51 protein-coding genes and 3 tRNA genes (1 of these 54 only partly in view) are annotated in these 55,305 nt (G+C 65.2%); 29 read left to right on the top strand and 25 right to left on the bottom strand.

Going from position 1 to position 55,305, the window contains the following annotated elements:
• From HMPREF2914_RS17180 to gdhA, 4 genes are all read left to right on the top strand, one after another.
• On the top strand, positions 1-487 hold the 3' portion of the coding sequence (locus HMPREF2914_RS17180) for an efflux RND transporter periplasmic adaptor subunit (protein WP_003141568.1). 791 nt of this gene lie to the left of the window's left edge; the window shows 487 of its 1,278 coding nt (coding positions 792-1,278); its start codon lies beyond the left edge, outside the window; its stop codon occupies positions 485-487.
• Positions 488-1,084: 597 nt separating this feature from the next.
• A complete protein-coding gene (gene praA, locus HMPREF2914_RS17175; RefSeq protein WP_003119407.1) occupies positions 1,085-1,573 on the top strand; it encodes an alkane oxidation protein activator PraA in 489 nt (162 codons plus the stop codon).
• A 259-nt stretch (positions 1,574-1,832) separates the two neighbouring features.
• A complete protein-coding gene (locus HMPREF2914_RS17170; RefSeq protein WP_023443563.1) occupies positions 1,833-3,224 on the top strand; it encodes an outer membrane protein transport protein in 1,392 nt (463 codons plus the stop codon).
• A 295-nt stretch (positions 3,225-3,519) separates the two neighbouring features.
• The gene (gdhA, locus tag HMPREF2914_RS17165) at positions 3,520-4,857 is read left to right on the top strand and encodes an NADP-specific glutamate dehydrogenase (RefSeq protein ID WP_023092941.1); all 1,338 of its coding nucleotides are present in this window, start codon (positions 3,520-3,522) and stop codon (positions 4,855-4,857) included.
• Between the two features lie 60 nt (positions 4,858-4,917).
• On the opposite strand, the gene ccpA is transcribed toward gdhA, so the two are convergent.
• From ccpA to HMPREF2914_RS17130, 7 genes are all read right to left on the bottom strand, one after another.
• On the bottom strand, positions 4,918-5,958 hold the full coding sequence (ccpA, locus tag HMPREF2914_RS17160) for a cytochrome-c peroxidase CcpA (protein ID WP_003094815.1): 1,041 nt from the start codon (positions 5,956-5,958) through the stop codon (positions 4,918-4,920).
• A 123-nt stretch (positions 5,959-6,081) separates the two neighbouring features.
• Complete coding sequence (locus HMPREF2914_RS17155; protein WP_003094811.1) at positions 6,082-6,459, bottom strand: hypothetical protein; 378 nt, start codon at positions 6,457-6,459, stop codon at positions 6,082-6,084.
• Positions 6,460-6,560: 101 nt separating this feature from the next.
• Positions 6,561-7,586 (bottom strand): RNA 3'-terminal phosphate cyclase, encoded by a 1,026-nt coding sequence (gene rtcA / locus HMPREF2914_RS17150; protein ID WP_003111141.1) that lies wholly within the window; start codon positions 7,584-7,586, stop codon positions 6,561-6,563.
• Positions 7,583-8,395 (bottom strand): nucleotidyltransferase domain-containing protein, encoded by an 813-nt coding sequence (locus HMPREF2914_RS17145; protein WP_010793782.1) that lies wholly within the window; start codon positions 8,393-8,395, stop codon positions 7,583-7,585. Before HMPREF2914_RS17145 ends, rtcA begins: the two co-directional genes overlap by 4 nt.
• A gap of 36 nt (positions 8,396-8,431) precedes the next feature.
• Positions 8,432-9,646 carry an RtcB family protein gene (locus tag HMPREF2914_RS17140; RefSeq protein ID WP_003119410.1) on the bottom strand — a complete coding sequence of 405 codons (1,215 nt, stop codon included), beginning with the start codon at positions 9,644-9,646 and terminating at the stop codon, positions 8,432-8,434.
• A 55-nt stretch (positions 9,647-9,701) separates the two neighbouring features.
• Positions 9,702-10,847, bottom strand: a complete 1,146-nt coding sequence (locus HMPREF2914_RS17135; RefSeq protein WP_003116273.1) for a slipin family protein — start codon at positions 10,845-10,847, stop codon at positions 9,702-9,704.
• 271 nt (positions 10,848-11,118) lie between these two features.
• A tRNA-Arg gene (locus HMPREF2914_RS17130) sits at positions 11,119-11,192 on the bottom strand.
• A gap of 314 nt (positions 11,193-11,506) precedes the next feature.
• On the opposite strand from HMPREF2914_RS17130, the gene rtcR reads away from it, so the two are divergent.
• A complete protein-coding gene (gene rtcR, locus HMPREF2914_RS17125; protein WP_023092940.1) occupies positions 11,507-13,102 on the top strand; it encodes an RNA repair transcriptional activator RtcR in 1,596 nt (531 codons plus the stop codon).
• A 55-nt stretch (positions 13,103-13,157) separates the two neighbouring features.
• Positions 13,158-13,712: an NADAR family protein gene (locus tag HMPREF2914_RS17120; protein WP_023092939.1), complete on the top strand. Its 555-nt coding sequence runs from the start codon at positions 13,158-13,160 to the stop codon at positions 13,710-13,712.
• Here the strand turns inward: HMPREF2914_RS17120 and HMPREF2914_RS17115 are convergent.
• Both HMPREF2914_RS17115 and HMPREF2914_RS17110 read right to left on the bottom strand, forming a co-directional pair.
• The gene (locus HMPREF2914_RS17115; protein WP_003094784.1) at positions 13,706-15,562 is read right to left on the bottom strand and encodes an Lnb N-terminal periplasmic domain-containing protein; all 1,857 of its coding nucleotides are present in this window, start codon (positions 15,560-15,562) and stop codon (positions 13,706-13,708) included. The two genes, HMPREF2914_RS17120 and HMPREF2914_RS17115, sit on opposite strands and share 7 nt — an antisense overlap.
• A 58-nt stretch (positions 15,563-15,620) precedes the next feature.
• Positions 15,621-16,109: a DUF3015 domain-containing protein gene (locus HMPREF2914_RS17110; RefSeq protein ID WP_003094783.1), complete on the bottom strand. Its 489-nt coding sequence runs from the start codon at positions 16,107-16,109 to the stop codon at positions 15,621-15,623.
• 234 nt (positions 16,110-16,343) lie between these two features.
• On the opposite strand from HMPREF2914_RS17110, the gene HMPREF2914_RS17105 reads away from it, so the two are divergent.
• From HMPREF2914_RS17105 to HMPREF2914_RS17080, 6 genes are all read left to right on the top strand, one after another.
• Positions 16,344-16,670 carry a TraR/DksA family transcriptional regulator gene (locus HMPREF2914_RS17105; RefSeq protein WP_003112819.1) on the top strand — a complete coding sequence of 109 codons (327 nt, stop codon included), beginning with the start codon at positions 16,344-16,346 and terminating at the stop codon, positions 16,668-16,670.
• A 98-nt stretch (positions 16,671-16,768) separates the two neighbouring features.
• Positions 16,769-19,222, top strand: a complete 2,454-nt coding sequence (locus HMPREF2914_RS17100; RefSeq protein ID WP_003094777.1) for a Lon protease family protein — start codon at positions 16,769-16,771, stop codon at positions 19,220-19,222.
• 150 nt (positions 19,223-19,372) lie between these two features.
• Complete coding sequence (locus tag HMPREF2914_RS17095; RefSeq protein WP_003094775.1) at positions 19,373-19,714, top strand: PA4575 family protein; 342 nt, start codon at positions 19,373-19,375, stop codon at positions 19,712-19,714.
• A gap of 173 nt (positions 19,715-19,887) precedes the next feature.
• Complete coding sequence (locus HMPREF2914_RS17090; RefSeq protein ID WP_003111135.1) at positions 19,888-20,376, top strand: TIGR00645 family protein; 489 nt, start codon at positions 19,888-19,890, stop codon at positions 20,374-20,376.
• A gap of 256 nt (positions 20,377-20,632) precedes the next feature.
• Entirely contained in the window at positions 20,633-20,938 is a 306-nt protein-coding gene (locus HMPREF2914_RS17085) for a DUF6482 family protein (RefSeq protein WP_003105116.1), read from the top strand.
• Positions 20,939-21,022: 84 nt separating this feature from the next.
• On the top strand, positions 21,023-21,640 hold the full coding sequence (locus HMPREF2914_RS17080; RefSeq protein ID WP_003094769.1) for a BamJ family beta-barrel-assembly machinery protein: 618 nt from the start codon (positions 21,023-21,025) through the stop codon (positions 21,638-21,640).
• Between the two features lie 69 nt (positions 21,641-21,709).
• Here HMPREF2914_RS17080 and HMPREF2914_RS17075 read toward each other — a convergent pair whose 3' ends face one another.
• The 3 genes from HMPREF2914_RS17075 to HMPREF2914_RS17065 all read right to left on the bottom strand — a co-directional run bounded on the left by HMPREF2914_RS17075 (position 21,710) and on the right by HMPREF2914_RS17065 (position 25,410).
• Positions 21,710-23,737, bottom strand: a complete 2,028-nt coding sequence (locus HMPREF2914_RS17075; protein WP_023092938.1) for a c-type cytochrome — start codon at positions 23,735-23,737, stop codon at positions 21,710-21,712.
• Between the two features lie 342 nt (positions 23,738-24,079).
• Positions 24,080-24,304 (bottom strand): PA4570 family protein, encoded by a 225-nt coding sequence (locus HMPREF2914_RS17070; RefSeq protein WP_003094765.1) that lies wholly within the window; start codon positions 24,302-24,304, stop codon positions 24,080-24,082.
• A 137-nt stretch (positions 24,305-24,441) separates the two neighbouring features.
• Positions 24,442-25,410 carry a polyprenyl synthetase family protein gene (locus HMPREF2914_RS17065; protein WP_003094763.1) on the bottom strand — a complete coding sequence of 323 codons (969 nt, stop codon included), beginning with the start codon at positions 25,408-25,410 and terminating at the stop codon, positions 24,442-24,444.
• 240 nt (positions 25,411-25,650) lie between these two features.
• Here HMPREF2914_RS17065 and rplU point away from each other — a divergent pair, with 240 nt between their 5' ends.
• The 5 genes from rplU (at position 25,651) to HMPREF2914_RS17040 (ending at position 29,270) form a co-directional block, all read left to right on the top strand.
• A complete protein-coding gene (gene rplU / locus HMPREF2914_RS17060; protein ID WP_003094761.1) occupies positions 25,651-25,962 on the top strand; it encodes a 50S ribosomal protein L21 in 312 nt (103 codons plus the stop codon).
• A gap of 23 nt (positions 25,963-25,985) precedes the next feature.
• On the top strand, positions 25,986-26,243 hold the full coding sequence (gene rpmA, locus HMPREF2914_RS17055; protein WP_003094760.1) for a 50S ribosomal protein L27: 258 nt from the start codon (positions 25,986-25,988) through the stop codon (positions 26,241-26,243).
• Positions 26,244-26,384: 141 nt separating this feature from the next.
• On the top strand, positions 26,385-27,605 hold the full coding sequence (cgtA, locus tag HMPREF2914_RS17050) for an Obg family GTPase CgtA (RefSeq protein WP_003094758.1): 1,221 nt from the start codon (positions 26,385-26,387) through the stop codon (positions 27,603-27,605).
• A gap of 70 nt (positions 27,606-27,675) precedes the next feature.
• Positions 27,676-28,794 carry a glutamate 5-kinase gene (proB, locus tag HMPREF2914_RS17045; protein ID WP_003094756.1) on the top strand — a complete coding sequence of 373 codons (1,119 nt, stop codon included), beginning with the start codon at positions 27,676-27,678 and terminating at the stop codon, positions 28,792-28,794.
• Positions 28,795-28,805: 11 nt separating this feature from the next.
• Complete coding sequence (locus HMPREF2914_RS17040; RefSeq protein WP_003094746.1) at positions 28,806-29,270, top strand: CreA family protein; 465 nt, start codon at positions 28,806-28,808, stop codon at positions 29,268-29,270.
• Between the two features lie 66 nt (positions 29,271-29,336).
• Here the strand turns inward: HMPREF2914_RS17040 and rpsT are convergent, their stop codons facing one another.
• Positions 29,337-29,612 carry a 30S ribosomal protein S20 gene (gene rpsT, locus HMPREF2914_RS17035; RefSeq protein WP_003094744.1) on the bottom strand — a complete coding sequence of 92 codons (276 nt, stop codon included), beginning with the start codon at positions 29,610-29,612 and terminating at the stop codon, positions 29,337-29,339.
• Positions 29,613-29,895: 283 nt separating this feature from the next.
• Here rpsT and murJ point away from each other — a divergent pair, with 283 nt between their 5' ends.
• The 6 genes from murJ (at position 29,896) to ispH (ending at position 37,289) form a co-directional block, all read left to right on the top strand.
• Positions 29,896-31,434: a murein biosynthesis integral membrane protein MurJ gene (gene murJ / locus HMPREF2914_RS17030; protein WP_003102622.1), complete on the top strand. Its 1,539-nt coding sequence runs from the start codon at positions 29,896-29,898 to the stop codon at positions 31,432-31,434.
• 96 nt (positions 31,435-31,530) lie between these two features.
• A complete protein-coding gene (ribF, locus tag HMPREF2914_RS17025; protein WP_023092937.1) occupies positions 31,531-32,469 on the top strand; it encodes a bifunctional riboflavin kinase/FAD synthetase in 939 nt (312 codons plus the stop codon).
• Between the two features lie 23 nt (positions 32,470-32,492).
• A complete protein-coding gene (gene ileS / locus HMPREF2914_RS17020; RefSeq protein ID WP_023092936.1) occupies positions 32,493-35,324 on the top strand; it encodes an isoleucine--tRNA ligase in 2,832 nt (943 codons plus the stop codon).
• Positions 35,317-35,826, top strand: a complete 510-nt coding sequence (gene lspA / locus HMPREF2914_RS17015; protein ID WP_003094728.1) for a signal peptidase II — start codon at positions 35,317-35,319, stop codon at positions 35,824-35,826. The genes ileS and lspA overlap by 8 nt, the downstream gene beginning before the upstream one ends.
• Positions 35,819-36,259 carry an FKBP-type peptidyl-prolyl cis-trans isomerase gene (fkpB, locus tag HMPREF2914_RS17010; protein ID WP_003102613.1) on the top strand — a complete coding sequence of 147 codons (441 nt, stop codon included), beginning with the start codon at positions 35,819-35,821 and terminating at the stop codon, positions 36,257-36,259. The genes lspA and fkpB overlap by 8 nt, the downstream gene beginning before the upstream one ends.
• Before the next feature lie 85 nt (positions 36,260-36,344).
• Positions 36,345-37,289: a 4-hydroxy-3-methylbut-2-enyl diphosphate reductase gene (gene ispH / locus HMPREF2914_RS17005; protein WP_003134939.1), complete on the top strand. Its 945-nt coding sequence runs from the start codon at positions 36,345-36,347 to the stop codon at positions 37,287-37,289.
• 46 nt (positions 37,290-37,335) lie between these two features.
• Here ispH and pilE read toward each other — a convergent pair whose 3' ends face one another.
• From pilE to HMPREF2914_RS16965, 8 genes are all read right to left on the bottom strand, one after another.
• The gene (gene pilE / locus HMPREF2914_RS17000; protein ID WP_003094721.1) at positions 37,336-37,761 is read right to left on the bottom strand and encodes a type 4a pilus minor pilin PilE; all 426 of its coding nucleotides are present in this window, start codon (positions 37,759-37,761) and stop codon (positions 37,336-37,338) included.
• Positions 37,758-38,105 (bottom strand): type 4a fimbrial biogenesis protein PilY2, encoded by a 348-nt coding sequence (pilY2, locus tag HMPREF2914_RS16995; RefSeq protein WP_003094713.1) that lies wholly within the window; start codon positions 38,103-38,105, stop codon positions 37,758-37,760. The genes pilE and pilY2 overlap by 4 nt, the downstream gene beginning before the upstream one ends.
• A 1-nt stretch (position 38,106) precedes the next feature.
• Positions 38,107-41,592 (bottom strand): type 4a pilus biogenesis protein PilY1, encoded by a 3,486-nt coding sequence (gene pilY1 / locus HMPREF2914_RS16990; protein ID WP_070702835.1) that lies wholly within the window; start codon positions 41,590-41,592, stop codon positions 38,107-38,109.
• Between the two features lie 11 nt (positions 41,593-41,603).
• On the bottom strand, positions 41,604-42,191 hold the full coding sequence (pilX, locus tag HMPREF2914_RS16985; protein ID WP_003094700.1) for a type 4a pilus minor pilin PilX: 588 nt from the start codon (positions 42,189-42,191) through the stop codon (positions 41,604-41,606).
• Positions 42,188-43,012: a type 4a pilus minor pilin PilW gene (pilW, locus tag HMPREF2914_RS16980; protein ID WP_023092935.1), complete on the bottom strand. Its 825-nt coding sequence runs from the start codon at positions 43,010-43,012 to the stop codon at positions 42,188-42,190. Before pilW ends, pilX begins: the two co-directional genes overlap by 4 nt.
• Positions 43,009-43,566 (bottom strand): type 4a pilus minor pilin PilV, encoded by a 558-nt coding sequence (gene pilV / locus HMPREF2914_RS16975; RefSeq protein ID WP_003110422.1) that lies wholly within the window; start codon positions 43,564-43,566, stop codon positions 43,009-43,011. The genes pilW and pilV overlap by 4 nt, the downstream gene beginning before the upstream one ends.
• Positions 43,557-44,063 carry a GspH/FimT family pseudopilin gene (locus HMPREF2914_RS16970; RefSeq protein ID WP_003110423.1) on the bottom strand — a complete coding sequence of 169 codons (507 nt, stop codon included), beginning with the start codon at positions 44,061-44,063 and terminating at the stop codon, positions 43,557-43,559. The genes pilV and HMPREF2914_RS16970 overlap by 10 nt, the downstream gene beginning before the upstream one ends.
• Before the next feature lie 105 nt (positions 44,064-44,168).
• Positions 44,169-44,678 (bottom strand): GspH/FimT family pseudopilin, encoded by a 510-nt coding sequence (locus HMPREF2914_RS16965; RefSeq protein WP_023092934.1) that lies wholly within the window; start codon positions 44,676-44,678, stop codon positions 44,169-44,171.
• Positions 44,679-44,812: 134 nt separating this feature from the next.
• Here HMPREF2914_RS16965 and thiO point away from each other — a divergent pair, with 134 nt between their 5' ends.
• Positions 44,813-45,907 (top strand): glycine oxidase ThiO, encoded by a 1,095-nt coding sequence (gene thiO / locus HMPREF2914_RS16960; RefSeq protein ID WP_023092933.1) that lies wholly within the window; start codon positions 44,813-44,815, stop codon positions 45,905-45,907.
• Positions 45,908-45,952: 45 nt separating this feature from the next.
• On the opposite strand, the gene pilR is transcribed toward thiO, so the two are convergent.
• The 4 genes from pilR to HMPREF2914_RS16940 all read right to left on the bottom strand — a co-directional run bounded on the left by pilR (position 45,953) and on the right by HMPREF2914_RS16940 (position 50,314).
• The gene (gene pilR / locus HMPREF2914_RS16955; protein WP_003110427.1) at positions 45,953-47,290 is read right to left on the bottom strand and encodes a two-component system response regulator PilR; all 1,338 of its coding nucleotides are present in this window, start codon (positions 47,288-47,290) and stop codon (positions 45,953-45,955) included.
• A gap of 14 nt (positions 47,291-47,304) precedes the next feature.
• Positions 47,305-48,897, bottom strand: coding sequence for a two-component system sensor histidine kinase PilS (gene pilS, locus HMPREF2914_RS16950; protein ID WP_003110428.1), 1,593 nt, complete (start codon positions 48,895-48,897; stop codon positions 47,305-47,307).
• Positions 48,887-49,132 (bottom strand): PP0621 family protein, encoded by a 246-nt coding sequence (locus HMPREF2914_RS16945; RefSeq protein ID WP_009316269.1) that lies wholly within the window; start codon positions 49,130-49,132, stop codon positions 48,887-48,889. Before HMPREF2914_RS16945 ends, pilS begins: the two co-directional genes overlap by 11 nt.
• 156 nt (positions 49,133-49,288) lie before the next feature.
• Positions 49,289-50,314, bottom strand: a complete 1,026-nt coding sequence (locus tag HMPREF2914_RS16940) for an outer membrane protein assembly factor BamD (RefSeq protein WP_023092932.1) — start codon at positions 50,312-50,314, stop codon at positions 49,289-49,291.
• A gap of 145 nt (positions 50,315-50,459) precedes the next feature.
• Between HMPREF2914_RS16940 and rluD the strand changes: the two genes are divergently transcribed.
• The 5 genes from rluD to HMPREF2914_RS16915 all read left to right on the top strand — a co-directional run bounded on the left by rluD (position 50,460) and on the right by HMPREF2914_RS16915 (position 55,263).
• Positions 50,460-51,422, top strand: a complete 963-nt coding sequence (gene rluD, locus HMPREF2914_RS16935) for a 23S rRNA pseudouridine(1911/1915/1917) synthase RluD (protein ID WP_003094686.1) — start codon at positions 50,460-50,462, stop codon at positions 51,420-51,422.
• Positions 51,419-52,147: a peptidoglycan editing factor PgeF gene (gene pgeF, locus HMPREF2914_RS16930; protein WP_023092931.1), complete on the top strand. Its 729-nt coding sequence runs from the start codon at positions 51,419-51,421 to the stop codon at positions 52,145-52,147. Before rluD ends, pgeF begins: the two co-directional genes overlap by 4 nt.
• 155 nt (positions 52,148-52,302) lie before the next feature.
• On the top strand, positions 52,303-54,867 hold the full coding sequence (clpB, locus tag HMPREF2914_RS16925; protein WP_003094682.1) for an ATP-dependent chaperone ClpB: 2,565 nt from the start codon (positions 52,303-52,305) through the stop codon (positions 54,865-54,867).
• A 234-nt stretch (positions 54,868-55,101) separates the two neighbouring features.
• Positions 55,102-55,177, top strand: a tRNA-Asn gene (locus HMPREF2914_RS16920).
• Between the two features lie 9 nt (positions 55,178-55,186).
• A tRNA-Pro gene (locus HMPREF2914_RS16915) sits at positions 55,187-55,263 on the top strand.
• Positions 55,264-55,305 lie beyond the last annotated feature (42 nt).

Here is a 55,305-nt window from a genome sequence, read left to right as displayed (position 1 = left end):
GGCGTTGTTCGGCCTGGCCAGCGTCGAGCGGCTGAAGGTATCTGCGAAGGTTTCCGAACTGGATATCAACCAGTTGCGCGAAGGGCAGGCGGTGGAAATCAGTGGCGACGGCTTCGAGGGCACCACGCTGGCGGGCGTCATCGCCGCCCTCGGTGGTCAGGCTCTGCCCGGCATGGCCCAGGGAGGTAGCCCGCAGTTCGAGGTGACGGTATCGGTAGCGCCGCTCGATCCCCGCCAGTTGCAGAAGATTCGTCTGGGAATGAGCGCCAAGCTGACGGTCACCACCTATCGCAACGAACAGGCCATCGTCGTGCCGCCGGAGGCGATACGCCACGAGGGTGACCGGCTGTTCGTGGACTTTCGCCAGGCTCCCGGCGCCAGCGTGATGGCGCAACAGGTCAAGATCGGACGCTCCACGCCGGAGGGCGTGGAGGTGTTCGAGTTGCAGCCGGGTCTCGTTCGCGTGCCGTCATCGTCCGACCGATAGTTGGCAACCTAACTTTGGGTTGGCTGGGTCGCTTCGCGAGCTGCCAATTCTGGTAGGTACGCCCCGTCATGGTGCGTTTCTTCCCGACGCGGATGTTGACAGAGGTATCAGGATTCCTTCGCGACGACGCTTCGTCCGCCCTCCACGGCATTCACCGACCTTCCTTCGGAGGGTCAACCCCCTTCTTTCGCTAGGCTTTTCCAGAGCCGTGCTGACCGTACTCTGGCCCCCGTCGTTGACTGGTCCACTGCCCCTTCGTGGTGATTGCCAGCCCTGTCAGGCCTGCGTTCGCGGAGGTCGGCCAGGTGGGCATCTCGAGGCGCGGCGGGTTGGCAAACCCTATCGGATCTTTCCGATATCCGGTCTGTCCCGGCTCGTCGTGGGGACCGTCAGCGTCGGCACCGGATAGGACTCATGAGGTAAAGCCTCTCCCGAATCCCGGTACGCACGGCCAAGGCGGGTGGTGTGGTTCGCCTGGCAGGTGGATCGGACGGGAAGGCACAAGGTGGTCGTGGGGGCGGGTCGGCGACGATCCTGCCGCATGATCAAGGCTCGGCAACCGCGAGCGTTGCCAACTCACTGGAAGGATACAAAACAATGAAATCCATCAAGTCCCTGCCGTCCTTTGCTGCTCTTGCTCTCTGCCTGAGCGTTTCGTCCATGGCCAGCGCGGCCACCATCACCCCGGTCAACTCGGCCTTCACCGCACCTGGCACCATCAGCGTGAGCTCGCCGGCGTCGCTCAATCTGCCAGTGACCTGCAACATCACCTTCAAGGGCAAGACCGCCGCCGATGGCTCCTATGCCTCGATCGACAGCGTCACCGTCAGCGGCAGCAACACCCTGTGCAGCGTGCCGCAGATGACCGGCCTGCCGTGGAAGCTGACCGTTTCCAGCACCACTGCCGGCAAGGTCGATGGCGTCGGCTTCAAGATTCTCTCCTCTACCTGTGGCCCGAGCACCGTCAACGGTTCCTGGAGCAACGCCACCAACACCCTCAGCGCCAGCAATCAGTCGCTGGCAGGCAACTGCAAGATCAACAGCCTGAGCGTGAAGCCGACCCCGGCCTTCGTAGTCAACCCGTAATCCGGGCTGCCGCTGGCGCCCTCGGCGCCAGCGGTTTCGCGCTCCCGCTGCCAGGCGTCCTTCGCGGGCCGGCAGGTCCGAGGGAGTTTCCGCCGGAAGCGGCGCAGAACCTCGTTCGCACATGGAAAACGGTCTGGGGGAGGGTGTCCGCCAGGACGCTCAAGCAGGCCGACCATCGTGCCCCGTGCATTAGCAGTCCACCAGGGGTGAAACCTTGAACAACAAAAACGATATTTCCTGCCTGTTTGCCAGAAAACCATTGCCATTGCTCTGCGCCCTGATCGTCGGCGGACTGTTCGGCACGTCCCAGGCGCAAGCCGGCGGCTTCATGGTGCCGACCACCAACACGGCGGGCTGGGGCCGTGCGATGGCAGGCGGCTCGCTGTTTCCCAACGATCCGAGCGCCGCGTTCAACAACCCGGCGGCCATGGCGTTCATCGACAAGCGGATCGCCCAGTTGACGGTCAACTACGCCGATATCGACATCAAGTACAACGGCGATGCCTACGACTACCAGGGCAATCCCATGACCGGCGGCTACCAGGACGGGCCGGGCACCCCCGAGCTGGGTACCAACGATGGCGGCCAGGCCGGATTCGGCGCGTGGCTGCCGACCGGCTTCCTGGTCGTACCGATCAACGACCGCTTCGCCTTCGGTCTGAGCCAGGTCGTTCCGATGGGAATGCGCAGCACCTGGGACCCGAACTGGAAAGGCCGCGATTTCGCGGTGGACACCAAGATCGAGACGATCGGCCTGACCGGCTCCCTGTCGTTCAAGGTCAACGACAACTTCTCCCTGGGCGCCGGGGTGATCATCCAGCGCACCTCCGGCTTCGTCAGCCAGAACCTCGATCTCTATGCCTCGGCCGCCAACTCCCCGGGCATGGGCGGGATTCCGTTCCCGGCCTCGAACTCGTCCGCGCTGATGCGGGTCAAGGTGGACAACACCTCGCCCGGCTTCTTCGCCGGCGCGGTGTGGAAGCCGACCGACCGCGACACCCTGGGCTTCGCCTACCACGCGAAGATCCGCAACAAGCTGAAGGGTCACTACAACCTCTACGACCACGACGGTGGGCTGACCGAGGGCGCCATCGAGGGCGGCACCCCGGGCCTGGCCTATCCGGGCCTGGACCTGCGCATGGGCGCTTCCGCCTCGGCGCGCCTGGATATCCCCGCCTACGCCTCGCTGGACTGGGTACACCAGTTCAACGACCGTCTGAGCCTGGGCGCCAGCGCCACCTGGACCGAGTGGTCGTCGTTCCAGGACCTGACCCTCAAGTCCCACGGCAACACGATCGTCTCCATCCCCTACACCTACCGGAACACCTGGACCCTGGCGGTGGGCGGCGACTACAAGGTGACCGACCAGTGGACCATGCGCGCCGGGGTCGCCTACGACCAGACGCCGACCCACAATGCCACCCGCGACCCGCGGATTCCCGACGGCGATCGCTACTTCGCCTCCCTGGGCGCCGGCTATCGCTTCCAGTCGATGCCGGAGTTGTCGATCGACGCGGCCTACTCGCGGCAGTTCGTCAAGGAGGTGCCGTTGAAGACGGTCAACCAGGATCGCCTCGGCGGCGGACGCCTGGATGGCAAGGCAACCAGCAAGGGACAGGTGTTCAGCCTGTCCGCGACCTACGACTTCTAGACCCGGCCGTAGGCAGAGAAAGGGCCTCCCCCGTCAGGGGGAGGCCCTTTCGCATCTGGCGCCGGGATGCACGCGAACGGTGCCCTCGTCGCCCTTCAACAGTGCGTGGCCACCCCGGGAGGCAGCCTGGTTCCGGGCGCGTGCTCTGGCCCGAGCCATTCTGGCGGACGCGGAAAGTTTCAGTTTTGCACCATAAAGATTCATCAATGCGTCATTTCGCACTTTCTAGGTGCCGCCTGGCTTGTTAGAGTCACGCGCAAAAAATTGTTCACAAAACTAGAAACCGGTGAGAAAAATGACGCAATCCGTCGACGCTTTCCTCGAGCGCCTGAAGCGGCGCGATCCCGATCAGCCCGAATTCCACCAGGCGGTGGAAGAGGTGCTGCGTTCCCTCTGGCCGTTCCTCGAGGCCAACCCGCACTACCTGGAAGCCGGCATCATCGAACGCATCGTCGAACCCGAGCGGGCGATCCTGTTCCGCGTGCCCTGGGTCGACGATCAGGGCCGGGTACGGGTCAACCGTGGCTACCGGGTGCAGATGAGCAGCGCCATCGGCCCGTACAAGGGCGGCCTGCGCTTCCACCCCTCGGTCAACCTCGGGGTGCTGAAGTTCCTCGCCTTCGAGCAGGTCTTCAAGAACTCCCTGACCACTCTGCCCATGGGCGGCGGCAAGGGCGGCTCCGACTTCGATCCGAAGGGCAAGAGCGACGCCGAGGTGATGCGTTTCTGCCAGTCGTTCATGAGCGAGCTGTACCGTCACGTCGGCGCCGACCTGGACGTGCCGGCCGGCGACATCGGCGTCGGCGCGCGAGAGATCGGCTACCTGTTCGGCCAGTACAAGCGCCTGTCCAACCAGTTCACCTCGGTGCTGACCGGCAAGGGCCTGAGCTACGGCGGCAGCCTGATCCGCCCGGAGGCGACCGGCTTCGGCTGCGTCTACTTCGCCCAGGAAATGCTCAAGGACCGTGGCCGCGGCTTCGACGGCCAGCGGGTGGCGATCTCCGGCTCGGGCAACGTCGCCCAGTACGCGGCGCGCAAGGTCATGGAAATGGGCGGCAAGGTGATCTCGCTGTCCGATTCCGAAGGCACCCTGTATGCCGAGGCGGGGCTCTCCGACGAGCAGTGGGAATACCTGATGGAGCTGAAGAACGTGCGCCGCGGGCGCATCCGCGAGATGGCGGAGCAGTTTTCCCTGCAGTTCCTCGAAGGGCGCCGGCCCTGGGGCCTGGCCTGCGATATCGCGCTGCCCTGCGCGACCCAGAACGAACTGGATGCCGAGGATGCGCGGCGCCTGCTGGCCAACGGCTGCGTCTGTGTCGCCGAAGGCGCCAACATGCCCTCGACCCTGGAAGCCGTCGACCTGTTCCTCGAGGCCGGCATCCTCTACGCGCCGGGCAAGGCGTCGAACGCCGGCGGAGTGGCGGTGAGCGGCCTGGAAATGTCGCAGAACGCCATGCGCCTGCGCTGGAGCGAGGGCGAGGTGGATACCAAGCTGCACGGCATCATGCAGTCGATCCACCATGCCTGCCTGCTGCACGGCGAGGAGCAGGGGCGGGTCAACTACGTGAAGGGGGCGAACATCGCCGGCTTCGTCAAGGTCGCCGATGCGATGCTGGCGCAGGGCGTGGTCTGAGGTTGTCCCATCGAGGAAAAAAACGGGACTCCAGGGGAGCCCCGTTTTTCCTTGTGGCGGTTATTCCGCGGGACGCGGCGTGGTCTCCGTGCTGGCCGGCAGCAGCGGATATTCGACGCGCGGCTGCTTGCCGCTCAGGCTGTGCAGGAAGGCGACGATGTTCTCCACGTCGTCCGGCGCCAACTGCTTGCCGAGCTGGGCGTTGCCCATGATCGCCACCGCGTCCTTGAGTTCCCAGACCTGGCCGCTGTGGAAGTACGGCGCGGTGAGGGCGACATTGCGCAGGGGCGCGGCGCGGAATACGTACTCGTCGCTCTGGGTCTTGGTCACGGCGAAGCGGCCCTTGTCGCCGCTGGGCAGGACGCTAGCGTCGGGCTTCTTCACCAGGCCGAACGGGAAGTAGGCCTGGCCGCCCAGGTTGATGCCGTTGTGGCAGGCGCTGCAGCCACTGTCCATGAACGCCTTGAGGCCTTTCTTCTGCTGCGCGTCGAGGGCCTTGTCGTCGCCCTTGAGATACAGGTCGAAGGGCGAGTCCGGAGTTACCAGGGTCGCCTCGTAGGCCTCGATGGCCAGCGCCATGTTGTCGAAGCTGACCGGCTTGCCGGCCTTGGGGAAGGCCTTGCGGAAGGCGTCCACGTATTCCGGGATGCTGCCCAGGGTCTGTTCGACCAACTGCGGGGTACTGTGCATCTCGACGCTGTTCTGGATCGGACCCTTGGCCTGCTCCCCCAGGTCCTTGGCGCGGCCATCCCAGAACTGCGCGGCATTGAATACCGCGTTGAAGACCGTCGGCGAATTGCGTGGCCCCTTCTGCCAGCCGTGACCGACCGACGTCGGTACGTTGTCGGCGCCGCCGGTGCCGACGTTGTGGCAGGTGTTGCAGCTGAGCACATGGCTGCGCGACAGGCGCGGGTCGAAGAACAGTTTCTTGCCGAGTTCGCGCTGTTGCTCGCTGATGGGCTGGCCGCGCAGCTCGGTGACCTGCTCGGGGATGGGTTTGAACAGCGCGCTGGCCTGGTCGTGCAGGGCATCGGCCTGGGCGAGGGGCGTGGCGAACGACAGCAACAGGCTGCCAAGCGGGAGCAGTTGCGAGGACTGCATCTTTTTTTCTCCTTATCAGGCGTTACAACCGGTCCTGTGAGGAGAGGCCAGCGGCGCGCTGCCCGGCTTGACGTGGATCAAGCGCACCGGGATCGGTGCTGCGGATGGTTGTCGCAGCGTGCTTCAGCGCTCGCGCAAGGCCCGGGCCAGCGCGCGGTCGCGGTCGCGCTGCCAATCGTCGTCGCGGTCGTCCCACTGGCGTTCCTCGAAACGCCGCCGCTCCTCGCTCCGCGCCATCGACCGGCATTGCTCGAAGCCGTCGCCCCAGCCGCTGGCGTAGATCGCCTCGCGCAGGTAGCGGGGGACGTCCTTGCGGAATTCGCCGCTGATCGAGCCGGCCGCCTGGCGGCCGCTGCCGCAGCCGTCGTCGAAACCGTCGGCATAGGCGGGCGGGTAGCCCTGGGCGAGCAGGTGCTGGTGGGTGTTTTCGCAGCCGCCGAGCAGGGTGGCGGTGAGCAGGAGCAGGGCGAGGACAAGCACGCCGAGACGCGAAGAAGACATGGCTGGGACTCCTCGACCGCCGGGACGGGACTCCCGGAGGTTCGCGCCGGGCCCGCTGGCAGGTCCGGCGCGAGTCTAGGTCGGCATTGGTGAGGAATTCGTCAAGCCGATGTGATGACGATGCGATGACCGCCGCCGTCCAGCGCCTGGTCGCCGATCCTCACCGGCAGGAAGCGTTCGATAATCCGGCGGTTGCTTTGCAGATGGGCGCTCAGCCGTGGCGTGGTGAAGCTGCCGGCGCCGGCCAGGGCCATGGGCAGCAGCAATTGGTCGGCGAGGTGCTCGTCCGCCGCGCAGCCGCTTTCCATCCAGCCGATGGCTTGCGTCGCGACCTGTTCCGCCACCCGTTCGGCGCTGACGCCGGCCTGGCCGAAGGCGCAGAAGGTCGCGCAGATGTGCTCGCAGTCGATCCGCAGCAGCAGGGCGTTGCCCGGCCCCTGGTCCTCCGCGAGGAACTCCAGCTGGCGTTCTTCGTCGCTCCAACCGAGGCGCTGGCGGACCCTCTCCAGCTCGCGCTCGCCGACGTGCCCGGGAATCCCGGCGAGCAGCGCCCGCGCCTGGCGCCGCAGCGCCGCGCCGGGATGCTCCAGTTGCAGCGGCCGCCAGCGCGCCGGGCGTACCCGCGCCAGCAGCTCGCCACCGCCGGCGGGTACGAAGCCGTGGCGCAGCAGTTCCAGGTCGACTTCCGCGCCCATCCGCCGCAGCAGCGGCAGCCAGCTGTCGCGGAGAAAGTCCGCCGGCGGCGCCAGTGGATTGTGGGTGCCGCCGCTGATCCTCACCCGGCTTTCGCCGTTGGCCGCGAGCAGCGCCGGCAGCAGGGTTTGCAGTACCAGCGAGCAACTGCCGGCGGAGCCGATGGCGAAGGCGTAGTCGCCGGCGCGGATCGCACCGGGCCGGAACGCCAGCTCGCGTGAGCCGAGTTCGGCACCCTCGACCTCGGCCGCGCAGATTTCCGCCGCCGCGCGCACCGCGGTGAGGTGCTGGCGCAGCAGCCCCGGACGGCTGCGCCGGCCACGGATGTTGCGGATGCGCAGCGGCTGGCCGCTGGTCATCGACAGGCTCAGGGCGCTACGTAGGATCTGCCCGCCGCCTTCGCTGCCGTCGAGTTCGATGAGGTCCTTTCTCATGAGGTTTCCCTTGTGTATTGCCATATCTTGTCGTGGAGGTAGCGATCCAGCAGTCGGCTGTCCTGGCGCGCGCCGGTTGGTTGGGCGGCCCCTCGTTCGGCCTGGAGCAACTCCGCTTCGATGAAGCGTTGCAGCGCCAGGCGCGGAGGGCCGTAGGCCGATTCGTCGCGCTGACGCTTGAGGCTCAGCAGGGCATCCAGTTCTTCGCGCAGCGACGGATCGTCCAGCGTGGCTTCCATTAGCCTCTCGAACGCCACCGGCGGCAAGCCCAGGCCTGCATCCAGCCAACGCACCGCGAACAACGGGCGCAGGACGTAGAGGTATTTCTTCAGCCGGACGCTGTCGCCCTTCAGGTAGCCGCGGTAGTTCTTACGTGCCATCGACAGGTAGTGATGGCGACTGCCTGGTACGGAGTGAAAGGCGCTGCCCAGCCAAAGCAGTTCCTCGCGCACGCCAGGCTCTTCCCGATACACCAGCGGCGAGCCGAGCCACTCCAGCAGGGCCGGGTTGGATTTGCGCATCAGGCGCAACGCCTTGCGCAGTTCCCAGCCGCTGATGTCCAGCTCGTCGCTCAGCGGGCGTTCTATCACGTCGCGAGGTTCCTCGACGCGCTGATACCACTCGGGCTGATGCACATAGACGAAGCGTACGTCGTAGTCGCTGTCCGGCGAAGCGAAGCCCCAGGCCCGGCTACCCGACTCGCAGGCGTAGAGCACGACTACGTCGTGCTCGCGTTCGATCCGTTCCAGCTCATCCAGTACCCGCTCGCGCATGGCGGCGGGGAGCGGATGGCGTTCTTCCCTGTTCATTTCGATTCTTCCCCAGCGGGCGCCACAGGGCGCCCGTCATCCTTTCACGCACACCACCTGACGCAGGGTGTGCAGCACTTCCACCAGCTCGCGCTGGGCTTCCATGACCCGGTCGATGTCCTTGTAGGCCATCGGGATCTCGTCGATCACGTCGGCGTCCTTGCGGCATTCGACGTGGGCGGTGGCGCGGGCCTGGTCGGCGACGCTGAAGACCTTCTTCGCCTTGGTCCGGCTCATGGTCCGCCCGGCGCCGTGGCTGCACGAGCAGAACGCTTCCTGGTTGCCGAGGCCGCGGACGATGAAGCTCTTCGCCCCCATCGAGCCGGGAATGATGCCGAGCTGGCCCTTCTGCGCGGACACCGCGCCTTTGCGGGTGACCAGTACCTCCTGGCCGAAGTGGCGCTCCTTCTGCACGTAGTTATGGTGGCAATCGACCGCCTCCAGGTTGGCTTCGAACGGCTTGCGGATCACCTGGCGCGCCGCCTCGATCACCGCGTGCATCATCAGCGCGCGGTTCTGCCGGGCGAAATCCTGGGCCCAGCCGACCGCTTCCACGTAGTCGTCGAAGTGCCGGCTGCCTTCCTCGAAGTAGGCCAGGTCCTTGTCCGGCAGGTTGGCGATGTGCTGGCGCATGTCCGCCTTGGCCAGTTCGATGAACAGGTTGCCGATGGCGTTGCCGACCCCGCGCGAACCGCTGTGCAGCATGAACCAGACGCGGTCGGCCTCGTCCAGGCAGACCTCGATGAAGTGGTTGCCGGTGCCGAGGGTTCCCAGGTGCTGGCGGTTGTTGGTCTTCTCCAGCCTCGGGTGCTTGTCGGTGATCGCCTTGAAGCGACCGGCGAGCGCCTTCCAGGCCTGGTCGGCGGCCTCCGGTACCTCGTGCCAGGCGCCGCGGTCGCGGCGGCCGAAGGTCTTGCCGTGGGGTACCGCCTGCTCGATGGCGCTGCGCAGGCCGTGCAGGTTGTCCGGCAGGTCGGCGGCGACCAGCGAGGTGCGCGCGGCGATCATTCCGCAGCCGATATCCACGCCCACCGCGGCCGGGATGATCGCGCCGAGGGTAGGGATCACGCTACCGATGGTCGAGCCCTTGCCCAGGTGCACGTCAGGCATCACCGCCAGGTGCTTGAAGATGAAGGGCATCTTCGCCGTGTTCAGCAACTGCTGGCGCGCTTCCTCCTCCACCGGTACGCCCTGGGTCCAGAGCTTGATCGGCTTGCCGCCGGCCACTTCGAGGATATTCATGTCTTTCATCGTGCTTTCCTTGTGCTCCGCGTCGTCCCGTCGACGGCGCGGCTATCGTTCGTGATCAGGCCTGCTTCAGCGTGACCAGTCCGTTCAATACCTGGTCCAGGCCACCGAATACCGAAATCCGGTCGATGCGCTCGGCCACCCGCTCCAGGGTTTCCAGTTCTTTCAGACGCAGCGCGGTCGGGTTTTCCTCCATGACCTTCGCGGTATTCAGCAGCGAGCGGGTCGCCGAGGTTTCCTCGCGGCGGCGGATCACATTGGCCTGGGCCGCCTTCTCCGCCTCCACCACCTGCGCCAGCAGGGTCTTCATTTCGCCCGGGAGGATGATGTCGCGCACGCCCAGGCCGCTCACTTCCAGGCCGCTGTCTTCCAGCTTGGCGGCCAGGTGGGCGCTGACCGCTTCGTCGATCGACTGCTTGTTCTCCAGCAGTTCGTCGAGGGTACGGGTGCCCACTGCCGCCCGCAGGCCGAACTGCAGCTCGCGGTACAGGTACTCCAGCGGCTTGCTCAGCCGCGAGAAGGCGGTGAGTACGTCGTTGTAGCGCCAGTTGGCGGCGAGGTTCAGGCGCAGGCTGACCTTGTCGCGGGTAAGGATCTCCTGGCCGCTGACCTCCAGCGCCTGGATACGGGTGTCGACCAGTTCCACGCTGACTTGCCGGTTGTAGCGCCAGAAACCGTATTGTCCGGCTTGCAGCAGGCCGGCAAGGGCGCCGTCGACCTTGAGCACGCCGACCTGGAACGCCGGCACCTGGACCAGCAACACTGCGTCCAGGCCCGCCAGGGCCCGGCCGCGCAGGTTCGGCTGGTGCAACTGGGCGACCAGCGCGGCAGACAATCGATAGTCCTGGGTCAGGTCGATGCGCTCCAGGCGCTGCTCGGTCTGGCCTTTCCAGTACAGTCGGCGGCTGCCCGGTGCGAGCAGCTCCACCAGCACGCCGTCCTCGTAGCGCAGGCCGGCCTCGTTGTCGCCCAGGTCCATCCGGGTGAAATAGCGCTCCACCAGTTGCGGTTCGCTCTGCCGCAGGTAGCCGGCCAGGCGGTGTTCGAACTGCGGGGTGTTCAGGCTGAAGCTTTCCAGGCTCAGGCGGTCGTACGGATCGAAGCGGCGGTAGGTGCCCGGTTCGAGCACGGCGAGGAAGTCGCCTTCGGAGTACAGCAGGCCGCGTTCGTTCTTCTTCACGATAAAGCGCTTCAGCATTTTCATCTCTTCATTCCTTTCATTCTTCCGTGGTGCCGGTGTTGCCGGCCCGTCGAGCGTCGCGGGTGGAGCGCGGAGGAGGTTGGCCTGGCGGACGTCCTGTCCATGCGATCGATTCCCTCGATCCCCGGCCTGCCTTGCCCCGTGCCCGAACCGCGGGCCGGACGGGCCGGCGGCGGCTTCGGCTCCCTTGCGTTGTCCGGCCTTCCTGGCCGCTTGCGCAGTTCGCCTCGGCCACACCGGCGGGTGTTGCCATTGAGTGATTGCCGTTAAGGCAACGTTCGAGCGGGAGTCGAACCCGCGACAGACCATTTCGTGGATGGTTGCTCTACCAGGCTGAGCTATCGAACCGCGAAGCGGCATTGCCGTCATTCGCGAATGACCGTCGTTGTTGCGGGCGGCATGCACGACGCCGACACCAGGGGTGGGCTCGGGCACCGGCGGGACTGGAGTCCCGACCCGTCGGCCTGCATGGGCGATGCGGTCGAAATGGATATAGCGAGCGGCGTGCCAGGTTTTTATAGATGAGTCTGTTTCTTGATTAACTATTTGATTTTAAAGGTGAATAAATTTTTTATTGCGCTTCGTCGGCGAATTCGATGGAGAGATGCCTGGTTATTTCTATATATTTTCATATCGATCTTTATCTTGAAGGATAAGCAGTGATGAAACGCACGGTCGCCATCGGCTTCATCGGCGCCACCCTCGACCGTCTCGGCAAGGGCGCGGCGCGCTGGCAAAAGTGGCGGCCGAGCATCGGCCTGTGCCAGCAGCCGGATCTGCTGATCGACCGCCTCGAACTGATCCACGGCAACGACGCCCGCGACCTCGGCCTGGCCGAGCGGATTCGCGCCGACATCGCCGCGGTGTCGCCGCATACCGAGGTCCGCCTGCAGCAGATGGAACTGCGCAACCCCTGGGACTTCGAGGAGGTCTATGGCGCCCTGCACGATTTCGTCAGCGCCTACCCCTTCGACACCGAGCGCGAGGACTACCTGGTGCATATCACCACCGGGACCCATGTCGCGCAGATCTGCTGGTTCCTCCTTACCGAGGCGCGCTACCTGCCGGCCCGGCTGGTGCAGACTTCGCCGTCGCGGCGCAAGGACGAGGCGCGCCATCCCGAGGGCTCGGCGACGCTGATCGACCTCGACCTGTCCCGCTACGACCGCATCGCCTCGCGGTTCCGCCGCGAACAGGAGGAAAGCCTGGCTTTTCTCAAGTCGGGAATCGCCACGCGTAATGCCGCTTTCAACCGCTCCATCGAGCAGATCGAGCGGGTCGCCGTGCGTTCGCGGGCACCCATGCTGCTGGTGGGGCCGACCGGTGCCGGCAAATCGTTCCTCGCCCGGCGCATCTATGAACTCAAGCGCAGCCGGCACCAGCTCGACGGGCGTTTCGTCGAGGTCAACTGCGCCACCTTGCGCGGCGACGGCGCGATGTCGGCACTGTTCGGCCACGTCAAGGGCGCCTTCACCGGCGCGCAGCATGCGCGCGAAGGCCTGCTGCGCGCAGCCGACGGTGGCATGCTGTTCCTCGACGAGATCGGCGAGCTGGGTGCCGATGAACAGGCGATGCTGCTCAAAGCGATCGAAGAGAAGCGCTTCTTCCCGCTGGGTTCGGACCGTGAGGTGGAGAGCGACTTCCAGCTTATCGCCGGGACCCACCGCGACTTGCGCGGACGAGTGGCCGAAGGCCTGTTCCGCGAGGACCTGTTCGCCCGCATCAACCTGTGGACCTTCGAGCTGCCGGGCCTGGCTGGACGCCGCGAGGACATCGAGCCGAACATCGACTTCGAACTGGAGCGGCACGCCCGCGAGCAAGGGCGGCAGGTGCGTTTCAACCTGGAGGCCAAGCGTCGCTACCTGGCCTTCGCCGGTTCCAGCGAAGCGCGCTGGGCCGGCAACTTCCGCGAGCTGTCGGCTTCCATCACACGGATGGCGACCCTGGCCGACAGCGGGCGGATCGACGAGGCGCTGGTCGAGGAGGAGATCCTCCGCCTTCGCCAGGCCTGGGGGCTCGATGCGGGCCGGGAGCCACTGGCTGATCTGCTGGGGCAGCGGGTGGAGGCCTTGGATCTGTTCGACCGCCTGCAACTGCAGGCGGTGCTGGAGGTGTGCCGCGGGGCTAAGACCCTTTCCGAGGCGGGACGCCGGCTGTTCGCCGTTTCGCGCCAGGACAAGCGCAACCCCAACGACGCCGACCGGCTGCGCAAGTACCTGGCGCGTTTCGGCCTGGACTGGGCGCAGATACGCGCCTGAACACCACTTCGGGATATCCTTGGCGTCTTTTCACGGGCTCCAGGGACGAATGCCGATGAGCGAGATAATGGACGTCGAGCGGCTGCGCCAGCGCTGCGCGGCCGGCGAAAGCTTCAAGTACCTGTATTTCTGGGGACATCGTCCGGCGACGGATGACAAGGTCGGCAAGAGCTGTTTCAGCCAGTGGTACGAGGCTTCGTTCAAGCTCGACGGGGTGCGCTACGCCAGCGCCGAGCATTACATGATGGCGGCCAAGGCACGCTTGTTCGACGACTCCAGGCTGCTCGAGCGCATCCTGGCGGCGCGCAGCCCAGGCGAGGCGAAGGCCCTCGGCCGCGAAGTCGCCGGCTTCGACGAGGCACGCTGGAACGCCGAGCGGGTGGGAGTCGTGATCGAAGGCAACCTCGGCAAGTTCGGCCAGAACGCTTCGCTGAAGAAATACCTTCTGGGCACCGCCGACCGGGTGCTGGTCGAGGCCAGCCCGGTGGACGCGATCTGGGGCATCGGCCTGGCTGCGAGCGATCCCCTGGCAGCCGAGCCGGCGACCTGGCAAGGCCTCAACCTGCTCGGCTTCGCCCTGATGGAGGTGCGCCGGAGGCTGGCTCAGTAGTAGTACCAGCGCAGCTCCAGCTTGACCTCGTTGATCGGCTTGCCGACATGGCTGAACTCGCGTTCGGCGCTCAGGCGCAGGCCGAGGTCGCGGCCCAGCTCCACCTGCTGGACGAAGCCCAGGCTGCGGCGCACTTCGCCGTTGTGGAAGTAGTCGCCCTTGGCCTCCAGGGTCAGGTTGCCCAACGGGTTGCGCCACAGCAAGCCGCTGTCGAAGCCCACGGCCGGGGCGATGGCGGCGGCGAAGTCCCTGTTGTTCTCGATCCGCGCGGTGCCCATGGCGTAGAGCAGCAGGTCGTCGCCGAACATCCAGCTGCCGCCGGCGCCGCCGTTGAGGTGGCTGACCAGATTTTCGTCGCCGTCCTCGCCCGGCACCCGCTCCAGGCCGCCGGCGACCTGCCAGGACAGCGGTTTGAGCAACTGGTTGCGCGGGGTCAGCGAGCGGATGGTGACCAGGTCGAGATTCTGCAACTGCCAGCGGTTGCCTTCGTACTGGCGCAGCTTGAGCTGGCCGATCTCGATCTGCGCGCCGAGGGGGAAGCCATAGGCGTTATCGGCGAGGTCATGGTAGGCCATGCGCAGGCCGTACTCGGCGAAGGCGCGGTCATCGCGGCTGCCGACGCCGAACTGCCAGGTCCGTGACTCGTGGCCGTCTTCCGGCTGGCCGGGGCGCTCGACCTGGAGGTCCGGCGGTGGGTTGCGGTTGATCGCACGCAACAGGTTGTAGCTGCGCGAGGCGATGCCGCTGTCACGCGCCTGACCGGTGGCGCGGTAGCGCACCAGACGGAAGGCGGCGTCCTGGATCAGCGCCTGGCGCGGCATCGGCAGGGCCTTGAAGTCGGGAGCGTCGAGCAGGCTGTCGTCGTCCGCCAGGCGCTTGGCCCAGTCGCGCTCGGCATGGTCGAGCGGTTCGGCGCGGGCGAGCAGTTCCTTCTCGCGCGACGGCCGGTAGTCGATGCGCTCGATCAGCCCGGCGTTCTTCACCGCGCGCACGGTGTCGGTGGGGATCGCGGTAAGCGGGAACTGCTCAGTCAGCTCGATGCCCGGGCGGGCGATCTCCATCAGTTCGAGCAGGCGGAACGAACAGTTCTCGTCGAAGAAGTAGTAGTCGAAGCGGACCTGCTTGAGTTCCCAGACGTGTTCGACCATGCGCCCGGTCTCCTCGGGCGTGAGGTTCAGCTTGTATTCCCAGAGATCGCGGTTCTCCAGGCGACTGTATTCGGCCAGCTTCTCCCGGTACGGGACCAGCGCGAACAGGCCGGGATAGCCGCCCATCAGGCCTTTCCAGGCATAGAGGATGCTGTTGTCCATGCCTTCGATGTAGGCGCCGAAGTTCAGCGCGTAGCTGAGCAGGGCAGTGTTGTTGCTGGTGACGTCGGCCTGGTCGATGCGCAGCAGGGTGTGGCCGAACATCGACGACGGGCTGTTCAGGTAGGCCGCGGGGAACACCAGCACCGCGCTGTGCGGGTTGATGTCGCGGTACCAGTTGTCGTATTCGCCGCACTGCGGCTGCGGCAGGTCGTCGAGTTGCAGTTGCTGGCGCAGCCAGCGGGTGCGCGCCGGGTAGACGCACTGGGCATGCTTGTCGCCAAGGCTGGGCGAGGCATAGAGCGCCTTTAGCGTGGCCGCCAGTTCGGCGTCCGGGTGGCTCTCGCCGTTGTCGGCGAGGAAGAACCGCTCGTCGTCGACGTAGCTGCGCCAACCGCCGAGCTTGCCGCGTTCGTAGTGGCCGAGGGCGATCCAGTAGGGATCGGCGGCCAGTTGCTGGAGGCGGGCCTCGGGAACCGTGGGCGCAGCCAGAAGGGGGGAGCAGGCGCACAGCGCCATCCAGGGCAACAGGCGTTTCGGCATCGGCAAGGCTTAATGCTTGGGGAAAGGGGCCTGCCCGCGAACGGGCAGGCGGCGAGGCTCAGGCCTGCTCGGCGTACTTGGCCAGGCGGGCGTCCTGTTTCAGGATCGCCTGGGTGTTGGCATAGACGTCGGCGGCGGTGGCGTCGGACTTGTTGAAGATCTCGGAGAAATGCTCGTGGGTGACGGCGGCGAAGTGCTCGCGGTCCTGCGGTTGCACGCCCAGCACCACGGCATAGGTGGTCAGCGCTTCGCCATTGCCCTTGGCCATGTCTTCGGACAGCTCGTCCATCATGCTGCCGAGCACCAGCAGGGGCTTGCCGCCATAGGACAGCGCGCCGTTGGTATGGCAGCCGTTGGTGCCGGTGGTCATGCCGAAGGTGTTGTTGCCGGAAGTGCCGTTGGTGGTCGCCGCGACCACGTGGGTGGCCACGCCGCGCTGGCCTTTGAAGAGCATGTTGCCCCAGCCGCAGCCGGCGCCGCCGGGAGCGTCGGCGAAAGCGTTGAAGGAGGCGGCGGCGAACAGGGTACCGAGCAGAATCCGTTTCATCGTTTGTTCTCTCTTGAGGTGGATCGGAGCCATCTGGAGCGGGCCAGCGACGCCGTGAGCTTTTCGGAATGCCACCGGGGTGTCAAGGCACCGAATGGGTGGCAGCGCGCAATGCCGGGCGAAAATTGACCGGCGTCAGCGGCAATCCGCTTGGAACCGTCCAGACTTGGGAAAGTTCTGGTCGGTCTGAGCGAAACCGGCCTTGGTCAGCCGTTCCTCACGCAGGAGGTGGATATGAGCGCTTTCGACCCCGCTACCGCCCTGGAAACCCTGGCGACCGAGTACGCGGCACGCGCCGCGGCGATCCGCCGGGACCTGGCGCGCAGCCATTCGCCGGACTTTGCCGAGCAGGCGGTGCAGCGCCAGAACGACGAAGTGCTCGAAGGCCTGCTCGCCGAGGCGGAGGCGGGGATGCGCCAGGTCGGCCTGGCCCGCCTGCGCCTGGCGGAAGGTCGCTACGGCCAGTGCGAGCGCTGTGGCGAGGCTATCGAACCGGCGCGCCTGGCCGCCCTGCCTGCGGCGGAATACTGCCTGCGCTGCGCCGACCTGGTACATCGGTGAGATAGCGCCATCCGCGCCTTGTCAGTGGCGCGAGGCTGGGGGGAGAATGCGGGCGACGACACCCCGCGGCGATCTGCCGCCCGATGCAAGGATTCCCGATGCCCGATTCCGTCGCTGCCGGCCTGCGCCTGGCGCCAGAAGAACTGACCCGCCCGTTCGCTCCCGAGCAATTCGCCTTCGATACCACCGATGACCTGGAGCCCTTCCGCGGCGTGCTGGGCCAGGAACGTGCGGTCGAGGCGCTGCAGTTCGGGGTGGCGATGCCGCGTCCGGGTTACAACGTATTCGTCATGGGCGAGCCGGGGACCGGACGCTTCTCCTTCGTCAAACGCTACCTGCAAGCCGAGGGCAAGCGCGTCGCCACGCCCTCCGACTGGGTCTACCTGAACAATTTCGACGAACCGCGCGAACCTCGGGTGATCGAGCTGCCGCCGGGCAGCGCGACCGAATTCAGCGCCGACATCGACCGCCTGATCGACAACCTGATGTCGACCTTCCCGGCGGTCTTCGAACATCCGGCCTACCAGCAGAAGAAGAACGCCGTCGACCGCGCCTTCAACCAGCGCTACGACCGCGCCCTGGACTCGGTGGAACGGCGCGCCCTGGAGAAGGACGTGGCGCTGTACCGCGACAGCGCCAACGTCGCCTTCACCCCGATGAAGGACGGCAAGGCCCTCGACGAGGCCGAATTCGCCCAGTTGCCCGAAGCCGAGCGCGAGCGTTTCCACAAGGATATCGCCGCCCTCGAGGAGTACCTCAACGAGGAACTGGCGAGCCTGCCGCAGTGGAAGCGCGAGTCGAGCAACCAGTTGCGCGAGCTCAACGAGGAAACCATCACCCTGGCCCTGCAGCCCCTGCTGGCGCCTCTGGTGGAGAAGTACAACAACAACCCGGGCGTCTGCGCCTACCTGCAGGCGATGCAACTGAACCTGCTGAAGACCGTGGTCGACCAACTGGTCGACGACAGCCGCACCGACGCCCAGCGCAAGCAAGGGCTGATCGAGCAGTACGCGCCGAACCAGGCCATCGTCCACCACGCGACCAGCGGCGCGCCGGTGGTGTTCGAGTCGCACCCGACCTACGACAACCTGTTCGGCCGCATCGAGTACAGCTCGGACCAGGGGGCGCTCTACACCAGCTACCGGCAGTTGCGTCCGGGGGCGCTGCACCGGGCCAACGGCGGCTTCCTGATCCTGGAAGCGGAAAAGATGCTTGGCGAGCCGTTCGTCTGGGACGCGCTCAAGCGTGCCCTGCAGTCGCGCCAGTTGAAGATGGAGTCGCCGCTGGCCGAACTCGGCCGCCTGGCTGCGGTTTCCCTGACCCCCCAGGTGATCCCGCTGCAACTGAAGGTGATCATCATCGGCTCGCGGCAGATCTACTACACCCTGCAGGACCTCGACCCGGACTTCCAGGAGATGTTCCGGGTGCTGGTGGACTTCGACGAGGACATCCCGCTGGGTGAGGACAGCCTCGAACAGTTCGCCCAGTTGCTCAAGACGCGCACCTCGGAAGAGGGCATGGCGCCCCTCAGCGGCGCGGCGGTGGCGCGACTGGCGACCTACAGCGCGCGCCTGGCCGAGCACCAGGGGCGGCTTTCGGCACGGATCGGCGACCTGTTCCAGTTGGTCAGCGAAGCCGATTTCATCCGTCAGCTGGCGAACGAGGAGGTGATCCAGCTCGGCCACATCGAGCGTGCCCTCAAGGCCAAGCAGACCCGCACCGGACGAGTGTCGGCGCGGATCCTCGACGACATGCTGGCGGGGATCATCCTGATCGACACCGCTGGCGCCGCGGTCGGCAAGTGCAACGGACTGACCGTGCTGGAGGTGGGCGACTCGGTGTTCGGCGTGCCGGCGCGGATTTCCGCGACCGTCTATCCGGGCAGCAGCGGCATCGTCGACATCGAGCGCGAGGTCAACCTCGGCCAGCCGATCCACTCCAAGGGCGTGATGATCCTCACCGGCTACCTGGGTAGCCGCTACGCCCAGGAGTTCCCCCTGGAAATCTCCGCCAGCATCGCCCTGGAACAATCCTACGGCTACGTGGACGGCGACAGCGCCTCGCTGGGCGAGGTCTGCACGCTGATCTCGGCACTGTCGCGGACGCCCTTGAAGCAGTGCTTCGCCATTACCGGCTCGATCAACCAGTTCGGCGAGGTTCAGGCGGTCGGCGGCGTCAACGAGAAGATCGAGGGCTTCTTCCGCCTCTGCGAAGCGCGCGGCTTGACCGGCGAGCAGGGCGTGATCATCCCGCGCGCCAACGTCACCACCCTGATGCTCGACGAGCGCGTATTGCAGGCGGTGCGCGCCGGGCAGTTCCACGTCTACGCGGTGCGCGAGGTGGACGAGGCGCTGGCGCTGCTGGTGGGCAAGCCGGTCGGTGCCCAGGACGAGAAGGGACGCTTCCCGAAAGGCAGCGTGAACGATCTGGTCGTGGCGCGCTTGCAGGAGATATCCGAACTCGGCATGGAAGAGGACGACAAGGAAAAGGACAAGCCGGCGGAGAAAGAGACCGTCGCGGCGAAGGACAAGGCCGCGGCGAAGAAGGACTGAGTCCGGCGCGTTGCCGGAACCTGCCGAGGGCGGGGCTGGAAAGCCCCGCCCTCGTGCGTTTCAGCCCTGTGGACAAGTTCCCGCCGGCGCTATGCGGAACCTGGCGGCAGGTGTAGGCTCAAAACTGGGAACCCCCGTGAGGATGCCGCCATGCCGCGTAACCTCTGCCTCATCCGCCCTTGTCTGGGGCTGACCACGCGAATCGAATGCGTGGTCAGGCCGCTGGCCGGAGAGAACGGACTCTGGACCCTGCTTTGCGCCGCCGGCATGTCCGGCTCCCAGCCTTCGGCGATCAAGGCCCAGGGCCCCTTCCACGGACCGCTGGTGGCCGAAGGGGTGTTGCAGGCGATTGCCGACTGCCTGGCCCAGCAAGGCTATATCGAAGCCGTCGACCCGCCGATCTGGCGCCTGCACCTGCAGGGCGAACTGCGCCGACTCAATGGCGAACGACGGCCGCATGTCGGCGACTACCTGTTTCGCCCGGAATCCTGAGCGGCGCCTGGGCAAAGCCTGAGCAATCCGGCCAAGGCCCCGTGCCATCATCGCTGGCGGGATCCATCCCGGCTCGGTGCACATATTTATCCACAGATTTTCTGGATAAAAACCGCCGGCCGCTGCGTTATACTCGCCGCCCCATTTCCCCCTGCACATACACACAAGAGACCATGGAACGCTTTTTCGAAAACGCCATGTACGCCTCGCGCTGGCTGCTGGCTCCCATCTACATGGGCCTGTCGCTGGCGCTGCTGGCGCTGACCATCAAGTTCTTCCAGGAAATATTCCACGTCATCCCGAACATCTTCGCGATGGCCGAGGCCGACCTGATCCTGGTCCTGCTCTCGCTGATCGACATGGCTCTGGTCGGCGGCCTGCTGGTCATGGTGATGATCTCCGGCTACGAGAACTTCGTTTCGCAGCTGGACATCGACGAAGGCAAGGAAAAGCTCAACTGGCTGGGCAAGATGGATTCCGGCTCGCTGAAGAACAAGGTGGCCGCCTCCATCGTGGCGATCTCTTCGATCCACCTGTTGCGCATCTTCATGGACGCGAAGAATGTGCCGGACAACAAGCTGATGTGGTACGTGATCATCCACATGACCTTCGTGCTCTCGGCGTTCGCCATGGGCTACCTGGATAAGCAGACCCGTCACTGACGACCCTCTCCAGTGTTTCGCTCGCGCCGCCCGGCCGTTGTAAAACGGACGGGCGGCGGCGTTTCCGGCTTGCGTTGCCTGTCGCCTGGGCAAGACTTTCCTGTGATATCGGGCGGACGCCGGGAGCGGGCGTCCTTCGCATCGTCGGGGCCTGGCGGCCGGACGATGCCGGGAATCGGGCCGGCGCTGTCGGGACCGAGGCGGTTGGCGGAAACCTGGAGGCTTCCGCTGCCTGCGCAACCTCGAGAGGTTCGCGATGAACATGCAGGATCTCGCCGGCCGGGTCCAGGCCGGACATATCGACGCCTTGCACCTGGTGTCGCTGGAGGGCGGCATCTATGTCCTGGAGGCGCAGATGGGCGACCGCGCCTATCCGGTGGAGGACGATCTCGGCCAGCCGGTCAGCCTGCGCTCCGTGGAGCATGCGCGCCAGGTACTGCGCGGGCTGGACAGGGTTCCGGTGGAGTTGGTGTGCGCCGATGTCGATGACGAGATGTGTGGCCTCCTGGCCGAGTCGGGTTCGTTTATCGGCGGGCTGCCGCTGTCGATCCGCCAGGGTTGAGCACAAGCGGCTGCGCCGGTAGGGGGGAAGGGCCTTCTGTGCTAGGCTGGCCGCCCTTTTTCGACCCCACAGCGGAGCAGCGCCATGAGCGAACTCAACCTGACCACTGACGAAGCCCGTGTCAGCTACGGCATCGGCCGTCAACTGGGCGACCAACTGCGCGAGAATCCGGTTCCAGGCATGACCCTGGACGCAGTCCTGGCCGGCCTGTCCGATGCGTTCGCAGGTATCGACAGCCGGGTTTCCGGCGAGGCGCTGTCGGCCAGCTTCCAGGTGATCCGCGAACGCATGCAGGCCGAAGCCCAGGCCAAGGCCGAAGCCGCCGCTGGCGAAGGCCGCGCCTACCTGGCCGAGAACGCCAAGCGCGAAGGCGTGACCGTGCTGCCGTCGGGCCTGCAATTCGAAGTGCTGAGTACTGGCGAGGGCGCCAAGCCTTCCCGCGAGGATACCGTGCGCACCCACTACCACGGCACCCTGATCGACGGCACCGTATTCGACAGCTCCTACCAGCGCGGCCAGCCGGCCGAGTTCCCGGTGGGCGGCGTGATCGCCGGCTGGGTCGAAGCGCTGCAACTGATGAACGCCGGCTCCAAGTGGCGCCTGCACGTACCGAGCGAACTGGCCTATGGCGGCCAGGCGGTCGGCAGCATTCCTCCGCACAGCGTGCTGGTGTTCGACGTCGAACTGCTGGAAATCCTCTGAGGCGCATCGGCCCCAGGAAGGAGTGAAACGCCCCGTCGACGCATCGACGGGGCGTTTTTCATTGCGGCATCAGTAGCGGGCATCCAGCGGACGCTTGTCCTTCGGCCAGTCCTTGATCTTGTCCGGGAAGTCCGGGCGCGGCTGGTGCGAAAAGTACTCCGCGACGTCCACTGCGTCCTGGTCGCTGAGGCCGCCCTGGCCGAGCGGGAAGCGTTCCTGGAAGCCGATCGGCATGTTGTGCTTGACGAAGGCGGCAGCGGTGAAGGTCCGCGCCATGCCGGCGCCGATATTGAACGACTCGTCGCCCCACAGCGGTGGGAAGAGCATCTCGCCGGCGCTGTTCCTCAGCCCCTCGCCATTCTCGCCATGACACACCGCGCATTGTCGGGCGTAGACCTTGCGGCCGTTCTCCGGGTCGGGCTTCAGCGCCGGGTCGACCTTGCCGACGCCGCGGCCGGCGACCTTGTCCTGCGGCCGGGTGTTGTTCTTCATCCAGTCGAAGTAGGCCACCATCGCCTGCATGTCGGCAGAGTCCGGCGGCAGAGGCTTACCGTTCATCGAGCGCCGGAAGCAGCCGTTGATGCGCTCCTCCAGGCCGATGACCTTGCCCGCCCGGGGCGCGTAGCTGGGGAAGAACGCCGAGACGCCGACGAAGGGCGAGCCGTCGGCTACGGTTCCGGCGTTCAGGTGGCAACTGGTGCAGTTCAACTGGTTGCCGACGTTCGCCGGCAGCAGCTCGCGGGTCTCCAGGTGCAGGCGCATGCCGCGTACCACCTGTTCGGCGTTCGGCGCCGCGAGCATGTCCGCCAGGCGTGGAGAGACGAAGGTCGTGGCCGGGCCGTTGCCGGCCTCGATCTGCTGGCGCAGTTTCTTCACCTGGCCGGCATCGATCGACGAACCCTGGTTGCCCCAACTGCTGCGGACGAAGCTGAGGATTTCGGCGATTTCGCGGTCTTCCAGCTGGGCGAAGCCGGGCATGGTGTAGACCCGCGAGTGGGTTGCGGTCTCCGCGGTTTTCCAGCCGGTAAGGGTGATATGCAGTAGCGTGCTCGGGTTGGCCGAAGCGACCGTGGGGTTGCCGGCCAGCGGCGGGAACATACCCGGGACGCCGCTGCCGTCCTTGCGGTGGCAGTCGGAGCAGAACTGCGCGTAGCCGAGACCGCCCCGCGAGCTGTACAGGTCGACCGGTGCTGCCAGTGGGCGTTCGCTGTCGGGCATGGGCAGGTCGTCCTTGCCGGCCGGCAGGGACTTCAGGTAGCTGGCGATGGCCAGCAGATCGTCGTCGCTGAAGTGCTGGGTGCTGTGGTGGATGACATCGGTCATGCTGCCGGACACCGTGGCGAAGCGGTTCTGCCCGGTCTTCAGCAACTGCACGGTGTCCTCCACCGTCCACAGGTTGCGCAGGCTCAGCGCTTGCCATTGTTCGACGGTTTCGCCGGCGAGGTAGAACTGCCCGGAACGACCGGCTTCGCTCATGGCTTTTTCCTGGAAGGCGATGCCGCGCGGAGTATGGCAGGCGCCGCAGTGGCCGAGCCCCTGTACCAGGTAGGCGCCGCGGTTGATCGCCGGGTCCGCGTCGCTGGAGGGCGTGAACGGCGCGTCGTCGAGGAACGCCCAGTTCCACAGCGACAGGCCCCAGCGCTGGTTGAACGGCCAGCTCATCGCGCTCGGCGTATTCGCCTGGGCGACGGGTTGCACGCCGTGCATCAGGTAGGCGTACAGCGCACGCATGTCTTCTTCGCTGATCTTGGCGTAGGACGGGTAGGGCATCGCCGGATAGAGATTCACTCCCTCGGCGGTCACCCCCTTGCGCATGGCGCGGTCGAACTCTTCGAAGCTGTAGCGGCCGATGCCGGTCTCCCGGTCGGGAGTGATGTTGGTCGAGTAGATGGTACCCATTGGCGTCTTCAGCTCCAGGCCGCCGGCCATCGGCGCGCCCTGCGGGCCGGTATGGCAGGCGATGCAGTCGCCGAGCTGGGCCACGTAGCGGCCTTTTTCGATGAGCGCAGCGTCCGTGGTCGGTTCGCTGGCATGGAGCAGGGGAACGATGGAGCACAGCGCGCCGAGCAAGCCGAGGCGCGGGAAAGAAGCAGGCATTTCCTCATCCTTAGGCGTAGGCCTGGGGCGGTCCCCTCGGCCACGGTCCATTCTTTTTTTCGTTATGCGGCCGTCGACAGGACGACGGTCACGCCGCTGTTGTAACGGCTTTCAGGCGAGGTCGGCTTGATGTGGATCAGGCAGGAATCCCTATCGCGGCGAGGGGCTGCCGGCGTGCTCGGGCGAGGCGTAGCGGAAAGACCGGGACATGAGGAAAGTGACTCCGGGAAGGTCGTCCGTGACCTTCCCGGAACCGGCCGGAGGCGCCTTTGCCTCCGTTCGTGCGATCCGCCTCCCGGGCAGCGGCGCACGGATGACGCGTCCTGGCGTCATCGCAAAGGCTCAGCGCAGGGCGCGGGCGTAGCAGAAGAGGAACAGGTTGCGTACCAGCTCCTTGAGGATCAGCGGTTCGCTCGAGTTCAACTCGTGCAGGTCCAGGCCGCCCTGGTCACGCAGTTCGTCCAGCGCGTCTTCTTCCAGGACTGCGCAGATTTCCCCGGTTTCCCGGTGCAGGATCCGCAGGTAGGGGTGTGGCCGATCAAGCCAGGCATCGATCAAATAAGTCATGGCGCTCATCTCCGTGACAAGACTGTGAGATGAGAATAATTCTTATTATCGTAATAGCAAGTCTTGATCGTGCCTTTCGTCGCAAAACGAAAACGCCGCCGTGAAAACGGCGGCGTTCGTCACAAGTCGAGCCCGGTTCAGTGGGTCCGGGCGACAGCGAATTCGCTGAGTTCGACCAGGGCGGAGCGGTATTCGTTGTCCGGCAGCGTATCCAGGCAGGCGATGGCGCGGGCGGCGTAGTCGCGGGCGAGGTTGGCGGTATAGTCCAGGGCGCCGGCAGCCTCGACGGCGGCACAGACGCTCTCCAGGTCCTGGCTGCCACCTTGCTGGATGGCCTTGCGTACCAGCGCGGCCTGCTCCTCGGTGCCGTCGCGCATGGTGACGATCAGCGGCAGGGTGGGCTTGCCTTCGGCGAGGTCGTCGCCGACGTTCTTGCCGAGGGTCGCGGCGTCGCCGCGGTAGTCGAGCAGGTCGTCCACCAGTTGGAAGGCGATTCCCAGGTAGTCGCCGAAGCGGCGCAGTGCCTCGGACTGTTCCTCGCCGGCCTGGCACAGCGCGGCGGCGCTGTGGGTCGAGGCCTCGAAAAGCATCGCGGTCTTGCCGCGGATCACTTCCATGTAGGTCTCTTCGGTAGTGCTGGCGTCGCGTACCTTGGACAATTGCAGCACTTCGCCCTCGGCGATCACCCGGGTGGCCTGGGATATGATGCGCATGACCGGCATGGAACCCAGCTCGACCATCATTTCGAAGGAGCGGGCATAAAGGAAGTCGCCTACCAGCACGCTCGGCGCGTTGCCCCACAGGGCATTGGCGGTGGAGCGGCCGCGGCGCAGGCCGGAGGCGTCGACGACGTCGTCGTGCAGCAGAGTGGAGGTGTGCAGGAATTCGATGGTGGCGGCCAGCAGGCAGAGGTCGTCGCCCTTGTAGCCCAGGGTTTTGCCGGCGAGCAGGACCAGCAGCGGGCGCAGGCGCTTGCCGCCGGCGGAGATGATGTAGTCGCCGATCTTTTCCACCAGGGGAACGCGGGAGGTGAGTTGGCGACGGATGATCCCGTCGACGGCGGTGAAATCTTCCGCCACCACGCGGTAGAAGGCCTGGGGTTGCATCAGTGACAATAGCTCCACAAAGATTGCGCGGCATGCTAGGTGGCAGGGGGGGGACTGTCAAGGAAAGGCCCGTGGCACTTGCCTCGGCCTGGACCTTTCCGTACAATCGCGGGCCCTGAACTTCCTTGGCATACCCTGCCTTACGCAATTGCACGGGCGTCCGATCCGACCCCATGCAGCCATGCCGGCCGATTCCTACTTCTATAAAGCGTCGGGTGAGCAGGTTTAACGGAGATACACATGTACGCAGTGATTGTTACCGGTGGCAAGCAGCACAAAGTCACCGAAGGCGAATTCCTCAAGGTCGAGAAACTCGACGTCGCTACCGGCGAAGCGATCGATTTCGACCGCGTCCTGCTGGTTGCCAATGGCGAAGACGTGAAAATCGGCCTGCCGGTCGTCGAAGGTGCGAAGGTTACCGCTGAAGTGGTTTCCCACGGCCGTCACGACAAGGTCCGCATCATCAAGTTCCGCCGTCGTAAGCACCACATGAAGCGTCAGGGCCACCGCCAGTGGTTCACTGAAATCAAGATCACCGGCATTCAGGCCTAATTCCTTTCTGGAGGATATGACTCATGGCACACAAAAAAGCTGGCGGTTCTACCCGCAACGGCCGCGACTCAGAAAGTAAACGCCTTGGCGTGAAACTGTTCGGCGGCCAGGCTGTAAAGGCTGGCAACATCCTGGTTCGTCAGCGCGGCACCAAATTCCACGCCGGTTACGGCGTTGGCCTGGGCAAGGACCACACCCTGTTCGCGAAAGTGGACGGCGTGGTCAAGTTTGAGACCAAAGGCGCCTTTGGTCGCAAATACGTGAGCATCGTTGCTGCCTAAGCAATAGCTCGCTGAAAAAGCCCTGTCTCGCGACGGGGCTTTTTTGTTTCTGCGCCGGCTTCCGGCCATGCCCTGCTTTCGGGGCATCCTGTATCCTATGTTTTTTTCTGTTAACCCGCCCTCGTGGTGGGAGGCATATCCATGAAATTCGTCGATGAAGTATCAATCCACGTGAAAGCCGGTGACGGCGGCAATGGCCTCATGAGCTTTCGTCGCGAGAAGTTCATCGAAAAGGGCGGTCCCAACGGCGGCGACGGTGGCGACGGCGGTTCCATCTACCTGGAAGCCGACGTCAACCTGAACACCCTGGTCGACTATCGCTACACCCGCCGTTTCGATGCCCAGCGCGGCGAGAACGGCGGCAGCAAGGACTGCACCGGGGCCAAGGGCGACGACCTGATCCTGCCGGTGCCGGTCGGTACCACCGTGATCGACGCCAATACCCAGGAAATCATCGGCGACCTGACCGAGCCCGGTCAGCGGCTGATGGTCGCGCAGGGCGGCTGGCACGGCCTCGGTAACACCCGTTTCAAATCCAGTACCAATCGGGCGCCGCGCCAGACCACCCCGGGCAAGCCGGGTGAGGCGCGCGACCTCAAGCTGGAACTGAAGGTGCTGGCCGACGTCGGCCTGCTGGGACTGCCGAATGCCGGCAAGAGCACTTTCATCCGTGCAGTGTCCGCGGCCAAGCCGAAGGTGGCCGACTATCCGTTCACCACCCTGGTGCCGAACCTCGGCGTGGTCAGCGTCGGTCGCTACAAGAGCTTCGTGGTCGCCGACATTCCCGGCCTGATCGAAGGTGCCGCCGAAGGCGCCGGGCTGGGCATCCGCTTCCTCAAGCATCTGGCGCGGACCCGTATCCTCCTGCATCTGGTGGATATGGCGCCGCTGGACGAAAGCGATCCGGCCGATGCCGCCGAGGTCATCGTTCGCGAGCTGGGTCGCTTCAGTCCGGCGCTGACCGAGCGTGAGCGCTGGCTGGTGCTGAACAAGATGGACCAGATCCTCGATCCGGCCGAGCGCGAGGCGCGCAAGCAGGCGGTGATCGAGCGGTTGGGCTGGGAAGGCCCGGTCTATGTGATCTCCGCCCTGGAGCGCGATGGCACCGAGGCGCTCAGCCAGGACATCATGCGCTATCTCGACGAGCGTACCCTGCGCCTGGAAGAAGATCCGCAGTATGCCGAGGAGCTGGCCGAACTCGACCGGCGTATCGAGGACGAGGCGCGGGCCCGTCTGCAGGCGCTGGACGATGCGCGCGCGCTGCGGCGTTCGGGGCTGAAGAACGCCGGTGCGGTGGATGACGATGATTTCGATGATGAGGAAGACGACGGCGACGGTCCGGAGATCTTCTACGTTCCCTGATGGCGTGATACCCCGCCGGGCGGGCCGGCGGGGCTGAAGAGTCGAAGCCTGGGCTTCTAAGGTTGAGGGTATGCGGGACAAGGTGACTGGCGCGCGGCGCTGGGTGGTGAAGATCGGTAGCGCCCTGCTGACGGCCGATGGCCGTGGGCTGGATCGCAATGCCATGGCCGTTTGGGTCGAGCAGATGGTGGCGCTGCATTGCGCCGGCATCGAGCTGGTGCTGGTGTCGTCCGGCGCCGTCGCCGCCGGTATGAGCCGCCTGGGCTGGGTGTCCCGACCTAGCGCGATGCACGAACTCCAGGCCGCCGCCTCGGTGGGACAGATGGGGTTGGTGCAGGCCTGGGAGTCCAGCTTCGCCCTGCATGGCCTGCAGACTGCCCAGGTGTTGCTGACCCATGACGACCTCTCCGACCGCAAGCGCTACCTGAACGCCCGCAGCACCCTGCGGACCCTGGTCGAGCTGGGCGTGGTCCCGGTGATCAACGAGAACGACACGGTGGTCACCGACGAGATCCGCTTCGGCGACAACGACACCCTGGCGGCACTGGTGGCCAACCTGGTCGAGGCCGACCTGCTGGTGATCCTTACCGATCGCGACGGTATGTTCGACGCTGATCCGCGCAACAATCCCGATGCCCAACTGATCTACGAGGCGCGTGCCGACGATCCGCAGCTCGATGCGGTGGCCGGCGGCAGTGCCGGCGCCCTGGGGCGCGGCGGAATGCAGACCAAGCTGCGGGCGGCGCGCCTGGCGGCGCGTTCCGGCGGGCATACGGTGATCGTCGGTGGGCGTATCGAGCGTGTCCTCGACCGCCTGCGCGCCGGCGAACGCCTCGGCACCCTGTTGACTCCTGATCGCAGTCGCAAGGCGGCGCGCAAGCAATGGCTGGCCGGCCACTTGCAGATGCGCGGCACCCTGGTGCTGGATGATGGGGCGGTGAAGGCGGTGAGCCAGGATCACAAGAGCCTGTTGCCGGTTGGGGTCAAGGCGGTCCAGGGCAGCTTCCGTCGCGGCGAGATGGTGGTCTGTGTGGACCAGGGCGGGCGCGAAGTGGCGCGCGGCCTGGTCAACTACAGTGCGCTGGAGGCGCAGAAGATCCTCGGTCAGCCGACGGATGCCATTGAGGCCTTGCTCGGCTACGTGGATGGGCCGGAGCTGGTGCATCGCGACAATCTGGTTCTGGTCTGAGGAGAGGGCGAATGCGCAAGCTCGCGGGGTTGCTGGGTGGTCTGCTGCTGTTGCCGGCGCTTGCCGGGGCGGAGGAGATCGGCGAGGTTTCCACGGTGTTCAAGTGGGTCGGGCCGAACGACAAGATTGTCGTCGAGGCTTTCGACGATCCCAAGGTGCAGGGTGTGACCTGCTATCTGTCGCGCGCCAAGACCGGTGGGGTCAAGGGCGGCCTGGGGCTGGCGGAGGATCGCGCCGAGGCGTCGATCGCCTGTCGCCAGGTGGGGCCGATCCAGTTCAGTGGCGAACTCAAGGATGGCGAAGAGGTGTTCAAGCAGCGCACTTCGCTGGTGTTCAAAAGCATGCAGGTGGTGCGCTTCTTCGATCGCAAGCGCAATGCCTTGGTCTATCTGGTCTACAGCGACCGGGTGATCGAAGGTAGTCCGCAGAACGCGGTGACGGCGATTCCCCTCATGCCCTGGCCGACCGCTCGCTGAGGCGAGCGAGTCGCGGGCAATAAAAAACCGGCCATTGGCCGGTTTTTTATTCGAGCAAGGCGTGCCTTAGGCGGCAGCGGTGCTGAGGGCCTTGATGTGGCCGCTCAGACGGCTCTTGTGACGAGCAGCCTTGTTCTTGTGGATGATGCCTTTGTCAGCCATGCGGTCGATCACCGGTACAGCGGCGGTGAAGGCGGCCTGGGCTTTTTCCAGGTCCTTGGCGTCGATGGCTTTCACGACGTTCTTGATGTAGGTGCGCACCATGGAGCGCAGGCTGGCGTTGTGGCTGCGACGCTTCTCAGCCTGTTTGGCGCGTTTTTTGGCGGAAGGTGTGTTGGCCACCGTCGAGCTCCTCGAAAAAAACTGGGTAAATAGCGAACAAATTAAGGCCGCGAATAATGCCGTCGCCTCCAGGGGTTGTCAAGGGGCTGCGCATGCGGCCGGAAAGATCGGCGACGGATGTCGCCTGCTTTCTTGCGGGTGATTTATTCCGGCGCGCATTCTACACTCGGCGCGCCCTTGCGGACCGCCGTTCGGCGGCGAGGGCGCACTCGCGCGATGAACCGGCCCGGCCGGTCGCGGTCTTGGACAGGATCAATTTCGACATGCCGGCAGCCCGACATCCATGAATCTTCTCAAATCATTGGCGGCGGTGAGTTCCATCACCATGCTGTCGCGGGTCCTCGGCTTCGTCCGCGATACCATCCTGGCGCGGATCTTCGGTGCCGGCCTCGCCACCGACGCCTTTTTCGTCGCCTTCAAGCTGCCTAACCTGTTGCGGCGGATCTTCGCCGAGGGGGCGTTTTCCCAGGCTTTCGTGCCGATCCTGGCAGAGTACAAGAACCAGCAGGGCGAGGAGGCGACGCGGACCTTCATCGCCTACGTTTCCGGCTTGCTCACGCTGGTGCTGGCGCTGGTCACGGCGCTCGGCATCCTCGCCGCACCCTGGGTTATCTGGGTCACCGCGCCGGGCTTCGCCGATACCCCGGAAAAGTTCGCCCTGACCACCGACCTGCTGCGGGTGACCTTTCCTTATATATTGCTGATCTCGCTGTCGTCCCTCGCCGGCGCGATCCTCAACACCTGGAACCGCTTCTCGGTGCCGGCCTTCGTGCCGACCCTGCTGAACGTCGCAATGATCGGCTTCGCGCTGTTCCTCACGCCTTATTTCGATCCGCCGGTCATGGTGCTGGGCTGGGCGGTGCTGGCCGGCGGCCTGTTGCAGCTCCTCTATCAACTGCCGCACCTGAGGAAGATCGGCATGCTCGTGCTGCCGCGCCTGAACCTCAGGGACAGCGGCGTCTGGCGGGTGATGAAGCTGATGCTGCCGGCGATCCTGGGGGTCTCGGTGAGCCAGATCTCGCTGATCATCAACACCATCTTCGCCTCGTTCCTGGCAGCCGGTTCGGTGTCCTGGATGTACTACGCCGACCGCCTGATGGAGCTGCCTTCCGGCGTATTGGGCGTGGCGCTGGGGACGATCCTCCTGCCGATGCTGGCGAAGACCTATTCGAACAAGGATCGCCATGAGTACTCGCGCCTGCTCGACTGGGGCCTGCGCCTGTGCTTCCTGCTGGTGCTGCCCTGTTCGCTGGCCCTGGCGATCCTCGCCGAACCTCTGACCGTCTCGCTGTTCCAGTACGGCAAGTTCACCACGGTGGACGCGGCGATGACCCAGCGCGCGCTGGTGGCCTACTCCGTCGGCCTGCTCGGCATCATCCTGGTCAAGGTTCTGGCGCCGGGCTTCTATGCCCAGCAGAACATCCGTACGCCTGTGAAGATCGCGCTCTTCACCCTGGTTTCCACCCAACTGATGAACCTGGCCTTCATCGGCCCGCTTCAGCATGCCGGCCTGGCCCTGTCCATCGGCCTGGCCGCCTGCCTGAATGCCGGGCTGCTCTACTGGCAACTGCGCAAGCAGCGTCTGTACCTGCCGCAACCGGGCTGGGCGAAGTTCCTGGTCAAGCTGGTGGTCGCGGTGCTGGCGATGTCGGCGGTGCTGCTGGCCACGATGCACTGGCTGCCGGCCTGGGAGCAGGGCGCCATGCTGGAGCGATTCCTGCGCCTCGGCCTGCTGGTGGTTGCCGGTCTCCTGGCCTATTTCGGTATGCTCGCGCTGCTGGGTTTCCGCCTGCGCGACTTTTCCCGTCGGGCGGTGCTGTGAAGCGCGTCCGGGCTGGCGGCGGGATCATGCCGTTTTGCCTGTTGTCCGGCGCCCGGTACGCGTATAATCGACCACTTTCTGAGCAATAAGCGTGCTATGCAGCTGCTTCGCGGACTACACAACCTGCAGCCCCTGGCCGGGGGCTGCGTCGCCACCATCGGTAACTTCGACGGCGTCCACCTCGGGCACCAGGCTATCCTGGCGCGTCTGCGCGAGCGCTCGCTGGAGCTGGGCGTACCCAGCTGCGTGGTGATTTTCGAGCCGCAGCCGCGCGAGTTCTTCTCCCCCGATTCGGCGCCGGTGCGTCTGACCCGCCTGCGCGAGAAACTCGAGTTGCTGCGTGGGCAGGGCGTCGACGTGGTGCTCTGCCTGGCCTTCAACCGCCGCTTGCGCGAGCTGTCGGCAGCCGAGTTCGTCCGCCAGGTCCTGGTCGATGGACTGGCGGTGCGGCACCTGGAAGTGGGCGACGATTTCCGTTTCGGCTGCGACCGCTCCGGTGACTTCGCCTTCCTGGTGAACGCCAGTCGCGAGCAGGGGTTCACCGTCGAGGCGGCCGCCACCGTCGAACTGGACGGCGTGCGGGTGAGCAGCACGCGGGTCCGCCAGGCCCTGGCCGAGGGCGACCTGCATCTCGCCGAGCGCCTTCTGGGGCGTCCCTTCAGCCTGAGCGGACGGGTCCTGCATGGACAGAAACTCGGCCGGCAACTGGGCTCGCCCACGGCCAACATTCAACTGAAACGGCGCAAGGCGCCGTTGAACGGGGTCTACCTGGTCAGTACGCTGGTCGATGGCCAGCGTTGCCAGGGGGTGGCGAACATCGGCACCCGCCCTTCGGTGAACGGCGACGGCCGTCCCCATCTGGAAGTGCACCTGTTCGATTTCGCCGGCGATCTATACGGCCGGCATCTGCAGGTGACCTTCCACCAGAAGCTGCGCGACGAGCAGCGTTTTGCCTCCCTGGAGGCACTCAAGGCGGCGATTCTCGCGGATATCGCCGCCGCCCGGGCCTACTGGCTGGGCCAACCGCTTGATTGAAGAGATCCTGAACAGGCCCTGAGATGACCGACTACAAAGCGACGCTAAACCTTCCGGAAACCGCCTTCCCAATGAAAGCCGGCCTGCCCCAGCGCGAGCCGGAAACCCTGAAGTTCTGGAACGACATCGGTCTGTACCAGAAGCTGCGGGCCATTGGCGGCGACCGTCCGAAGTTCGTCCTGCACGATGGCCCTCCGTACGCCAACGGCAGCATTCACATCGGTCACGCGGTCAACAAGATTCTCAAGGACATCATTGTCCGCTCCAAGACCCTGGCGGGCTACGACGCGCCCTATGTGCCGGGCTGGGATTGCCACGGCCTGCCCATCGAGCACAAGGTCGAGACCACCCACGGCAAGAATCTTCCGGCGGACAAGACCCGCGAACTGTGCCGCGAATACGCGGCCGAGCAGATCGAAGGGCAGAGGGCCGACTTCATCCGCCTGGGCGTGCTCGGCGAGTGGGACAACCCCTACAAGACCATGAATTTCGCCAACGAGGCGAACGAAATCCGCGCCCTCGCGGAAATGGTCAAGCAGGACTTCGTGTTCAAGGGCCTGAAGCCGGTCAACTGGTGCTTCGACTGTGGTTCGGCGCTGGCCGAGGCCGAGGTCGAGTACGCCGACAAGAAGTCGCCGACCATCGACGTCGGCTTCCCGGTGGCGGATGCCGACAAGCTGGCCGCGGCCTTCGGCCTGGCGGCCCTGGACAAGCCGGCGCAGATCGTCATCTGGACCACCACGCCCTGGACCATCCCGGCCAACCAGGCGCTGAACGTGCATCCGGAGATCGACTACGCGCTGGTCGATGCCGGCGATCGCTACCTGGTGCTGGCCGAGGCCCTGGTCGAGTCCTGCCTGGCGCGCTACCAGCGCGAGGGCAAGGTGGTCGCCACCGCCAAGGGCGAGGCGCTGGAACTGATCAACTTCCGCCATCCGTTCTACGAGCGCCTGTCGCCGGTCTACCTGGCCGACTACGTGGCCCTCGATGCCGGCACCGGTATCGTCCACTCGTCGCCGGCCTACGGCGAAGACGACTTCTATACCTGCAAGCGCTACGGGATGAGCAACGACGACATCCTCAGCCCGGTGCAGAGCAACGGCGTCTACGTCGACTCGTTGCCGTTCTTCGGCGGCCAGTTCATCTGGAAGGCCAACCCCAACGTGGTGGCCAAGCTGGAAGAGGTCGGTAGCCTGCTGGCCCACGAAACCATCAATCACAGCTACATGCACTGCTGGCGGCACAAGACGCCGCTGATCTATCGCGCCACCGCGCAGTGGTTCGTCGGCATGGACAAGCAGCCCAGGCAGGGTGCTTCCCTGCGCGAGCGAGCGCTGGAAGCCATCACCCAGACCGAATTTGTCCCGGGCTGGGGCCAGGCGCGCCTGCACGGAATGATCGCCGGGCGTCCCGACTGGTGCATCTCGCGCCAGCGCAACTGGGGCGTACCGATCCCGTTCTTCCTGCACAAGGCCAGCGGCGAACTGCATCCACGCACCGTCGAGCTGATGGAAGAGGTCGCGCAGCGAGTCGAGAAGGAAGGCATCGAAGCCTGGTTCAAGCTCGACGCCGCCGAGTTGCTCGGCGAGGAGGCCGCGCAGTACGACAAGATCAACGACACCCTGGACGTCTGGTTCGACTCCGGCACCACCCACTGGCACGTGCTGCGTGGTTCCCACCGGATCGGCCATGCCAGCGGCCCGGTCGCCGATCTCTACCTGGAAGGTTCCGACCAGCACCGCGGCTGGTTCCACTCCTCGCTGCTGACCGGCTGCGCGATCGACAACCATGCGCCGTACCGCCAGTTGCTGACCCACGGTTTCACCGTCGACGAGTCCGGCCGCAAGATGTCCAAGTCACTGGGCAATACCGTGGTGCCGCAGACCGTCATCGATACCCTGGGCGCCGACATCCTGCGCCTGTGGGTAGCCTCGACCGATTACTCGGGCGAGATCGCGGTATCCCAGCAGATTCTCCAGCGCAGCGCCGATGCCTACCGGCGGATCCGCAATACCACGCGCTTCCTGCTGTCCAACCTGAACGGTTTCGATCCGGCCACGGATCTGCTGCCGCCCCAGGAAATGCTGGCCCTGGATCGCTGGGCGGTCGATCGCGCCCTGCTCTTGCAGCGCGAGATCGAAGAGGCGTATCGCGAGTACCGCTTCTGGAACGTCTATTCCAAGGTGCACAACTTCTGCGTACAGGAGCTGGGCGGGTTCTACCTGGACATCATCAAGGACCGCCAGTACACCACCGGCGCCAACAGCGTCGCCCGGCGCTCCTGCCAGACCGCACTGTTCCACATCGCCGAGGCCCTCGTGCGCTGGATCGCCCCGATCCTGGCGTTCACCGCCGAGGAAGTCTGGAAGTTCCTGCCCGGCGAGCGCGCCGAGTCGGTAATGCTCGCCACCTGGTACGACGGCCTCAGCGAATTGCCGGCCGACGTGACGTTGAATCGCCAGTACTGGGAGCAGGTCATGGCGGTGAAGGCCGCGGTCAACAAGGAGCTGGAGAACCAGCGCGCGGCCAAGGCCGTGGGCGGCAACCTGCAGGCCGAGGTCACCCTGTATGCGGAAGACGCGCTGCAGGCCCAATTGGCCAAGCTGGGCAACGAGCTACGCTTCGTCCTGATCACCTCGACCGCGACCCTGGCGCCGCTGTCGGCGGCTCCGGCCGACGCGGTGGACAGCGAAGTCGCCGGCCTCAAGCTGAAAGTGGTCAAGTCGACCCACGCCAAGTGCGGTCGTTGCTGGCACCATCGCGAGGACGTCGGTCAGCACGCTGCGCATCCTGACCTGTGTGGTCGCTGCATCGAGAACATCGAAGGCAGCGGCGAGGTTCGCCACTATGCCTGAGGTCGATCGTTTCGGGCGCTTGCCCTGGCTGTGGATCACCGTGCTGGTGTTCGTCCTCGACCAGCTCAGCAAGGCGTTCTTCCAGGCCGAACTGAGCATGTACCAGCAGATCGTGGTGATCCCCGATCTGTTCAGTTGGACCCTGGCCTACAACACCGGTGCTGCCTTCAGCTTCCTGGCCGACAGCTCGGGCTGGCAGCGCTGGCTGTTCGCCCTGATCGCCATCGTCGTCAGCGCGATCCTGGTGGTCTGGCTGAAACGCCTGAAGAAAGGCGAGACCTGGTTGGCCATCGCCCTGGCGCTGGTGCTCGGTGGCGCCCTGGGCAACCTCTACGACCGCATGGTTCTTGGCCACGTGGTGGACTTCATCCTGGTGCACTGGCAGAACCGCTGGTACTTCCCGGCGTTCAACCTGGCCGATAGCGCCATCACCGTCGGCGCCGTCATGCTGGCGCTCGACATGTTCAGATCAAAGAAATCCGGAGAAGCCGCCCATGGCTGAGTCGACCCGCATTGGCCAGGAGAGCCGCGTCACCCTGCATTTCGCCCTCAAGCTGGAGGACGGCAACGTCGTCGACAGCACCTTCGACAAGCAGCCGGCCTCGTTCAAGGTCGGCGACGGCAACCTGCTGCCGGGCTTCGAACAGGCGCTGTTCGGCTTGAAGGCTGGCGACAAGCGCACCCTGAGCATTCTTCCCGAACAGGGCTTCGGCCAGCCGAATCCGCAGAACGTGCAGATCATGCCGCGCGACCAGTTCCAGGACATGGAGCTGGCCGAGGGCCTGCTGGTGATCTTCAACGACGCGGCCAAGACTGAACTGCCGGGCGTGGTCAAGGCGTTCGATGAGCAGCAGGTGACCGTCGACTTCAATCATCCGCTGGCCGGCAAGACCCTGGCCTTCGAAGTCGAGATCATCGACGTCCAGCCGGCCTGAACCGTCGGTCGCTGCGCCCTTCCCAAGCGGGGAGGGCGGTAGCAAGGTTCATTCGTCCAATCACCGCGTCGCCCACGAGACCGCCATGCAAATCAAACTCGCCAATCCCCGCGGCTTCTGCGCCGGCGTGGATCGCGCCATCGAGATCGTCAACCGTGCCCTCGATGTCTTCGGCCCGCCGATCTACGTGCGTCACGAGGTGGTGCACAACAAGTTCGTCGTGGACAACCTGCGCCAGCGCGGCGCCATCTTCGTCGAGGAACTCGATCAGGTGCCGGACAACGTCATCGTCATCTTCAGCGCCCACGGCGTTTCCCAGGCGGTCCGCAAGGAAGCCGAGGGGCGCGGCCTGAAGGTTTTCGACGCGACCTGCCCGCTGGTGACCAAGGTGCACATGGAAGTGGTGCGCTACAGCCGCGACGGCCACGAATGCGTGCTGATCGGGCATGAAGGCCACCCCGAGGTGGAAGGCACCATGGGCCAGTACGATGCCAGCAACGGCGGTGCCATCTACCTGGTGGAGGACGAGGCCGACGTCGCCGCGCTGGAGGTGCGCAAGCCCGAAGCCCTGCACTACGTGACCCAGACCACCCTGTCGATGGACGACACCTCGAAGGTCATCGATGCCCTGCGCGCCAAGTTCCCGCAGATCCAGGGGCCGCGCAAGAACGACATCTGCTATGCCACCCAGAACCGCCAGGATGCCGTGAAGGAACTGGCCGACCAGTGCGACATGGTCCTGGTGGTGGGCAGCCCCAACAGTTCCAACTCCAACCGCCTGCGCGAACTCGCCGAGCGGATGGGCACGCCGGCCTACCTGATCGACGGTGCCGAGGACATGCAACGCGGCTGGTTCGACGGTGTGCGTCGCATCGGAATCACCGCAGGCGCCTCCGCGCCGGAAGTGCTGGTGCGCGGCGTGATCGCCCAGCTACGCGAGTGGGGGGCGTCGGAGGAACAGGAACTGGACGGGCGAGAGGAGAACATTACCTTCTCGATGCCCAAGGAACTGCGGGTCAAGGCTTTGTGAACCGTGCGCAATGAAAGAGCCCCTCTCGTAGAGGGGCTCTTTCGTTTCAGCGCCAGCAGTCGTTGACGGTGCTGTTGTTGCCGGTCTTGCCGGCTGCGCCGCGTTCGCCGAGCTGATTGAGGGTCAGCTTGCCGCAGGTCTTGTCGCGGGTCTGCGAGTTGATCGGCGTGGCGGTCAGGGTATAGGTGGTGCTGGTGGGCGTCGCTATGGTGAGGTTGTACAGGTTGTTCGGCGAGTTGGCCGAACTCATGCCCAGTTTGGCCACGTCCTTGGTGTAGCCGACCCCGGGGTTCTGCGAGTAGTAGCGTTCCTGGCGCGCGGCCGCGTCCGAGAGCAGGGCCTGGCCCTCGGTGCGGTTGGAGCGGATCACGTAGTTCTGGTAACTGGGAATGGCGATGCCGAGGAGGATGCCGATCACCGCCACTACCACCACCATTTCCAGCAGCGTGAAGCCCTTCTGTCTTGTCCTCATCGGGGCTGTTCCTCCCCGTCCTGGCGGGGCTGTTCTTTCTCGATCATCTCGGCCAGCTCCTGTTCGCTCATCTGTTTGTGAATGTAGATATCGGTGATGGTGGACCACGGCTGGCTGACGGTGCCAGAGTAGGACACCACGGAGCCCGGCTTGACCTGGAACAGGCTGGGCATGCCGTTCCTGACGGTGCTGTTGGGCAGGCGATAGAGCCGGTGGTCGATGTCCACCAGGTTCTTCTCGACCTGGACTTCGAAGACCACGCCAGCGCCTTCGAAGGTCTGGGGCTCTTCGGCCCAGCAGAGTCCGGGAACGGCCAGGGCCAGCAGCATAGGCAGCACTTTCATATCAGTTCTTTCCTTCGATGGGTCGCCAGTTCTGGCGGCCACGGGTGTTCGGACCGGGGTTCACGGTCAGGCATTCGCCCGAGGAGCAGACCTCCGGATTGCCCTGTTCGTTGGTGCTCAGCGTCAAGCCTCCCAGGCCTTTCTGCTCGGTACCGGATACCGCGACGTTCTGCTTGTTGTAGCTGTAGTCGGATTTCGAGTCCACGACGCCCTGGCGTGCCAGGTCGAACACGGTGAAGCTGGTGCGACCGCCGGTATAGGGATCGAGGCCATAGGTCCAGTTGCTGGCGCCGTCGGCACAGGGGTCATCGTTCGGGGTGATGGTTTGCAGCAGCACCACCTGGCCGATGGCGATCATGTCCTCGATCAGCATCTCGCCCTTCAGGGTGCCGTTGACCATGAAGTCCAGATACCAGCCGGACTGCTTGGTGCTGCCGTCATTGTTCAGCCAGTTGACCGGGTTCTGACTGGCGATGCGAATGGTGCGAGCGGTCGAGGCGAAGGTCGAGTCGGCCTGCAGGTCCAGGGTCTGCTGCTGCAGGTTGCCGCGCGTCAGTCGGGGTGTGCTGCCCGCGGCTTCGCCCTTGGTCTGCTGGTCCCAGATGCCGTAGAGCGTCTGGACGCGGCTGGTATCGGCCCGGGCGTCGGCGTTCTCGAAATACTTGCCGGTGCCGAAGATCACGATGTAGCCCTTGCGTGTCGGATGGCGAACCAGCGAGGGCGCGGCGGTGATCGCCTGCGCCGCGCCGGCGGAGTCGACCGCCGAATAGAGCGGTTGGCCACCGAAAGACACCCTGAAGCTCGAGGCTACCGCCGGGCCGTCGTTGGCTCGGCTGAACGGATCGTCCTGGTTGACCTTGCCGGCGATCAGGTCGAAGCGCCAGAGATTGCCTTGCAGGTCGCCGGCGTAGGCGTAGTCGGCTACGCCGTCGCTGTTATTGTCTGCCAGGCGAGGGCTGGATAGACCGTTGGGTACGCCGGTCCTGCCGGTGACTTCCAGTTTGCGGGTGATGGCCCCGGTCTCCAGGTCGATGATCAGCAGCGCGGCCTTGTCGTTCAGGCTGGAATAACCGTTTCCGGTAACCACGGCCCACTTGCCGTTGTGCAGCCGGGCGACCGTGGGTTTGGGGAAGCTGTAGCCCAGGTCGGGCTCCTGGTCCACGCCGATTTCCCAGAGCAGCTTGATGTTGGCGGGGTCGGTCACGTCGAGGGCGAACAGGCCCTTGCCGCCGGCACGCAGGCTGCCGATCAGCACGGTATGCCAGGCGCCGCCGAAGAAGGCGTCGGCGACCACCGGCGAACCGTCGACATAGAACTGGTGGGCGCCGCCCTGGTAGCCGCGGGCGGTCAACTTGTGGAGCTTCTCGAAGACCGCGCTTGGGATGAAGGCGAAGGTCTCGTTACCGTCGGTATCGAAACCGTGCAGCATGCCGTCGTTGGCGCCGACGTATACCCGCGGGGCACGGGTTTTCTGTGCTTCTGCGAACGTGGAGTAGTTGCCGCTGGGCTCGATCGGCTGGGCCAGGTAGGTCAGGTACTGGGCCTTGCCGACCGTCGCCGGCGAGGAGTTGATGATATCGCCGAGGATCGAGTTGCGGGTGCGGAAGTTGTCGCTGTTCTCCTTGCTGCGATCGCCGCGCAGGAAGGCCACGCGGTCCTGGCCCTTGGTGTCGGCGACATCGTTGCGGTCCGGATCGCGGTTCAACTGCCGCTTCTGGTCGGCGCTGAGGCTGCCCCAGGTGAACTCCTTGAGGCCCGAGGTACCGGATCCGGCCATCATGATCTTGCGGCCAGCTCCACCGTTGGGCATCGCGTCGAGGATGCTCTGCGCGCTCCACAGCTTGGTCTGCACGGTGGCCTTGTCCTGGGTGGTCAGGCTGTAGCGGGTCAGGTCGCCAGCCCAGTTCTTGTCGCTGGCGAAGCTGGTCTGGTAGGCGAAGCGGGTCAGCTTGTCGCCAGTGTCGTCTTCCTGCAGGGACGAGCTGATGGCGGGGCGGGATGCCGGCAGGTCCTTGCCCGAAATTCGGTTGAGGATGTCCTGGAAGGCCGCGACCAGTTGGTCCGGCGAGTCGGCGCTGAAGAACTCGCCCCGGGAGTTCACTGCGGCGTGCCACAGATCGTAGACGTTGTTGGGGTCGTTGTTCGACGCGCGGGGCCAGCTCAGGTTGCCAGCCACGATATCGTTGTAGCCACCGGAAAAGGTGGAGCCTTCCCATCTCGGACTGGTGAGGCTGGTGGTCAGGCCCAGGCCCAGGGTGTAGGTCACCATGTGTTGCCAGGTCGCCGGATCGTTGCGCGGATTCCAGTACTCCGCCGAGGGATTGGCCTGGTCCGGGTAGGGAATGTACGGCTTGATGTTGTCGTCGATATCCGGCCGGGCATCGGTGGCCCAGTAATGGAAGGCCTGGTCGGCCAGGGTATTGGACGTACCGTCCCTGTAGGGTGTCTGGCTGCTATAGCTCTTCCCATCGGGGAGGTTACGAGCGGTGCTGTCGGCATTGCCTACGCTGGCCGAGTCGTTGTTCCAGAGACCGTCGGTCATCAGGATATGATAGCTGCCCCGGCAGCTGTACTCGGGCGCGGTCTGAGTCCCTGGGCGATAAGCATAGGGACCGTTGACGCCAGTCTTCTTGAGAAATTCGCCTGCCCGGGTCATCGCCTGGCGCAGTGGCGTACCACCATTGACCGAAAGATTTTCCAGCCAGTTGAAGAAGTTCACCCGATGTTGACCAGTGAAGTCTCTCAGGTAGTTGTTGTAGCAGTTGCTGGAACCGCTGCCGATCTGGCAGTAGGAGTTGTTCAGCAACTGCCAACTGATCCGCGCATTTTCCGGCAGACTATAAAAGGCTAGGTTGGCGGCGGTCTGGGTAGCCAGGGCGCGGGTACGGTAGAAGGAATACCAGTTGGCAAAGTTCTGTTGCTGGTCTGCTCCGACAATATCTACACGCTTGTAACAGGATTCGTTGGTCGAGGAGCAACCGGAGCCCGAGTATTGGTAGTAGAACGCGAGTCGAGAGCTGTGCATGCTGGACTCGCTGCCCGCACTCGAGCCACCACTGTAGGAAATAGTTGGCCGGTAGTAGCGGGACAGATCCACTTGGCCCTGTTGGGTGAATCCATTGCGCCACGCTGCGGTGAAACTCGGCTTCGGATAGTCTTGGACCTGAATCTGGCCGTTGGAGAGGGTTACTTTCTTCGGCAGTTTGTACCGCGTATTCGGGTCGTAGTACATCGGGTTGAAGCTGTTCGACGCGAAGAACGTATCGTTCCCATATCTGGAAATGCTGTCTGGCGCATAGGCGAACGCCATACTGCCCGAGTCGTCGAGAGTCACCAGCATGTTCGGGGCGACGCCCTGAATCAGCATCAGCGGCTGCTGGCTGACCGACAGGGCGGCGGCGTGGGTGGTCTGGGCGGAGAGCAGGACGGCGCCGCTGAGCGCGGCTGCCAGCGAGGTCTTGCCGATCTGGTGGAGTGCCGATTTCATGCGAGGCTCGATCAGTTGGTATAGAGACGGGCGAGAACGGTCTGCAGGACGGTTTCGCTGTTGGTCTGGTTGCGCGCGACGCTATTGGTCTCGTAGTAGAAGGTGCCGATGCCGCGCATCAGGTTGCCGTATTCGGGGCTTTCCGCTTCGTTGACCTGGCCGCCCGAGGGAATGGGCAGGTTGTTCCACTGCACGCTGTAGAGCGTGCCCGCGGTGGTCGCGCTGGTGATGTCGCTGCCGCGGTAACTCATCCAGGTATTGGCGATGCCCTTCAGCACGCCGACCGGATTCTGGTGGGTGTCCGCCAGCTTCAGGTTCAGCGCGGCGAGGTCCAGCAGGCAGGGACGGGCCACGTTGTCGGCCCTACAACCGGTGCCGGGCTCCGGCGGACGCAGGGTGTTGACGAAGCGCCGCTCGCCTTCGCGGAGTCCGGACTCGGCGGCATTCTGCAAGCGAGTCTGTTCGATGACGTTGCCGGTGATGCGGCTTTCCAGTACCACTTCGCGCATGCTCGAGACCGCCAGCAGGGTGACGATCACCAGGATCGCCAGGGCGATGACCAGCGTGGCGCCGCGCTGTTGTGCAGGGAAGTTGTTCATGGCACGAGATTCCTGAGTGTCTGGCTGCCCTTGGCGATCTGGTAGAGGCGGTCCTTGTCGTTGCCTTGCAGGCTGGTCTTGGACGAGGGGTAGAGCGTGATCCAGTCGTCCAGGGTCTTGCTGTCACCCTGGCGCAGGTTCTTGTCGCTGGCCATCAGCGCGGAGTAGCGCAGGGCACGCACCGGACGGTCGGCGATGTTGGCCTGTTCGACGAAGCTTTCCACTTCGCGTTTGCCGGCCATGGTCGGGCCGACGCCGTACTCGAGCTTGAAGTCGACCAGGCCGCTGACGATCTCCTGGCCTCTGTCCTTGAGGCTCTGCGCCGAGCAGGTAAGCGTTCCGGGAGCATCGGCGGTTGAGGGTATAAAGAGAATGCGGGCGATTATGGCGTCGGCAGTCCCAAATGGATCGCTGGGCGTGGTGATCGAATTGCCTTCGCAGTCGTAGGCCTCGCCGGGCGCCGGCTGGTAGCGGTAGCAGAAGCCGGTTTGGCCGGTCTTGGCTATCGCGGGCACCAGGGTGGCTCCGGCCTTGAACTCCTCGCAAAATGCGGACTTGGCCAGCGCTTTGAAGGCAAACTCGTTGGGGTCGTCCGCACGTCGACGGAAACCCACCTTGGCCAGTTGCTGGTCCAGGAACATCATGGCGAAGCGTCCGTTTTCCTGGTTGCCTGCCTGGCCTTGCTGGAACAGGTAGTTGCGCTTGTTGTCCAGGTAGATCTGGGTAATCCCGAGAATCAGGAAGCTGCTGATGGCGAGGGCCACCAGTAGTTCGATCATGGACAGACCCGATTGCCGTCGGGAGCGGTTGTTCATGCTCATGGCTCGACCCTGAGGGTGTAGTAGCAGAGGGAGGTGTCGGCGCTGCTGTCGGCGGCGTTGACGCAGGCGCCTTGCTTGCCGCGCCAGGCCAGGCGGATTTCCAGCATGGAGCCCTTGCCGTCGCAGTCGCCCGGCTTCGAGCTGCGGCAGATGTAGTAGTCGCTCATCAGCAGGTCGCCAGCGCCTGGCAGTTCGTTCTTCACCTGTTCCGCCCAGCATCCCAGGCGGTCCTTGATCGCGTCGGGCAATGGCGTGCAGGAGGACGGCGCGGTGGGGAACGCCGACCCCTTGGCCTTGAAGAAGTCGGATTGCGTGGCCATCTGGTCCTTGACGTCGTACAGCGCCTTCGGGCTCGCCCGCATGCTTTCCAGCAGGTTGCTGCCGAGCATGGCTGCCTTGTTGCGCTCGACCGAGTCGGCGGTGTACTGGATGGTCTTGCCCTGCATGGCGATCATGCCCAGCACGCCGATGCTGATCAGCAGCAGGGCGACCAGCACTTCGATCATGCTGAAGCCGGATTGGTACAGCGGCTTGTGCCGCGATTTCAATAGCATGACTGGGGCGCCTTGGAGGAAGGTTCGAGTTGGATCCGGCCGGCCTGGCTGATGCTCAGCACGCGGCCGCCGTCGGTCTTGCCGTTCTGGCAGATGGCGAAGGTTCGTTCCGTTGGCGGTACGAGGGTACCGTTGGCCGTGAAGGTCAGATGTTCCACGGCGCTCTTTTCCTTCGCTGTCAGCGTGGCGGCACGGAAGCCGTCGTGCTTGCGCAGGGGCGCGGCGATCGAGCCGGAGGCCAGGACACCTATGCTCAGGCCCTTGCCCCAGTCCTTGTCCTTCAGCGCCTGGATGCTGATCGCGCGCCTCTGGGACACGGCTTCGCTGCGAGCGTACTGCAGCATCGCATTGAGTTCCTCGGCGGCGCTCTGCAGTTCGTTGCGTTCTGTCAGCTGCTTGAAGCTCGGAATGGCGAAGCTCGCCATGATGGCCAGCAGGACGACGATGATCAGCAACTCGATCAGGGTGAAGCCGGTCGAGTTGGAACGATATGACATGCGGTTGCTCCAGGGGGTCTACGCCTGGAAAGCATGCCAAACGGGCCTGGGAGCGTCTTGCGGTCGTTGACGGTCGGCCCGTGGGGCAGGACAACTGGTCCATGATCATCCGGAAGTGCTGCATAGCTCACGTTTCTCCCGGTTCTCCCTGGCGCTCGCGGTACGGAGCCGGCCCTGCCGGTTGAGGATCAGTTGCCAGGCAACGGTATGCCTTCCGCAGAGCAGAAACCGCCCGTTGTGAATGTTGAGCTGGCCGCTGGGGAGGAACCTGAGGCGGTTCGAACGGTTCCAGCGGAGCCTTTCCTTCTTTGCAAGCGCGCGTCCCACGAGAAGCCGTTCCCCACCGTCTTCCGCAAGCAGCCAGCCCTTTCCCCAGTCGCTGCCGCAGTGACGGCCATCGGTCGACGGACAGAGCGTCACCGCGCGCTGGTAGGCGACGGCATGCGCTCTGCCCAGCTGGATGCTCGCACTCAGTTCGTGCAACACGCTTCGCTGGCGATTGCCGTCCAGCCAGGCTGCCATCCCGGGCAGCGCCAGGCTTCCCAGTATCCCCAGCAGAACCAGCGCAAACAGCAGCTCGGTGAGCGTCAACGCTCTCTGCGACCTTTCGACCATGGCAGGCGGCCCTTTTGCTCGTATCATTCCGCGACGGTCGTATCTCGCCGGATTTTCCCCGTTGCCTCAATCAGCAGCGGGATGAGGCGTATGACCGACTTTTCTGCAACCCCTGTGTGATCGTGGAGGCCCTGGTGTCGGAAAGAGTTGTGGTAGTGGGCGCTGGTGTCATCGGCCTGTTGACCGCCCGGGAGCTGGCGCTCGCCGGACTGCGGGTGACCCTGGTGGAGCGGGGCGAGAGTGGGCGTGAGGCATCCTGGGCGGGAGGCGGGATCGTCTCGCCGCTCTATCCGTGGCGCTACAGCCCGGCGGTGACCGCCCTGGCGCACTGGTCGCAGGACTTCTACCCGGCCCTGGGGCAGCGTTTGCTCGACGAGACCGGGCTCGATCCCGAGGTCCATACCGTTGGCCTGTACTGGCTGGACCTGGACGACCAGATCGAGGCACTGCAGTGGGCACGCAACCACACCCGGCCGTTGAAGGAAGTGCCGATCGAGGAGGCCTACGCGGCGGTGCCCGGGCTGGGCGCGGGCTTCCAGCGGGCGGTCTACATGTCGGGCGTGGCCAATGTGCGCAATCCTCGCCTGGCGCGCTCATTGCGGGCATCCCTGCAACAATTCGCCAATCTCGAGTTGCATGAGCAGACGGAGGTGCGCGGCTGGTTGCGCGACGGCGATCGAGTGGTCGGCGTGGCGACCTCGCGTGGCGAGATCCGTGGCGACAAGGTGCTGCTGGCGGCAGGCGCCTGGAGCGGCGAGTTGTTGAAGCCGCTTGGCCTGGAACTGCCCGTGGTACCGGTGAAAGGGCAGATGATCCTCTACAAGTGCGCGGCGGATTTCCTGCCGCGCATGGTGCTGGCCAAGGGGCGCTACGCGATTCCGCGGCGCGACGGCCACATCCTGATCGGCAGCACCTTGGAACATTCGGGCTTCGACAAGACGCCGACCGACGAGGCGCTGGAAAGCCTCAGGGCGTCTGCGGCAGAACTGTTGCCGGAACTGGCGGACATGCAGCCGGTGGCCCACTGGGCAGGGTTGCGCCCGGGCTCTCCCGAAGGTATCCCCTATATCGGTCCGGTGCCTGGCTTCGACGGGCTCTGGCTGAATACCGGGCACTACCGCAACGGGCTGGTCCTGGCGCCGGCGTCGTGCCGTCTGCTGGCGGATCTCATGAGCGGGCGGGAAGCGATCATCGACCCGGCCCCCTACGCCCCGGCTGGTCGCCTCTGAGGAGCGAAAACCAAAAGGCCTGTCTTCGGACAGGCCTTTTCATTTTCAGTCGATGCCCAGCTTTTTCAGGCGATAGCGCATCGAGCGGAACGTCAGGCCCAGGCGCTGGGCCGCGGCGGTGCGGTTCCAGCGGGTCTCCTCGAGCGCCTGCATGATCAGCTTGCGCTCGATATCTTCCAGGTAGTCCTCGAGGTTGTCGATTTCGCTCAGGCTCGCCGCGCCTTCCTGGCTGGCACCCGGCGCATCGGCCAGGCGCAGGTCGTGAGGCTGGATCTGGTCGTCTTCGCACAGGGTATAGGCGCGCTCCAGCATATTCTCCAGCTCGCGGACGTTGCCCGGGAAGCGGTAGTTCTTCAGCTTCTCCTGTGCGTCGCCGGTCAGCCTGGCGGCCGGCAGGCCGGTGTCGCCGGCCAGGCGCTTGAGGATGCGATCGGCGAGCAGCGGGATGTCCTCGCGGCGTTCGCGCAGCGGCGGTACGCGCAGCTCGATGACGTTGAGGCGGTAGTAGAGGTCCTGGCGGAAGCGCCCGGCGCCGACTTCGGCGGCGAGGTCCTTGTGGGTGGCGCAGAGGATGCGCACGTCGACGGCGACCTCCTGCTGGCCGCCGACCGCGCGCACGGCCTTTTCCTGGATCGCCCGGAGCAGTTTGACCTGCATGGCCATCGGCAGGTCGGCGACTTCGTCGAGGAACAGGGTGCCACCGCTGGCGGCCTGGAACAGGCCCTGCTTGTCTTCGATAGCGCCAGTGAAGCTGCCTTTCTTGTGGCCGAAGAACTCGCTTTCCATCAGCTCGGAGGGAATCGCGCCGCAGTTCACCGGCACGAACGGCCGCTCGATACGTGGCCCCTGCTCGTGGATCAGGCGCGCCACCAGTTCCTTGCCGCTGCCGGACTCGCCACTGATGTAGACCGGCGCCTGGCTGCGCGCCAGCTTGCCGATCTGGTTGCGCAGGGCGCGCATCGGCGGCGACTCGCCGAGCAGGCGGTTGTCCACCGGCGCTTCCTCGGCTTCCGGGTTGCGCAAGCGCAGGGCGGTTGCCACCAGCTCCCGCAAGCGACCGAGGTCGACCGGTTTGGTGAGGAAGTCGAAGGCACCGGCCTTGAGCGCCTGGATCGCGGTGTCCAAGCTGCCGTACGCGGTGATCATGGCCACCGGGGTCTGTGGATGGCGCTGCTGGATGTACTGGACCAGATCGAGGCCGCTGCCGTCCGGCAGGCGCATGTCGGTGAGGCACAGGTCGAACGGCTCGCGGGCCAGCAACTCGCGGGCTTCCTTGACGTTGCGGGCGCTGCGGGTGTCCAGCTTCATGCGGCCGAGAGTGATTTCCAGCAGTTCGCGGATATCCGGTTCATCGTCGACGATCAGGGCTTTTTGTCGGCTCATGCGTGCGGCTTCCGTCAGCTGAGTTTGCGCGGGTGGGCGAAGGTGATGCGGAAGCAGCCGCCGCCTTCCTCGCGATTGCGGTAGTCGATCCGTGCCTGGTTGCTCTCGCAGAGTTCGCGGGAGAGATAGAGGCCCAGGCCGGTGCCTTTGCTTTCTGTAGTAAAGAAGGGTTCGAACAGGTTGTTCAGTTTGTCCGCCGGTACGCCGGGACCGTCGTCGATGACTTCCAGCACCGGCAGGTCGCTCTCCGGGTCGCGCGCGAGGCTCAGCCAGACCTGGCCGCGCCCGTGCGCCTGGGCGCTGTAGCGAAGACCGTTCTGCACCAGGTTGCTCAGCACCTGGTTCAACTGGTGTGGGTCCATGCGGGTCTGGATGTCGCCGGCACCGAGCTGCAGGTGCAGTTCGCTGTCGTTGCGCAGCCTGCCGGGATATTCGTCGACGAACCGCTGAAGCCACTCCTTCAGGTCGAGCTGCTGCGGTTCGGCCTGGCGGCGACGGGAGAGCTGCAGGACGTTCTCGATGACCAGGTTCATCCGCTTCGACTGGTCCTGGATGATCTGCGTCAGGCGTCGGTCCGGGGCATCCAGTTCCTCTGACTCCTGCAGCAGTTGGGCGGCGTGGCTGATCGCGCCCAGCGGGTTGCGGATCTCATGGGCGATGCCGGCGGTCAGGCGGCCGAGACCGGCCAGCTTCATCTGCTGCGCCTGCTGGGCGATCTGCGAAATGTCTTCGAGGAAGATCAGCACGTGCTGGTCGTCTTCGCGGTTGAGGCTGATAAAGCTGGGTTGCACCGTCGGGCCGTCCGGCACCACCTTGAGCGTCGGCGGACGGAGGCTGGGATTCAGGCGCCATTGCTTCATGCAGTGCATCAGCATCGGGCTGTGGCGGCCGAGGCTGGCGCCCTGCACGTCGTCCTGCCTGAGCAGGCCGAGGGCGGCCTGGTTGGCGAGGAGGATGGCCTGACGGCTATCGACCACGAGGATGCCGGTGCGCATGCGCTGCAGGATCAATGCGTTGAGTTCCTCCAGGTTGGCGACCGTCTCGGCGCGTTCTTCGGCCAGCGTTTCGGTCTGCTCCTGGCGCCGCACCAGAGCCTGGATCACCAGCGCGGCGGCGAAGCACAGGGTGCCGAGGCCGCCGGCCTGGACGTAGTGGTTGGTGGCGTCCGGACTGCTCAGGCTGAGGAAGAAGGTCAGGTAGAGCAGGCCGAGGCTGGCCGCCGCCGCGATGACCAGGCCGATGCGCCCGCGCAGCAGGATGTTGGCAATGGCCACCGCCACCACCAGCAGGCTGCCGATGCCGCTGGGTACGCCGCCACCTGCGTAGAACAGGCCGCAAAGCATCAGCACGTCGGTGAGCGCGAGGATGAAGATCGGCAGCAATTGCCGCGACGGCGGCAGGAACAGCGCGACCAGGATGTTGAAGACCAGGTAGCACCAACTGCCGACATGGAACAGTTCAGGGTGGACGAGCTTGAGGACCTGATCTTCCAGTTCGCTGGAGATCAGCAGGACCAGTACCAGGCCGATGGTCAGGCGGTACAGGTGGTACAGACGGAGGATGCGTTGCCCCTGCTCCTCGCTCAGCCGTAGCCGTTCAGCGCGCACGGTCGCCCTGGTCCTGGCGCAGGTGCGCCTGGCTGCAATACCAGCGTTGTTCGTGGGCGAGGGCGTTGGTCTGCGGCACGTGGACGCCGCAATGGGCGCAGCGGACCATCGGCGATGCGCTCGGCTCGTCCTGCGGACGTTGCTGCTGGCGCGGAGTGGGACGGGTAAAGCGACGCCAGAGCCAGAACGCGATGGCGATCAGGGCGATCCAGAACAGGAGGCGGAAAAGGCCCATGGTGATCTCGGAGGCTGGAGAAAGCTGCAGTTTAGCCAAGCCGCCGGCTCGATCCCAGCCGGGAAGGTCCAGGCTGTGCGGCGTTTGGCGCTGGGAGAGGCATGGCGGCGGGCAAAAAGAAGGGAGGCCTGCGCCTCCCTTCGGTGTTTCGTGCGATCAGTCGAAGAGACCGAAGGTCATGTAGCTCCACCAGGAGCGGCCGGAGTCTTCGTCGTCATCGCTCTCCGGCTTCTCGTCGTCGGCGCTGTGACCCTGGTTTTCCGGCTTCAGTTCGGCGGGGATCTCCCGCTCGGCATCCTCGTACTGCTTGATCACGTCCTTGGCGGCCTGGGTTTCCATGTGCGGCGGCGGCTCGCCGCCCTCGATCAGGCCCAGGGTGGCCTTGGCCAGCCAGGAGCGGGTGTCGGCCTCGCTTTCGCGGGCGACGAACTCGCCATCCTTGAGGCTGGCGTTATCCGGATAGTTGAGCTTGAGGGTTTCCAGGCTGGTGCTGGCCAGGTCGTCGAGACCCAGGCGACGGTAGGCTTCGACCATGATCGCCAGGCCATCGCCGACGGCCGGGGTTTCCTGGAAGTTCTCCACCACGTAGCGACCGCGGTTGGCGGCGGCGACATAGGCCTGGCGCTTCAGGTAGTAGTGGCCGACGTGCACTTCGTAGGCCGCCAGCAGGTTGCGCAGGTACACCATGCGCGCCTTGGCGTCCGGGGCGTAGCGGCTGTTGGGGAAGCGGCTGGTGAGCTGGGCGAACTCGTTGAAGGAGTCGCGGGCGGCGCCCGGGTCGCGCTTGGTCATGTCCAGCGGCAGGAAGCGCGCCAGCAGGCCACGGTCCTGGTCGAAGGAGGACAGGCCCTTGAGGTAGTAGGCGTAGTCGACGTTGGGGTGCTGCGGATGCAGGCGGATGAAGCGTTCGGCGGCGGCGCGGGCGGCTTCGGGCTCCATGTTCTTGTAGTTGGCGTAGATCAGCTCGAGCTGGGCCTGCTCGGCGTAGCGGCCAAAGGGATAGCGCGATTCGAGGGCTTTCAGCTTGGTGACGGCGCTGTTGTAGCTCTTGTTGTTGAGGTCGTCCTGCGCCTGCTGGTACAGCTGGCTCTCGCTCAGGTTCTCGTCGACAGTCTCCTTGTTCGAGGAGCAGGCTGCGGTGAGGGCGAGGATGGCGATCAGCAGCAGGTGTTTCACTTGCATGGCGGCTTGCGTCCCTGGGACGGTCGGCTTGGCCTCAACCGTCTGTTATGATTGGCGCCCCAGGCACCCCCTGGGACAAAGACCCCGTATTTAACCACAGCGCGTAGCCGATTCCAAAAGCCGCGCTGAGCATCGTCTCCTACTCATGTCCGATATGATTCAACGCGCGGCCGAGGTGCCGTTCGAGCTGGGTGGCCAGCGTCTCGACCAGATCGCCGCCCAGCTTTTTCCCGAACACTCCCGCTCCCGTCTGGCCGGCTGGATCAAGGACGGTCGCCTGACCGTCGACGGCGCCGTGCTGCGCCCGCGCGACATCGTCCACAGCGGCGCGCAACTGGTCCTGGAGGCCGAGCAGGAAGCCCAGGGCGAGTGGCTCGCACAGGACATCGAGCTGGAAATCGTCTACGAGGACGAGCACATCCTGGTGATCGACAAGCCCGCCGGCCTGGTGGTCCATCCGGCTGCTGGCCATCAGGACGGCACCCTGCTGAATGCCTTGCTCTACCATGTTCCGGACATCGCCAATGTGCCGCGCGCCGGGATCGTCCACCGGCTGGACAAGGACACGACCGGCCTGATGGTGGTGGCCAAGACGCTGGAGGCTCATACCAAGCTGGTGGCGCAACTGCAGGCACGGTCGGTCAGCCGCATCTACGAGGCGATCGTGATCGGCGTGATCACCTCCGGCGGCACCATCGATGCGCCGATCGGACGGCATGGCGTGCAGCGGCAGAAGATGGCGGTGGTCGACGCCGGCAAGGTGGCGGTCAGCCATTACCGCGTGCTGGAACGCTTCCGTGCGCACACCCATACCCGGGTCAAGCTGGAGACCGGGCGTACCCACCAGATCCGCGTGCACATGAGCCATATTGGCTATCCCCTGGTCGGCGATCCGGTCTACGGTGGGCGCTTCAGGATTCCCCCGGTGGCCAGCCAGACCCTGGTCCAGACTCTTCGCGAATTCCCCCGGCAGGCGCTGCACGCGCGCTTCCTCGAACTGGATCACCCGGCCACCGGCGTGCGCATGAAGTGGGAGTCGCCGCTGCCGGAAGACTTCCTCTGGCTGCTCAGCCTGTTGCGCCAGGATCGCGAGGCGTTCGTCGGATGAACGCCTGGCTGACCCCCGACTGGCCGGCGCCGGCCCGTGTGCGGGCCTGCGTGACCACGCGCAGTGGCGGGGTCAGCCAGGCACCCTTCGACAGTCTGAACCTTGGCGCCCACGTCGACGACGATCCGCGCGCCGTGGAAGAAAACCGCCGACGCCTGACCGAGCTTCTGGAATGCCGGCCGAGCTGGTTGGAACAGGTGCACGGAGTGACAGTGGTGGAGGCCGACCCGAGCCGGGTGCTCAGGGCCGACGCCAGCTGGAGCGCGATGCCGGGCGTCGCCTGTACGATCATGACCGCCGACTGCCTGCCGGCGTTGTTCTGCGACCGCTCGGGCACCCGCGTGGCCGCGGCCCATGCCGGCTGGCGCGGGCTGGCGGCGGGCGTGCTGGAGGCGACGGTGGACAGCCTGGGCGTGCCCGGCGACGAACTGCTGGTCTGGCTGGGGCCGGCGATCGGCCCGCAGGCCTTCGAGGTCGGCGGCGAGGTCCGCGATGCATTCGTCGCTGCGCACGCCGAGGCGCGCTCGGCTTTCGTACCTAGCGCCAATCCGGGCCGCTTCATGGCCGACATCTACCGACTCGCGCGGATCCGCCTGGGCGCCCATGGCGTCACCGCCGTGCATGGCGGCGGCTTCTGCACCTTCAGCGATACCGCGCGCTTCTATTCCTACCGCCGCTCGTCGCGTACCGGCCGTTTTGCCAGCCTGGTCTGGCTCCAGGACTAGGCCCGCGCAGGTTATCCGGCGGCAGCTGACCGATGTCACGGTCCGGTCGCTTGAACCGCGGAAAATCGCCCTTATCTACTGAGTCATCTCGGCGGGCTTTTCTTCATCAGGGACACCCATCGTTCCGGCCCGCTCTATAGAAGGAAGGACGACCCATGCGAATAGACCGTTTGACCAGCAAGCTGCAACTGGCGCTCTCCGACGCCCAGTCCCTGGCCGTTGGCCATGACCATCCGGCCATCGAGCCGGTGCACCTGCTTTCCGCCCTGCTCGAGCAGCAAGGCGGCTCGATCAAGCCCCTGCTGATGCAGGTCGGCTTCGATATCGCCGCCCTGCGCAGCGGCCTCAACAAAGAACTCGACGCGCTGCCGAAGATCCAGAGCCCGACCGGCGACGTGAACCTGTCCCAGGATCTCGCACGCCTGCTCAACCAGGCTGACCGCCTGGCCCAGCAGAAGGGCGACCAGTTCATCTCCAGCGAGCTGGTATTGCTGGCCGCGATGGACGAGAACACCAGGCTCGGCAAGCTGCTGCTCGGCCAGGGCGTGTCGCGCAAGGCGCTGGAGAATGCCGTGGCCAACCTGCGCGGCGGCGAAGCGGTGAACGACCCGAACGTCGAGGAGTCGCGCCAGGCGCTGGACAAGTACACCGTCGACATGACCAAGCGCGCCGAGGAAGGCAAGCTCGACCCGGTGATCGGTCGCGACGACGAGATCCGCCGGACCATCCAGGTCCTGCAGCGGCGGACCAAGAACAACCCGGTGTTGATCGGCGAACCCGGCGTCGGCAAGACCGCCATCGTCGAGGGCCTGGCCCAGCGCATCATCAACGGCGAAGTGCCGGACGGCCTCAAGGACAAGCGCCTGCTGGCCCTGGACATGGGGGCGCTGATCGCCGGTGCCAAGTTCCGCGGCGAGTTCGAGGAACGCCTGAAGGCGGTCCTGAACGAACTGGGCAAGCAGGAAGGCCGGGTCATCCTGTTCATCGACGAACTGCACACCATGGTCGGCGCCGGCAAGGCGGAAGGCGCCATGGACGCCGGCAACATGCTCAAGCCGGCTCTGGCGCGCGGCGAGCTGCACTGCGTCGGTGCTACTACCCTCGACGAGTATCGCCAGTACATCGAGAAGGATGCTGCGCTGGAGCGCCGCTTCCAGAAGGTGCTGGTGGACGAGCCGAGCGAGGAAGACACCATCGCCATCCTCCGTGGCCTCAAGGAACGCTATGAAGTGCACCACGGGGTGAGCATCACCGACGGCGCGATCATCGCCGCGGCCAAGCTGTCGCACCGCTACATCACCGATCGGCAACTGCCGGACAAGGCCATCGACCTGATCGACGAGGCCGCCAGCCGCATCCGCATGGAGATCGACTCCAAGCCGGAGGAACTGGATCGTCTCGACCGTCGGCTGATCCAGCTGAAGATCGAGCGCGAGGCGCTGAAGAAGGAAGACGACGAAGCCACCAGGAAGCGCCTGGCCAAGCTGGAGGAGGATATCGTCAAGCTCGAGCGCGAATACGCCGACCTCGAGGAGATCTGGAAGTCCGAGAAGGCCGAGGTGCAGGGCTCGGCGCAGATCCAGCAGAAGATCGAGCAGGCCAAGCAGGAGATGGAGGCGGCGCGGCGCAAGGGCGACCTCGAGAGCATGGCGCGCATCCAGTACCAGACCATCCCGGACCTGGAACGCAGCCTGCAGATGGTCGACCAGCACGGCAAGACCGAGAACCAGTTGCTGCGCAACAAGGTGACCGACGAGGAAATCGCCGAAGTGGTTTCCAAGTGGACCGGTATCCCGGTGTCGAAGATGCTCGAGGGCGAGCGCGAGAAGCTGCTGCGCATGGAGCAGGAGCTGCATCGGCGAGTGATCGGCCAGGACGAGGCGGTAGTCGCCGTGTCCAACGCCGTGCGCCGTTCGCGCGCCGGCCTCGCCGATCCGAACCGGCCGAGCGGCTCGTTCCTCTTCCTCGGCCCGACCGGGGTGGGCAAGACCGAGTTGTGCAAGGCGCTGGCCGAGTTCCTCTTCGATACCGAGGAGGCGCTGGTGCGGATAGATATGTCCGAGTTCATGGAGAAACACTCGGTGGCCCGCCTGATCGGCGCGCCTCCGGGCTACGTCGGCTTCGAGGAAGGCGGCTACCTGACCGAGGCGATCCGCCGCAAGCCCTACTCGGTGGTGCTGCTGGACGAGGTGGAGAAGGCCCATCCGGATGTATTCAACATTCTCCTCCAGGTGCTCGAGGACGGACGCCTGACCGACAGTCACGGGCGTACGGTGGACTTCCGCAACACCGTGGTGGTGATGACCTCCAACCTCGGTTCGGCGCAGATCCAGGAGCTGGCCGGCGACCGCGAGGCGCAACGTGCCGCAGTGATGGACGCGGTCAATGCGCACTTCCGTCCGGAATTCATCAACCGGATCGACGAAGTGGTGGTGTTCGAGCCGCTGGCTCGCGAGCAGATCGCCGGCATCGCCGAGATCCAGCTCGGTCGCCTGCGCAAGCGCCTGGCCGAGCGCGAGCTGAGCCTGGAACTGAGCCAGGAGGCGCTGGACAAGCTGATTGCCGTCGGCTTCGACCCGGTCTATGGCGCACGCCCGCTGAAGCGGGCCATCCAGCGCTGGATCGAGAACCCGCTGGCGCAACTGATCCTGGCCGGCAAATTCGCGCCGGGTGCCAGTATCTCGGCGAAGGTGGAAGGCGACGAGATCGTCTTCGCCTGACCTCTTCGGGGGCGGACAGGGAAAGCCCCGCTTCGGCGGGGCTTTTTCATGGGCGTCCGGTAGGCGCGAGAGCGCTGCCGCATGCAGTGGAAGGGCCGTTTTGTCGCTCGTGGAAAAAGAAGAAAAACTTTTTGGATCAGAGGGTTGACATGCCCGCGCGCATCCGTAAAATGGCGCGCCTCTGAGACGCGAATCCAGCAACACCGGAAGCGTCCAGGGTTGGAAGAAAGACGTTCCGCGATAGCTCAGTCGGTAGAGCAAATGACTGTTAATCATTGGGTCCCTGGTTCGAGTCCAGGTCGCGGAGCCAACTTCCAATCGGGGTATAGCGCAGTCCGGTAGCGCGCCTGCTTTGGGAGCAGGATGTCGGGAGTTCGAATCTCTCTACCCCGACCACCTCATACTTGGGTCGTTAGCTCAGTCGGTAGAGCAGTTGGC

The sequence above is a fragment of the Pseudomonas sp. HMSC067G02 genome, assembly GCF_001813485.1.
GTDB classification, from domain to species: Bacteria; Pseudomonadota; Gammaproteobacteria; order Pseudomonadales; family Pseudomonadaceae; genus Pseudomonas; species Pseudomonas aeruginosa.
Note: the sequence above shows the minus strand (reverse complement) of the source record. Positions and strands in the feature narration are given on the sequence as shown.

What these genes read in the sequence shown, in the direction of transcription:
- HMPREF2914_RS17115 (WP_003094784.1), bottom strand. Translation starts at nt 15,562, where the DNA reads ATGCCGAAACGCCTGTTGCCCTGGATGGCGCTGTGCGCCTGCTCCCCC.
- HMPREF2914_RS17095 (WP_003094775.1), top strand. Translation starts at nt 19,373, where the DNA reads ATGCCGCGTAACCTCTGCCTCATCCGCCCTTGTCTGGGGCTGACCACG.
- lspA (WP_003094728.1), top strand. Translation starts at nt 35,317, where the DNA reads ATGCCTGAGGTCGATCGTTTCGGGCGCTTGCCCTGGCTGTGGATCACC.
- HMPREF2914_RS17040 (WP_003094746.1), top strand. Translation starts at nt 28,806, where the DNA reads ATGCGCAAGCTCGCGGGGTTGCTGGGTGGTCTGCTGCTGTTGCCGGCG.
- pilX (WP_003094700.1), bottom strand. Translation starts at nt 42,191, where the DNA reads ATGAACAACTTCCCTGCACAACAGCGCGGCGCCACGCTGGTCATCGCC.
- HMPREF2914_RS17120 (WP_023092939.1), top strand. Translation starts at nt 13,158, where the DNA reads ATGAGCGAGATAATGGACGTCGAGCGGCTGCGCCAGCGCTGCGCGGCC.
- pilW (WP_023092935.1), bottom strand. Translation starts at nt 43,012, where the DNA reads ATGAGCATGAACAACCGCTCCCGACGGCAATCGGGTCTGTCCATGATC.
- ccpA (WP_003094815.1), bottom strand. Translation starts at nt 5,958, where the DNA reads ATGCAGTCCTCGCAACTGCTCCCGCTTGGCAGCCTGTTGCTGTCGTTC.
- pilE (WP_003094721.1), bottom strand. Translation starts at nt 37,761, where the DNA reads ATGAGGACAAGACAGAAGGGCTTCACGCTGCTGGAAATGGTGGTGGTA.
- HMPREF2914_RS17135 (WP_003116273.1), bottom strand. Translation starts at nt 10,847, where the DNA reads ATGAAAATGCTGAAGCGCTTTATCGTGAAGAAGAACGAACGCGGCCTG.
- pilR (WP_003110427.1), bottom strand. Translation starts at nt 47,290, where the DNA reads ATGAGCCGACAAAAAGCCCTGATCGTCGACGATGAACCGGATATCCGC.
- ispH (WP_003134939.1), top strand. Translation starts at nt 36,345, where the DNA reads ATGCAAATCAAACTCGCCAATCCCCGCGGCTTCTGCGCCGGCGTGGAT.
- HMPREF2914_RS17155 (WP_003094811.1), bottom strand. Translation starts at nt 6,459, where the DNA reads ATGTCTTCTTCGCGTCTCGGCGTGCTTGTCCTCGCCCTGCTCCTGCTC.
- pilY2 (WP_003094713.1), bottom strand. Translation starts at nt 38,105, where the DNA reads ATGAAAGTGCTGCCTATGCTGCTGGCCCTGGCCGTTCCCGGACTCTGC.
- ileS (WP_023092936.1), top strand. Translation starts at nt 32,493, where the DNA reads ATGACCGACTACAAAGCGACGCTAAACCTTCCGGAAACCGCCTTCCCA.
- rtcR (WP_023092940.1), top strand. Translation starts at nt 11,507, where the DNA reads ATGAAACGCACGGTCGCCATCGGCTTCATCGGCGCCACCCTCGACCGT.
- proB (WP_003094756.1), top strand. Translation starts at nt 27,676, where the DNA reads ATGCGGGACAAGGTGACTGGCGCGCGGCGCTGGGTGGTGAAGATCGGT.
- clpB (WP_003094682.1), top strand. Translation starts at nt 52,303, where the DNA reads ATGCGAATAGACCGTTTGACCAGCAAGCTGCAACTGGCGCTCTCCGAC.
- HMPREF2914_RS17075 (WP_023092938.1), bottom strand. Translation starts at nt 23,737, where the DNA reads ATGCCTGCTTCTTTCCCGCGCCTCGGCTTGCTCGGCGCGCTGTGCTCC.
- HMPREF2914_RS17110 (WP_003094783.1), bottom strand. Translation starts at nt 16,109, where the DNA reads ATGAAACGGATTCTGCTCGGTACCCTGTTCGCCGCCGCCTCCTTCAAC.
- pilY1 (WP_070702835.1), bottom strand. Translation starts at nt 41,592, where the DNA reads ATGAAATCGGCACTCCACCAGATCGGCAAGACCTCGCTGGCAGCCGCG.
- ribF (WP_023092937.1), top strand. Translation starts at nt 31,531, where the DNA reads ATGCAGCTGCTTCGCGGACTACACAACCTGCAGCCCCTGGCCGGGGGC.
- rplU (WP_003094761.1), top strand. Translation starts at nt 25,651, where the DNA reads ATGTACGCAGTGATTGTTACCGGTGGCAAGCAGCACAAAGTCACCGAA.
- pilV (WP_003110422.1), bottom strand. Translation starts at nt 43,566, where the DNA reads ATGCTATTGAAATCGCGGCACAAGCCGCTGTACCAATCCGGCTTCAGC.
- HMPREF2914_RS16965 (WP_023092934.1), bottom strand. Translation starts at nt 44,678, where the DNA reads ATGGTCGAAAGGTCGCAGAGAGCGTTGACGCTCACCGAGCTGCTGTTT.
- pgeF (WP_023092931.1), top strand. Translation starts at nt 51,419, where the DNA reads ATGAACGCCTGGCTGACCCCCGACTGGCCGGCGCCGGCCCGTGTGCGG.
- HMPREF2914_RS17140 (WP_003119410.1), bottom strand. Translation starts at nt 9,646, where the DNA reads ATGAAAGACATGAATATCCTCGAAGTGGCCGGCGGCAAGCCGATCAAG.
- rpmA (WP_003094760.1), top strand. Translation starts at nt 25,986, where the DNA reads ATGGCACACAAAAAAGCTGGCGGTTCTACCCGCAACGGCCGCGACTCA.
- HMPREF2914_RS17065 (WP_003094763.1), bottom strand. Translation starts at nt 25,410, where the DNA reads ATGCAACCCCAGGCCTTCTACCGCGTGGTGGCGGAAGATTTCACCGCC.
- murJ (WP_003102622.1), top strand. Translation starts at nt 29,896, where the DNA reads ATGAATCTTCTCAAATCATTGGCGGCGGTGAGTTCCATCACCATGCTG.
- HMPREF2914_RS17090 (WP_003111135.1), top strand. Translation starts at nt 19,888, where the DNA reads ATGGAACGCTTTTTCGAAAACGCCATGTACGCCTCGCGCTGGCTGCTG.
- HMPREF2914_RS16945 (WP_009316269.1), bottom strand. Translation starts at nt 49,132, where the DNA reads ATGGGCCTTTTCCGCCTCCTGTTCTGGATCGCCCTGATCGCCATCGCG.
- gdhA (WP_023092941.1), top strand. Translation starts at nt 3,520, where the DNA reads ATGACGCAATCCGTCGACGCTTTCCTCGAGCGCCTGAAGCGGCGCGAT.
- cgtA (WP_003094758.1), top strand. Translation starts at nt 26,385, where the DNA reads ATGAAATTCGTCGATGAAGTATCAATCCACGTGAAAGCCGGTGACGGC.
- praA (WP_003119407.1), top strand. Translation starts at nt 1,085, where the DNA reads ATGAAATCCATCAAGTCCCTGCCGTCCTTTGCTGCTCTTGCTCTCTGC.
- rluD (WP_003094686.1), top strand. Translation starts at nt 50,460, where the DNA reads ATGTCCGATATGATTCAACGCGCGGCCGAGGTGCCGTTCGAGCTGGGT.
- HMPREF2914_RS17070 (WP_003094765.1), bottom strand. Translation starts at nt 24,304, where the DNA reads ATGACTTATTTGATCGATGCCTGGCTTGATCGGCCACACCCCTACCTG.
- HMPREF2914_RS16970 (WP_003110423.1), bottom strand. Translation starts at nt 44,063, where the DNA reads ATGTCATATCGTTCCAACTCGACCGGCTTCACCCTGATCGAGTTGCTG.
- fkpB (WP_003102613.1), top strand. Translation starts at nt 35,819, where the DNA reads ATGGCTGAGTCGACCCGCATTGGCCAGGAGAGCCGCGTCACCCTGCAT.
- HMPREF2914_RS16940 (WP_023092932.1), bottom strand. Translation starts at nt 50,314, where the DNA reads ATGCAAGTGAAACACCTGCTGCTGATCGCCATCCTCGCCCTCACCGCA.
- rtcA (WP_003111141.1), bottom strand. Translation starts at nt 7,586, where the DNA reads ATGAGAAAGGACCTCATCGAACTCGACGGCAGCGAAGGCGGCGGGCAG.
- HMPREF2914_RS17105 (WP_003112819.1), top strand. Translation starts at nt 16,344, where the DNA reads ATGAGCGCTTTCGACCCCGCTACCGCCCTGGAAACCCTGGCGACCGAG.
- HMPREF2914_RS17085 (WP_003105116.1), top strand. Translation starts at nt 20,633, where the DNA reads ATGAACATGCAGGATCTCGCCGGCCGGGTCCAGGCCGGACATATCGAC.
- HMPREF2914_RS17100 (WP_003094777.1), top strand. Translation starts at nt 16,769, where the DNA reads ATGCCCGATTCCGTCGCTGCCGGCCTGCGCCTGGCGCCAGAAGAACTG.
- HMPREF2914_RS17080 (WP_003094769.1), top strand. Translation starts at nt 21,023, where the DNA reads ATGAGCGAACTCAACCTGACCACTGACGAAGCCCGTGTCAGCTACGGC.
- HMPREF2914_RS17145 (WP_010793782.1), bottom strand. Translation starts at nt 8,395, where the DNA reads ATGAACAGGGAAGAACGCCATCCGCTCCCCGCCGCCATGCGCGAGCGG.